General features: G+C 62.6%; 56 protein-coding genes and 1 pseudogene (1 of these 57 cut by a window edge). 33 read left to right on the top strand and 24 right to left on the bottom strand.

Annotated features, from left to right (window positions below; all coding sequences use genetic code 11):
* A protein-coding gene (gene eat / locus J4P02_RS13260; protein WP_426190883.1) for an ethanolamine permease crosses the window boundary here: on the bottom strand, window positions 1-1,250 show its 5' portion. Its footprint begins 115 nt before the window's first position; only the first 1,250 of its 1,365 coding nucleotides appear in the window; its start codon is at window positions 1,248-1,250; its stop codon lies off the left edge, out of view.
* Window positions 1,251-1,592: 342 nt separating this feature from the next.
* On the opposite strand from eat, the gene kdpF reads away from it, so the two are divergent.
* The 6 genes from kdpF (at window position 1,593) to J4P02_RS13230 (ending at window position 9,604) form a co-directional block, all read left to right on the top strand.
* The gene (gene kdpF, locus J4P02_RS13255) at window positions 1,593-1,682 is read left to right on the top strand and encodes a K(+)-transporting ATPase subunit F (RefSeq protein ID WP_016964080.1); all 90 of its coding nucleotides are present in this window, start codon (window positions 1,593-1,595) and stop codon (window positions 1,680-1,682) included.
* 11 nt (window positions 1,683-1,693) lie between these two features.
* Entirely contained in the window at window positions 1,694-3,388 is a 1,695-nt protein-coding gene (gene kdpA / locus J4P02_RS13250; RefSeq protein WP_426190880.1) for a potassium-transporting ATPase subunit KdpA, read from the top strand.
* Window positions 3,389-3,398: 10 nt separating this feature from the next.
* Entirely contained in the window at window positions 3,399-5,483 is a 2,085-nt protein-coding gene (gene kdpB, locus J4P02_RS13245) for a potassium-transporting ATPase subunit KdpB (RefSeq protein ID WP_426190878.1), read from the top strand.
* Window positions 5,484-5,546: 63 nt separating this feature from the next.
* Entirely contained in the window at window positions 5,547-6,092 is a 546-nt protein-coding gene (kdpC, locus tag J4P02_RS13240; protein WP_426190876.1) for a potassium-transporting ATPase subunit KdpC, read from the top strand.
* A 74-nt stretch (window positions 6,093-6,166) separates the two neighbouring features.
* Window positions 6,167-8,818, top strand: coding sequence for an ATP-binding protein (locus tag J4P02_RS13235; protein WP_426190874.1), 2,652 nt, complete (start codon window positions 6,167-6,169; stop codon window positions 8,816-8,818).
* A 90-nt stretch (window positions 8,819-8,908) separates the two neighbouring features.
* Window positions 8,909-9,604 carry a response regulator gene (locus tag J4P02_RS13230; protein WP_426190872.1) on the top strand — a complete coding sequence of 232 codons (696 nt, stop codon included), beginning with the start codon at window positions 8,909-8,911 and terminating at the stop codon, window positions 9,602-9,604.
* Window positions 9,605-9,607: 3 nt separating this feature from the next.
* Here the strand turns inward: J4P02_RS13230 and J4P02_RS13225 are convergent, their stop codons facing one another.
* On the bottom strand, window positions 9,608-10,645 hold the full coding sequence (locus J4P02_RS13225; protein ID WP_426190870.1) for a patatin-like phospholipase family protein: 1,038 nt from the start codon (window positions 10,643-10,645) through the stop codon (window positions 9,608-9,610).
* A 208-nt stretch (window positions 10,646-10,853) separates the two neighbouring features.
* On the opposite strand from J4P02_RS13225, the gene J4P02_RS13220 reads away from it, so the two are divergent.
* The 3 genes from J4P02_RS13220 (at window position 10,854) to J4P02_RS13210 (ending at window position 12,940) form a co-directional block, all read left to right on the top strand.
* A complete protein-coding gene (locus tag J4P02_RS13220; RefSeq protein ID WP_426190868.1) occupies window positions 10,854-11,132 on the top strand; it encodes a hypothetical protein in 279 nt (92 codons plus the stop codon).
* Window positions 11,133-11,264: 132 nt separating this feature from the next.
* On the top strand, window positions 11,265-12,032 hold the full coding sequence (locus tag J4P02_RS13215; protein ID WP_426190866.1) for a CHAD domain-containing protein: 768 nt from the start codon (window positions 11,265-11,267) through the stop codon (window positions 12,030-12,032).
* A gap of 110 nt (window positions 12,033-12,142) precedes the next feature.
* Window positions 12,143-12,940, top strand: coding sequence for an acyl-CoA thioesterase (locus J4P02_RS13210; protein WP_426190864.1), 798 nt, complete (start codon window positions 12,143-12,145; stop codon window positions 12,938-12,940).
* 4 nt (window positions 12,941-12,944) lie between these two features.
* On the opposite strand, the gene J4P02_RS13205 is transcribed toward J4P02_RS13210, so the two are convergent.
* From J4P02_RS13205 to J4P02_RS13195, 3 genes are all read right to left on the bottom strand, one after another.
* Window positions 12,945-13,307 carry a terminase gene (locus J4P02_RS13205; RefSeq protein WP_426190862.1) on the bottom strand — a complete coding sequence of 121 codons (363 nt, stop codon included), beginning with the start codon at window positions 13,305-13,307 and terminating at the stop codon, window positions 12,945-12,947.
* Window positions 13,308-13,437: 130 nt separating this feature from the next.
* Window positions 13,438-14,919, bottom strand: a complete 1,482-nt coding sequence (locus J4P02_RS13200) for a methyl-accepting chemotaxis protein (protein ID WP_426190860.1) — start codon at window positions 14,917-14,919, stop codon at window positions 13,438-13,440.
* 85 nt (window positions 14,920-15,004) lie between these two features.
* Entirely contained in the window at window positions 15,005-15,811 is an 807-nt protein-coding gene (locus tag J4P02_RS13195; protein ID WP_426190858.1) for a TatD family hydrolase, read from the bottom strand.
* A 236-nt stretch (window positions 15,812-16,047) separates the two neighbouring features.
* Here J4P02_RS13195 and J4P02_RS13190 point away from each other — a divergent pair, with 236 nt between their 5' ends.
* The 3 genes from J4P02_RS13190 to J4P02_RS13180 all read left to right on the top strand — a co-directional run bounded on the left by J4P02_RS13190 (window position 16,048) and on the right by J4P02_RS13180 (window position 18,614).
* Window positions 16,048-17,469: a transglycosylase SLT domain-containing protein gene (locus J4P02_RS13190; RefSeq protein WP_426190856.1), complete on the top strand. Its 1,422-nt coding sequence runs from the start codon at window positions 16,048-16,050 to the stop codon at window positions 17,467-17,469.
* Window positions 17,470-17,571: 102 nt separating this feature from the next.
* Entirely contained in the window at window positions 17,572-18,006 is a 435-nt protein-coding gene (locus J4P02_RS13185) for a DoxX family protein (protein WP_426190854.1), read from the top strand.
* Window positions 18,007-18,305: 299 nt separating this feature from the next.
* Window positions 18,306-18,614, top strand: coding sequence for a class I SAM-dependent methyltransferase (locus J4P02_RS13180; protein ID WP_426190852.1), 309 nt, complete (start codon window positions 18,306-18,308; stop codon window positions 18,612-18,614).
* A 64-nt stretch (window positions 18,615-18,678) separates the two neighbouring features.
* Here the strand turns inward: J4P02_RS13180 and J4P02_RS13175 are convergent, their stop codons facing one another.
* Window positions 18,679-19,308 carry a response regulator gene (locus J4P02_RS13175; RefSeq protein ID WP_426190850.1) on the bottom strand — a complete coding sequence of 210 codons (630 nt, stop codon included), beginning with the start codon at window positions 19,306-19,308 and terminating at the stop codon, window positions 18,679-18,681.
* Between the two features lie 275 nt (window positions 19,309-19,583).
* On the opposite strand from J4P02_RS13175, the gene greB reads away from it, so the two are divergent.
* Entirely contained in the window at window positions 19,584-20,057 is a 474-nt protein-coding gene (gene greB / locus J4P02_RS13170; RefSeq protein WP_426190848.1) for a transcription elongation factor GreB, read from the top strand.
* Between the two features lie 28 nt (window positions 20,058-20,085).
* On the opposite strand, the gene J4P02_RS13165 is transcribed toward greB, so the two are convergent.
* Window positions 20,086-22,590, bottom strand: a complete 2,505-nt coding sequence (locus tag J4P02_RS13165) for an ABC transporter permease (protein WP_426190846.1) — start codon at window positions 22,588-22,590, stop codon at window positions 20,086-20,088.
* Complete coding sequence (locus J4P02_RS13160) at window positions 22,590-23,273, bottom strand: ABC transporter ATP-binding protein (RefSeq protein ID WP_426190844.1); 684 nt, start codon at window positions 23,271-23,273, stop codon at window positions 22,590-22,592. The genes J4P02_RS13165 and J4P02_RS13160 overlap by 1 nt, the downstream gene beginning before the upstream one ends.
* A 10-nt stretch (window positions 23,274-23,283) precedes the next feature.
* Between J4P02_RS13160 and J4P02_RS13155 the strand changes: the two genes are divergently transcribed.
* The 3 genes from J4P02_RS13155 (at window position 23,284) to J4P02_RS13145 (ending at window position 25,345) form a co-directional block, all read left to right on the top strand.
* Entirely contained in the window at window positions 23,284-23,889 is a 606-nt protein-coding gene (locus tag J4P02_RS13155; RefSeq protein ID WP_426190842.1) for an arylesterase, read from the top strand.
* Window positions 23,890-23,944: 55 nt separating this feature from the next.
* On the top strand, window positions 23,945-24,238 hold the full coding sequence (locus J4P02_RS13150; RefSeq protein WP_007931378.1) for a hypothetical protein: 294 nt from the start codon (window positions 23,945-23,947) through the stop codon (window positions 24,236-24,238).
* A gap of 132 nt (window positions 24,239-24,370) precedes the next feature.
* Complete coding sequence (locus tag J4P02_RS13145; protein WP_426190839.1) at window positions 24,371-25,345, top strand: L,D-transpeptidase family protein; 975 nt, start codon at window positions 24,371-24,373, stop codon at window positions 25,343-25,345.
* A gap of 125 nt (window positions 25,346-25,470) precedes the next feature.
* Here the strand turns inward: J4P02_RS13145 and oprI are convergent, their stop codons facing one another.
* Window positions 25,471-25,722 carry an outer membrane lipoprotei OprI gene (oprI, locus tag J4P02_RS13140; RefSeq protein WP_003448337.1) on the bottom strand — a complete coding sequence of 84 codons (252 nt, stop codon included), beginning with the start codon at window positions 25,720-25,722 and terminating at the stop codon, window positions 25,471-25,473.
* A 646-nt stretch (window positions 25,723-26,368) separates the two neighbouring features.
* On the opposite strand from oprI, the gene J4P02_RS13135 reads away from it, so the two are divergent.
* Entirely contained in the window at window positions 26,369-26,650 is a 282-nt protein-coding gene (locus J4P02_RS13135; protein WP_011062548.1) for a GNAT family N-acetyltransferase, read from the top strand.
* A gap of 60 nt (window positions 26,651-26,710) precedes the next feature.
* Here the strand turns inward: J4P02_RS13135 and J4P02_RS13130 are convergent, their stop codons facing one another.
* Both J4P02_RS13130 and J4P02_RS13125 read right to left on the bottom strand, forming a co-directional pair.
* A complete protein-coding gene (locus tag J4P02_RS13130) occupies window positions 26,711-27,787 on the bottom strand; it encodes a 3-deoxy-7-phosphoheptulonate synthase (protein WP_426190835.1) in 1,077 nt (358 codons plus the stop codon).
* Window positions 27,788-27,927: 140 nt separating this feature from the next.
* On the bottom strand, window positions 27,928-28,362 hold the full coding sequence (locus J4P02_RS13125) for a PilZ domain-containing protein (RefSeq protein WP_426190833.1): 435 nt from the start codon (window positions 28,360-28,362) through the stop codon (window positions 27,928-27,930).
* On the opposite strand from J4P02_RS13125, the gene J4P02_RS13120 reads away from it, so the two are divergent.
* The 5 genes from J4P02_RS13120 (at window position 28,361) to cysB (ending at window position 32,322) form a co-directional block, all read left to right on the top strand.
* Window positions 28,361-28,747, top strand: coding sequence for a thioredoxin family protein (locus tag J4P02_RS13120; RefSeq protein WP_426190831.1), 387 nt, complete (start codon window positions 28,361-28,363; stop codon window positions 28,745-28,747). The two genes, J4P02_RS13125 and J4P02_RS13120, sit on opposite strands and share 2 nt — an antisense overlap.
* On the top strand, window positions 28,747-29,703 hold the full coding sequence (locus tag J4P02_RS13115) for a putative 2-dehydropantoate 2-reductase (RefSeq protein ID WP_426190829.1): 957 nt from the start codon (window positions 28,747-28,749) through the stop codon (window positions 29,701-29,703). The genes J4P02_RS13120 and J4P02_RS13115 overlap by 1 nt, the downstream gene beginning before the upstream one ends.
* A gap of 31 nt (window positions 29,704-29,734) precedes the next feature.
* Window positions 29,735-30,640, top strand: coding sequence for a 5'-nucleotidase (locus tag J4P02_RS13110; protein ID WP_426190827.1), 906 nt, complete (start codon window positions 29,735-29,737; stop codon window positions 30,638-30,640).
* 95 nt (window positions 30,641-30,735) lie between these two features.
* The gene (locus tag J4P02_RS13105; RefSeq protein WP_426190825.1) at window positions 30,736-31,236 is read left to right on the top strand and encodes a universal stress protein; all 501 of its coding nucleotides are present in this window, start codon (window positions 30,736-30,738) and stop codon (window positions 31,234-31,236) included.
* A 111-nt stretch (window positions 31,237-31,347) separates the two neighbouring features.
* Entirely contained in the window at window positions 31,348-32,322 is a 975-nt protein-coding gene (gene cysB, locus J4P02_RS13100; protein WP_426190823.1) for an HTH-type transcriptional regulator CysB, read from the top strand.
* Between the two features lie 12 nt (window positions 32,323-32,334).
* Here cysB and J4P02_RS13095 read toward each other — a convergent pair whose 3' ends face one another.
* Together J4P02_RS13095 and J4P02_RS13090 are read right to left on the bottom strand one after the other, a co-directional pair.
* The gene (locus J4P02_RS13095; RefSeq protein ID WP_426190821.1) at window positions 32,335-32,817 is read right to left on the bottom strand and encodes a GreA/GreB family elongation factor; all 483 of its coding nucleotides are present in this window, start codon (window positions 32,815-32,817) and stop codon (window positions 32,335-32,337) included.
* A 2-nt stretch (window positions 32,818-32,819) separates the two neighbouring features.
* Window positions 32,820-33,215: a hypothetical protein gene (locus J4P02_RS13090; RefSeq protein WP_426190819.1), complete on the bottom strand. Its 396-nt coding sequence runs from the start codon at window positions 33,213-33,215 to the stop codon at window positions 32,820-32,822.
* Window positions 33,216-33,339: 124 nt separating this feature from the next.
* On the opposite strand from J4P02_RS13090, the gene earP reads away from it, so the two are divergent.
* A complete protein-coding gene (gene earP / locus J4P02_RS13085; protein ID WP_426190817.1) occupies window positions 33,340-34,473 on the top strand; it encodes an elongation factor P maturation arginine rhamnosyltransferase EarP in 1,134 nt (377 codons plus the stop codon).
* Window positions 34,474-34,521: 48 nt separating this feature from the next.
* Window positions 34,522-35,094 carry an elongation factor P gene (locus J4P02_RS13080; protein ID WP_426190815.1) on the top strand — a complete coding sequence of 191 codons (573 nt, stop codon included), beginning with the start codon at window positions 34,522-34,524 and terminating at the stop codon, window positions 35,092-35,094.
* 71 nt (window positions 35,095-35,165) lie between these two features.
* On the opposite strand, the gene J4P02_RS13075 is transcribed toward J4P02_RS13080, so the two are convergent.
* The 3 genes from J4P02_RS13075 to J4P02_RS13065 form a co-directional block, all read right to left on the bottom strand.
* A complete protein-coding gene (locus J4P02_RS13075; protein WP_426190813.1) occupies window positions 35,166-35,585 on the bottom strand; it encodes an organic hydroperoxide resistance protein in 420 nt (139 codons plus the stop codon).
* Window positions 35,586-35,775: 190 nt separating this feature from the next.
* Window positions 35,776-36,237 (bottom strand): MarR family winged helix-turn-helix transcriptional regulator, encoded by a 462-nt coding sequence (locus J4P02_RS13070; protein WP_426190811.1) that lies wholly within the window; start codon window positions 36,235-36,237, stop codon window positions 35,776-35,778.
* Window positions 36,238-36,312: 75 nt separating this feature from the next.
* Window positions 36,313-37,263, bottom strand: coding sequence for a LysR substrate-binding domain-containing protein (locus J4P02_RS13065; protein WP_426190809.1), 951 nt, complete (start codon window positions 37,261-37,263; stop codon window positions 36,313-36,315).
* A gap of 107 nt (window positions 37,264-37,370) precedes the next feature.
* On the opposite strand from J4P02_RS13065, the gene J4P02_RS13060 reads away from it, so the two are divergent.
* Window positions 37,371-38,120 (top strand): sulfite exporter TauE/SafE family protein, encoded by a 750-nt coding sequence (locus J4P02_RS13060; protein WP_426190807.1) that lies wholly within the window; start codon window positions 37,371-37,373, stop codon window positions 38,118-38,120.
* Here the strand turns inward: J4P02_RS13060 and J4P02_RS13055 are convergent.
* Together J4P02_RS13055 and J4P02_RS13050 are read right to left on the bottom strand one after the other, a co-directional pair.
* Window positions 38,110-38,964: a LysR substrate-binding domain-containing protein gene (locus tag J4P02_RS13055; protein WP_426190805.1), complete on the bottom strand. Its 855-nt coding sequence runs from the start codon at window positions 38,962-38,964 to the stop codon at window positions 38,110-38,112. The two genes, J4P02_RS13060 and J4P02_RS13055, sit on opposite strands and share 11 nt — an antisense overlap.
* 89 nt (window positions 38,965-39,053) lie before the next feature.
* Window positions 39,054-39,620, bottom strand: coding sequence for a peroxiredoxin (locus tag J4P02_RS13050; protein WP_426190803.1), 567 nt, complete (start codon window positions 39,618-39,620; stop codon window positions 39,054-39,056).
* Window positions 39,621-40,013: 393 nt separating this feature from the next.
* Here J4P02_RS13050 and J4P02_RS13045 point away from each other — a divergent pair, with 393 nt between their 5' ends.
* The 5 genes from J4P02_RS13045 (at window position 40,014) to J4P02_RS13025 (ending at window position 44,637) form a co-directional block, all read left to right on the top strand.
* Window positions 40,014-40,181, top strand: coding sequence for a hypothetical protein (locus J4P02_RS13045; protein WP_426190801.1), 168 nt, complete (start codon window positions 40,014-40,016; stop codon window positions 40,179-40,181).
* A gap of 126 nt (window positions 40,182-40,307) precedes the next feature.
* Complete coding sequence (locus J4P02_RS13040) at window positions 40,308-42,086, top strand: hypothetical protein (protein ID WP_426190799.1); 1,779 nt, start codon at window positions 40,308-40,310, stop codon at window positions 42,084-42,086.
* Window positions 42,083-42,985 (top strand): hypothetical protein, encoded by a 903-nt coding sequence (locus J4P02_RS13035; RefSeq protein ID WP_426190797.1) that lies wholly within the window; start codon window positions 42,083-42,085, stop codon window positions 42,983-42,985. Before J4P02_RS13040 ends, J4P02_RS13035 begins: the two co-directional genes overlap by 4 nt.
* A 149-nt stretch (window positions 42,986-43,134) precedes the next feature.
* The gene (locus J4P02_RS13030) at window positions 43,135-43,356 is read left to right on the top strand and encodes a DUF1127 domain-containing protein (protein ID WP_426190795.1); all 222 of its coding nucleotides are present in this window, start codon (window positions 43,135-43,137) and stop codon (window positions 43,354-43,356) included.
* A gap of 66 nt (window positions 43,357-43,422) precedes the next feature.
* Window positions 43,423-44,637 (top strand): winged helix-turn-helix domain-containing protein, encoded by a 1,215-nt coding sequence (locus J4P02_RS13025; protein WP_426190793.1) that lies wholly within the window; start codon window positions 43,423-43,425, stop codon window positions 44,635-44,637.
* A gap of 65 nt (window positions 44,638-44,702) precedes the next feature.
* Here the strand turns inward: J4P02_RS13025 and J4P02_RS13020 are convergent, their stop codons facing one another.
* Complete coding sequence (locus tag J4P02_RS13020) at window positions 44,703-46,049, bottom strand: class II 3-deoxy-7-phosphoheptulonate synthase (protein ID WP_426190791.1); 1,347 nt, start codon at window positions 46,047-46,049, stop codon at window positions 44,703-44,705.
* Window positions 46,050-46,210: 161 nt separating this feature from the next.
* On the opposite strand from J4P02_RS13020, the gene J4P02_RS13015 reads away from it, so the two are divergent.
* The gene (locus J4P02_RS13015) at window positions 46,211-46,966 is read left to right on the top strand and encodes a spermidine synthase (protein WP_426190789.1); all 756 of its coding nucleotides are present in this window, start codon (window positions 46,211-46,213) and stop codon (window positions 46,964-46,966) included.
* Between the two features lie 27 nt (window positions 46,967-46,993).
* Here J4P02_RS13015 and J4P02_RS13010 read toward each other — a convergent pair whose 3' ends face one another.
* A complete protein-coding gene (locus tag J4P02_RS13010) occupies window positions 46,994-47,785 on the bottom strand; it encodes a crotonase/enoyl-CoA hydratase family protein (RefSeq protein WP_426190787.1) in 792 nt (263 codons plus the stop codon).
* Window positions 47,782-48,141 (bottom strand): hypothetical protein, encoded by a 360-nt coding sequence (locus J4P02_RS13005; protein ID WP_426190785.1) that lies wholly within the window; start codon window positions 48,139-48,141, stop codon window positions 47,782-47,784. Before J4P02_RS13005 ends, J4P02_RS13010 begins: the two co-directional genes overlap by 4 nt.
* Before the next feature lie 3 nt (window positions 48,142-48,144).
* Here J4P02_RS13005 and J4P02_RS13000 point away from each other — a divergent pair.
* Window positions 48,145-49,870: pseudogene (locus J4P02_RS13000) on the top strand (DEAD/DEAH box helicase).
* An 85-nt stretch (window positions 49,871-49,955) separates the two neighbouring features.
* On the opposite strand, the gene J4P02_RS12995 reads toward J4P02_RS13000, so the two are convergent.
* A complete protein-coding gene (locus J4P02_RS12995) occupies window positions 49,956-50,723 on the bottom strand; it encodes a DODA-type extradiol aromatic ring-opening family dioxygenase (protein WP_426190783.1) in 768 nt (255 codons plus the stop codon).
* 102 nt (window positions 50,724-50,825) lie between these two features.
* Here J4P02_RS12995 and J4P02_RS12990 point away from each other — a divergent pair, with 102 nt between their 5' ends.
* Entirely contained in the window at window positions 50,826-51,491 is a 666-nt protein-coding gene (locus J4P02_RS12990; protein ID WP_426190781.1) for a thiopurine S-methyltransferase, read from the top strand.
* A gap of 69 nt (window positions 51,492-51,560) precedes the next feature.
* Here the strand turns inward: J4P02_RS12990 and htpX are convergent, their stop codons facing one another.
* Together htpX and J4P02_RS12980 are read right to left on the bottom strand one after the other, a co-directional pair.
* Window positions 51,561-52,448, bottom strand: a complete 888-nt coding sequence (gene htpX / locus J4P02_RS12985; RefSeq protein ID WP_426190778.1) for a protease HtpX — start codon at window positions 52,446-52,448, stop codon at window positions 51,561-51,563.
* 290 nt (window positions 52,449-52,738) lie between these two features.
* A complete protein-coding gene (locus J4P02_RS12980) occupies window positions 52,739-53,950 on the bottom strand; it encodes a pyridoxal phosphate-dependent aminotransferase (protein ID WP_426190776.1) in 1,212 nt (403 codons plus the stop codon).
* Window positions 53,951-54,141: the final 191 nt, after the last annotated feature.

The following is a 54,141-nucleotide window of genomic DNA, read 5'->3' as shown; positions in this document are numbered from 1 at the left end:
TTGAACCAAGCCATGGCCACCAGGCATACCAGCGCCAGTACCAGGGCAATGGCCGGCACCAGCGGATAACCCGGAGCGTGGAAGCTACGTGGCAGGTTCGGCTCGGTCCGGCGCAATTGGAACAGGCTGAGCATGCTCATGATGTACATCACGATGGCGCCGAACACCGCCATAGTGATCATCGCCGCAGTCAGGGTCATGCCGCCCAGGTTGACCAGGCCGTCGCTGTAGATCGCTGCGATACCCACCAGGCCGCCGGCGATGATTGCTCGGTGCGGCGTCTGGAAACGCGACAGCCTGGCCAGGGAGGCGGGCAGGTAACCGGCCCGGGCCAGGGCGAAGAATTGCCGTGAGTAGCCGAGGATGATGCCGTGGAAGCTGGCCACCAGGCCGAACAGGCCAATCCACACCAGCATGTGCAGCCAGCCGGAACTGTCGCCCACCACGGCTTTCATCGCCTGGGGCAAGGGGTCATTGATATTCGACAGGCTGCGCCAGTCGCCCACGCCGCCGGCGAAGAACATCACCCCCATGGCCAGCAACACCAGGGTCAGGATGCCGCTGATATAGGCCTTGGGAATGGTGCGCTTGGGGTCCTTGGCTTCCTCGGCCGCCATGGCCGCGCCTTCGATGGCGAGGAAAAACCAGATGGCAAAGGGAATGGCGGCGAACATGCCGGCAATTGCCGGGGCACCGAAAGTGTCGGCGCCGGCCCAGCCATTGAGGGCGAAGTTGCTGAAGCTGAAAGCCGGGGCCACCACGCCCATGAATACCAGCAGTTCGGCCACCGCCAGCACGCAGACCACCAGTTCGAAGGTTGCCGCCAGCTTCACCCCGAGAATATTCAGGCCCATGAACACCAGATAGGCGCCCACAGCCGCATGTTTTGGGTCCAGCGCCGGGAATTGCACATTCAGGTAGGCACCGATGGCCAGGGCGATGGCTGGCGGGGCGAAGACGAACTCGATCAGGGTCGCCAACCCGGCGATCAACCCGCCTTTTTCACCGAAGGCCCGGCGGCTGTAGGCAAATGGTCCGCCAGCATGGGGAATAGCCGTAGTCAGCTCGGTAAAACTGAATATAAAGCAGGCATACATGGTCGCCACCAGCAACGAGGTCACCAGGAATCCCAGGGGGCCTGCCACGCCCCAGCCATAGCTCCAGCCGAAATATTCCCCGGAAATCACCAGCCCGACGGCGATACCCCATAAATGCAGCGTGCCCAAGGTGGGCTTGAGTTGTGTGTTCATCGCTTGCTCCCTCAACGGTTGGAAATGCTCAAGGCAAGCCTTTGCAGCGCCCATGCCAGCCGCGGGGCAGCCGTCGCAAAGCCGGGAAAGCTGTCGTATCGAGGATATTCCCCGCCTGTTTGCCGGAAATTGCCTTCAGCCTGGTGCATGGCCCTGCCTCCGATTGGGGCAGGGCCGACTTCGCCCCTCATTTCCAGTCTCCAGCCGCCCAGGGAAACACCCTATCAAGCCAGTCTTTACGCTTTCTTTATGGGTCGCCCACCCCGTCGCTCTCGTTCCTTTACAGGGACCCTGCGGACAATGACGGCATTCGCGGCAATCGCCGTACCTCGGAGACATTCCATGAACATTCTGGATGCGGTGTCGCTGCTGCTGGCGGTGGGGCTGTTCGTTTATCTACTGGTTGCGCTGCTGCGCGCGGATCGGAACTAGGAGCTGCATTTATGCACAGTTACGACTATTGGCTGATCCTCGCCTTCTTCGCCCTGGTGCTGCTGCCCGCACCCTGGCTGGGGCGCTTCTACTACCAGGTGATGGAGGGCCAGCGCACCTGGCTGACTCCGCTCCTGGGCCCAGTGGAGCGCATCTGCTATCGGATCTCCGGGGTCGACCCCGAGGTGGAGCAGAGCTGGCAGAAGTACACCCTGGCCTTGCTGGCCTTCAACCTGGCGGGTTTTGTCCTGCTGTTCGCCATTCTGCTGTTCCAGGGCCATCTGCCGCTCAATCCGCAGAATCTTCCCGGGCAGGAATGGACCCTGGCGTTCAACACCGCGGTCAGTTTCATGACCAACACCAACTGGCAGTCCTACAGCGGCGAGGCTTCCCTGAGCTACCTGAGTCAGATGGTCGGCCTGACCGTGCAGAACTTCGTCAGCGCCGCCACCGGCCTGGCGGTGCTGGTGGCCCTGTGCCGGGGTATCGGCCGGCGCTCGGCGCGTACCCTGGGCAATTTCTGGGTCGACATGACCCGCGCCACCCTCTATGGCCTGCTGCCGCTGTGCCTGCTGCTGGCCTTGCTGCTGGTGTGGCAGGGCGTGCCGCAAACCTTTGCCCACTACGTGGATGCCCTGACCCTGCAAGGCAATGACCAGGTGATCCCCCTGGGCCCGGCGGCCAGCCAGATTGCCATCAAGCAGCTGGGCACCAATGGTGGCGGATTCTTCGGCGTCAACTCGGCGCATCCGTTCGAGAACCCCACGGCCTGGAGCAACCTGTTCGAGCTGGTATCGATCATCCTGATTCCAGTGGCTCTGGTGTTCACCTTCGGCCACTACGTCAAGGACTTGCGCCAGAGCCGCGCCATCATCGCCTGCATGCTCGCCCTGTTCCTGATCGGCGGCGCCACCTCGCTGTGGGCCGAATACCAGCCCAATCCGGCGTTGCAGAACCCTGCGGTGGAACAGACCGCATCCCTGGAAGGCAAGGAAGCGCGATTCGGTACCACCGGCACCGTGCTCTGGTCGGTGACCACCACCGCCGCCTCCAACGGTTCGGTGAACGGCATGCATGACAGCCTCAGCCCCCTGAGTGGCATGGTGGCGCTGATCAACATGATGGTTGGCGAGGTGATCTTCGGCGGTGTCGGTGCCGGTCTCTACGGCATGCTGCTGAACGTGCTGATCGCGGTGTTCCTGGCTGGGCTGATGATCGGCCGCACCCCGGAATACCTGGGCAAGAAGCTCCAGGCCAAGGAAGTGCAACTGCTGGTAGTCACCCTGATGGTGATGCCCATCGGCGTGCTGGTTCTGGGTGCCCTGGCGGCCAGCCTGCCGGGCCCTGCCGGCGCCATCAGCAACCCCGGTCCTCACGGTTTCAGCCAGTTGCTGTACGCCTACACCTCGGCCAGTGCCAACAACGGCTCGGCCTTTGGCGGCTTCAGCGGCAACACCCCATTCCACAACCTGATGCTGGGCCTGGGCATGCTGATCGGCCGTTTCGGCTACATCCTGCCGGTACTGGCCCTGGCCGGTAGCCTGGCGCTGAAGAAGACCGCGCCTATCGGCCAAAACAGTTTTCCCACCCACGGCCCGCTGTTCGTGGCCCTGCTGACTGTGACCATCTTGCTGGTGGGTGGCCTGACCTTCCTGCCGACCCTGGCACTGGGCCCTATCGCCGAACACCTGAGCATGGGCTTCTGAGGACCTGATGATGAATATGCATGTTCCTGCCTCGAACAAGGCTGCCGATGCTGTGGCCAAGGCCAAGCCAGCAGCGACCGAAACATCCGCCACGGCGATTTCGGCGCTGTGGCGCCCGGCGCTGATCCAGGCCTTCGTCAAGCTCGACCCGCGCCAGTTGCAGCGCTCGCCGGTGATGCTGGTGGTGGAGCTGACAGCAATCCTCACCACTGTGCTGTGTCTGGTTCCAGACACCACGGTGCCGACCTTCGTCGCCGCACAGATCGCGCTCTGGCTGTGGTTCACCGTGCTTTTTGCCAACTTCGCCGAAGCCCTGGCCGAGGGCCGCGGCAAGGCCCGCGCCGACAGCCTCAAGGCTGGCAGCGAAGGCCTGAGCGCCCGGCGTCGGGCCGCCGACGACAGCTATCAATTAGTGCCGGCCACAAGCCTGCGCAAAGGCGATGTGGTGCGGGTCGAAGCGGGGGAGATGATCCCTGGCGACGGCGAGGTCATAGAGGGCATCGCCGCAGTCAACGAAGCGGCCATCACCGGTGAGTCGGCGCCGGTCATTCGGGAGTCCGGCGGTGATCGCTCGGCGGTCACCGGCAATACCCGGCTGGTGTCCGACTGGCTGCTGGTGCGCATCACCAGCAACCCCGGCGAGTCGACCCTGGACCGCATGATCGCCCTGGTGGAAGGCGCCAAGCGGCAGAAGACCCCCAATGAAGTGGCCCTGGATATTCTGCTGATCGGCCTGACCCTGATCTTCCTGCTGGTGGTGGTGACCCTGCAGCCGTTCGCCCATTTCGCCAATGGCAGCCTGCCGCTGGTGTTCCTGGTGGCGTTGCTGGTCACCCTGATTCCCACCACCATCGGCGGCCTGCTGTCGGCCATCGGCATTGCCGGCATGGATCGCCTGGTACGCCTGAACGTGATCGCCAAGTCCGGGCGCGCGGTGGAAGCGGCTGGGGACGTGCACGTGCTGCTGCTGGACAAGACCGGCACCATCACTTTCGGCAACCGTCGTTGCAGTGCCATTTACCCGGCCCCGGGGGTGAACCCGCGGGAACTGGCCGAGGGCGCGCTGCTGGCCTCCCTGGCGGACGACACCGCCGAAGGCAAATCCATAGTGGAGTTCCTGCGCCAGGGTTATCCACAGCCCGAACCTGGCAGCGACCTGTTGACCGCAGTGCCTTTCAGCGCGGAAACCCGTCTGTCCGGCGTCGATTACCAGGGCCGTGTCTATCGCAAGGGCGCGGTGGATTCACTGCTGGCCTTCGTTGGCCAGCAGCGCGGTGACCTGGCCCCGGCCCTGTCACGGGAAATCGACAAGATCGCCCAGAGCGGCGGCACCCCGTTGCTGGTCTGTGGCGAAGGCCGGTTGCTGGGCGCCATTCATCTCAAGGACGTGGTCAAGCCCGGCATTCGCGAGCGTTTCGCCGAGTTGCGCAAACTGGGCATCCGCACTGTCATGGTTACTGGCGACAACCCGCTGACCGCCGCGGCCATCGCCGCCGAGGCCGGGGTCGATGATGTGCTGGCCGAAGCCACGCCGGAGAAAAAACTGGCGCGCATTCGTCAGGAGCAGAACGACGGACGCCTGGTGGCCATGTGCGGCGACGGCGCCAACGACGCCCCGGCCCTGGCCCAGGCCGATGTCGGCATGGCCATGAACGACGGCACCCAGGCGGCTCGCGAGGCGGCCAATATGGTCGACCTGGACAGCGACCCGACCAAGCTGCTGGACGTGGTGCAGATCGGCAAGGAGCTGCTGGTGACCCGTGGTGCCCTGACCACCTTTTCCATCGCCAACGATGTGGCCAAGTACTTCGCCATCCTGCCGGCGCTGTTCGCGGCGATCTATCCACAGCTGGGGGTGCTCAACATCATGCACCTGGCCAGCCCGCAGAGCGCGATTCTCTCGGCCATCGTGTTCAACGCCCTGATCATCGTGGTGCTGATTCCCCTGGCGCTGCGCGGGGTGCGGGTGCAAGCGGCGAGTGCCGCCCACCTGCTGCGGCGCAACCTGCTGATCTATGGCGTGGGCGGGATTGTGGTGCCCTTTGTCGGGATCAAGCTGATCGACCTGCTGCTGACGGCGTTGCACCTGGTGTAACCGGTTTTTATCGGAGCCGGCTAGCCGGCTCCTGCAGCCCCTGAATGAATCGAGGATTGAGAAATGACTAGTTTGTTGCGTCCGGCCTTGAGCCTGATTGTGCTGATGACCCTGGTCACCGGCGTGGCCTATCCGCTGGTGGTCACCGGGGTGGCTCAGCTGGCGTTCCCCGAGCAGGCCAATGGCAGCCTGGTGCGCGATGCCCAGGGCAAGGTGCGTGGCTCGGCACTGATTGCCCAGGATTTTGTCGGCGATGCCTGGTTCCACCCACGGCCTTCGGCGGGAGCCTTCGCCACGGTGTCCAGCAGCGCCAGCAACCTGGCGCCGAGCAATCCGGCCCTGGCCACCCGGGTGCTCGACGACGCCAACAAGTTGCTGGTGCCCGGCCAGGGTGCGGTGCCCCTGGCGCTGTTGACCACTTCCGGCAGTGGCCTGGATCCGCACTTGCCACCCGAGGCAATTGACTATCAACTGGCGCGGGTCGCGGCAGCGCGCAATGTGCCGGTGGCCAAGCTCCAGGCGTTGGTGCAGGCACAGACCGAGCGGCCGCTGATCGGGCCGCCGGTGGTCAATGTGCTGGCCCTGAACCAAGCCCTCGAGCGCCTGTAAGTCATGCCTCTGGCTGCTGTTGCGGCGGCTGGAGGGCGGGTTGAACCTATTGTTTTGTCGCAGAGAGATAACCCATGAGTGATTCCGGCCGCGCCGATGCGCTGCTTGCTGAACTGCCCCGGGACGGCCGCGGCCGGCTCAAGGTATTCCTCGGCGCCGCCCCCGGCGTCGGCAAGACCTACGCCATGCTCCAGGCCGCGCACACGCAAATGCGCCAAGGGGTCAAGGTGCTCGCCGGCGTGGTGGAAACCCACGGCCGCGCGGAAACCGAGGCCCTGCTCGGCGGCCTGCCGCAGCAGCCCCTGGTGCGCTCGGAATACCGTGGGGTGCTGCTCGAGGAGATGGATCTGGACGGCCTGCTCAAGGCCCGGCCCAAGCTGGTGCTGGTGGACGAGCTGGCCCATAGCAATGCCCCGGGCAGTCGGCATGCCAAGCGCTGGCAGGATATCCAGGAGTTGCTGGCGGCGGGCATCGACGTGTTCACCACGGTCAATGTCCAGCACCTGGAAAGCCTCAACGATCAGGTGCGCGGCATCACCGGCGTGCAGGTTCGCGAAACCCTGCCCGACTGGGTCCTGCAGGAAGCCTACGAACTGCAACTGGTGGACCTGCCGCCGCGAGAGCTGCTGGAGCGCCTGCGCGACGGCAAGGTCTATGTGCCTGAGCAGGCGCGGGCCGCCATCGATGCATTTTTCAGCCAGACCAACCTGACCGCCCTGCGTGAACTGGCGATGCAGACGGCTGCCGCCCAGGTGGACAACGACCTGGCGCAGGGCTATCGCCAATTGGGGCAGGCCGCACCCGCGGTGCGTGGGCGCTTGCTGGTGGGCATCGATGGCGACGCCCAGGCCGAGCGCCTGGTACGCCATGCCAGTCGGGTGGCCCAGCGGCGTCATCTGCCCTGGAGCCTGGTGCATGTGGATAACGGCCGATTGCAGGATGAGCAGGCGCGCCTGCGCCTGCAGGCGGCCCAGCAACTGGCCGAGCGCCTTGGCGGCGAAGTGGTGCTGTTGCGGGCCGGCGAAGTGGCCAGGACCCTGATCCAGCACGCTACCGAACGTCGCGCCAGCCTGTTGCTGGTGGGGCAGTCCAGCCGGCGCTGGCGTCGCCGCTGGTTTGGCGGCGGCTTGGCGGCGCGCTTGCTGCGCAATGCCGATGGCCTGGAAATCAATGTCCTGGACAACGAGCCACAGGGCCTGCAGCAAGGGTTGCGGCCCCGGTATTCAGCGGTGTGGTTCGACTACGCACTGGCCGTGCTGGCGACGCTTTTGGCCAGCGCCCTGGCCTGGGGCGTGGCCAGTGTCTTGCCGCTGCCGAACATTTCCCTGGTGTTTCTCGCCGCCGTCCTGCTGGTGGCGGTACGCAGCAGCCTGGGGCCAGCCCTGGCTTGCGCGGCGCTGTCGTTTTTAAGCTACGACTTCCTGTTTATCCCGCCGAACTTTTCCTTCGCCATCCAGCGTGAGGAAGATGTCCTGACCCTGTTGTTCTTCCTGTTGATGGCCGCGCTGACCGGCAACCTGGCTGCCCGTCAGCGCCGGCAACTGCAGGCGCTGCGCGAGACCCAGGAAGAAACCGGCGAGTTGCTCGACCTGTCACGCAAGCTGACTGCCGCCACCGACCGGCAAGCGGTGATCAGTGCCGCGGCCCAGCATCTGGATGGCCGCGATGAGTTGCGCATCTGCCTGCTCAATCGCGATGGCCAGGGTGGCTGGAAGGTCGAGAACGGCGGTTCGCCGCAGTTTTCCGAAGCCGAGCGCGCCGCGGCCGACTGGGCCTGGCAGCATGACCAGCCGGCCGGCCTGGGCACCGGCACCTTGCCTTTTGGCCGCTGGTGGTGGTGGCCGTTGTCGGTGGATGACGCGCCCCTGGGCTTGCTCGGGGTGTGTCCGAAGGAGGGGCAGAGTTTCAGCGATCAGCGTCGGCGCCTGCTCACGGCGCTCAGCCAGCCCCTGGCCCAGGCCCTGGCCCGGGCACGCCTGGCAGAGGACCTGGAAGCGGCGCGCCTGCATGGCGAAACCGAACAACTGCGCAGTGCCTTGCTGGCTTCGGTCTCCCACGATCTGCGTACCCCCCTGACCTCGATGCGCGGCAGTATCGACAGCTTGCTGGCGCTGGGCGAGGCGATTCCCCTGGACGACCGGCGCGAGCTGCTGGAAGGCACGCGAGACGAGGCCGAGCGCCTGGATCGCTATATCCAGAACCTGCTGGACATGACCCGCCTGGGCCATGGCGCACTGAAGCTGGCCCGTGACTGGGTGGCGCCGGGGGATATAGTCGGCAGCGCCCTGAACCGCCTGCGTGCGGTGCTGGCGCCGTTGCAGGTGAGCACCGAGCTGCCGGTCGACCTGCCGTTGCTGCATGTGCACGCCGCGCTGATCGAACAGGCCCTGGTCAATGTGCTGGAGAATGCCGCGCGTTTCTCGCCGCCCCAGGGGCGCCTGCAATTGAAGGTCAGTGCCGATGCGGAAGAACTGAGCTTTGCCGTCAGCGATCAGGGCCCGGGCATTCCCGAGGAGGAGCGGGCGAAGATCTTCGATATGTTCTACACCGCCGCCCGTGGTGACCGCGGAGGGCAGGGCACCGGCCTCGGCTTGGCGATCTGTCAGGGCATGGTCGGCGCCCATGGCGGGCGTATCAGTGTCGGCGAAGGCATCGATGGGCGGGGTACCTGCATTACCCTGCACCTGCCATTGCCGGCCCAGCCGGAACTTGAACATGACCTGTAGCCGCTGCTGCAGCCTTGGCGCACTTCTGTCATTCGGTGGCGCTGTGCTTTGCGCTACTCTTTTGCCTCTTATTTGTCTTGAACCGAACCCATGAGCCAGACCGCGACCATCCTGGTCATCGACGACGAGCCGCAGATCCGTAAATTCCTGCGCATTAGCCTGGCGTCCCAGGGCTACAAAGTGATTGAAGCCGCTAACGGGGCCGAAGGCCTGGCCCAGGCGGCGTTGAATAAGCCGGACCTGCTGGTGCTTGACCTGGGTTTGCCGGACATGGACGGCCAGCAGGTACTGCGCGAGTTTCGCGAGTGGTCCGCGGTGCCGGTGCTGGTGCTCTCGGTCCGGGCCAGCGAAGTGCAGAAGGTCGAAGCCCTGGACGGCGGTGCCAACGACTACGTGACCAAGCCGTTCGGCATCCAGGAGTTTCTGGCGCGCATCCGTGCCTTGTTGCGCCAGGCACCGGCGGGGGAGAGCCAGGAAGCTGCCCTGCAAGTTGGGCCGCTGACTGTCGACCTGGCTTACCGCCGGGTGCTGCTGGAGGGGCTCGAAGTGGCATTGACCCGCAAGGAATATGCGGTGCTGGCGCAGCTGGCGCGACACCCCGGGCGGGTGATTACCCAGCAGCAGCTGCTCAAGGATATCTGGGGGCCGACCCACACCGAAGACAGCCACTACCTGCGAATCGTCATCGGTCACCTGCGGCAGAAACTCGCCGACGATCCGACCCGGCCCCGTTTTATCGTCACCGAGGCGGGGGTCGGCTATCGCTTGCTGGGGGCTGAATCCTGAGGTCTAGGACTGTTCCTGTTCGTAGCGGTCCAGGGTATCGCTGGCGATCTCCCGGCCCAGGGCGATCAGTTCCGGTGCCTTGTAGAACTCGAAGAAGCGGCACACGCGCTTGGGCACGTTGATCAGCACATCCGGTGGATAGCCGGCGATCTTGTACTGCGCCAGGGAGGTCTGCATGACCTCGAAGCTCTGGTTCACCAGGTCCAGCAAGGAGGCCGGGCCAACGTTGTCGATGATGAACGAACCGCTGGCGGACTTCGGCGCGCCATCGGTTTCCGGTGCTGCGGCCGGTTGCTGGGATTCGGGCTCGGCGCCTTCGACCCAGGGGTTGATCTCCGCGGCCTCGCTCTTGAAGGCTTCCTGTTCGAGCAACAGCAGTTGTTCGGCCTGTTTGCGGCGGAACGGCAAGCGCGAGCCCAGGGAGTTGATCAGGTTGTCGAAACGGCTCTTGAACGCTGGAGGGCGCTGGATCACCGGCAGTTGATAGTGGCGCTGGTTGGTGGCGTTGAGGTTGACCGCGATGATCAGGTCGCAATGGCTGGACACCACCGGAATGATCGGCAAGGGGTTGAGCAGGCCGCCGTCCACCAGCATGCGGTTGCCCTGCATCACCGGGGTGAACAGGCTGGGAATGGCCGCCGAGGCGCGCATGGCCTGGTGCAGGCAGCCTTCCTGGAACCAGATTTCCTGTTGATTGGTCAGGTCGGTGGCCACCGCCGTGTAGGGAATGCGCAGGTCTTCGACATTCACTTCGCCGACTATCTTGCGGATCTGGCCAAAGACCTTCTCGCCGCGAATCGCCCCCAGGCGAAAACTCACGTCCACCAGGCGCAGCACATCGAGGTAGTCCAGGCTCTCGATCCACGCGCGGTAGTCGGCGAGCTTGCCGGCGGCGTAGATGCCGCCGACCACCGCGCCCATCGAACAGCCGGCGATGCAGGCGATTTCATACCCGCGTCTTTCGATTTCCTCGATCACGCCGATATGGGCGTACCCGCGAGCCCCCCCCGAACCCAAGACCAGTGCGACACGTTTGCTCATGATTCGTCCCTTCGACACACAGGCTGCCACAATGCACCCATAGCGCCCCGGGGTTCAATTGCCGTCACCGGCCCATTTTTTTCTATGGGCGGTCGAGGCGCGCGGCTATGCTCCTGCGGCTATATTTTCCAAGGGGCCAGTCAGGCACTTTTTCCGGCCGCCGCCGTCTGAACCCGTACGACCGTTTCCCATTCTTGAGGTGTGATTGATGAAAGCCTGGATCTGCTTGCCCCTGATTGCCCTGGTATTGACCGGCTGCGCAGGCAAGACGGCCTACCGCGACAGCTGCGGCTCGCAGCTGGATGCCGCCTGGCACGAACTGGACCTGGCCAAGGCCGAGGGTTTTGCCGGCACCGTGAGTTACTCCAAGGCCCTGTCGCTGTTGACCGGGGCCAAGACTCAGCAGCAGTTCGAAGCCTTCGAGGGCTGTACCAAGAAAGCCGAGAAGGCGCGTTTCTATATCCGTGAGTCCCGCGCCGGGCGTTGAGCCACTAGGCTGAAGGGGCAATCATCACCCTAAGCCCAATGATCTGGCGCAATGCTGGTCTTGAGCTTGGGGTGGCATTGTTGAACTGCACCAGTGCGAGCCGGGCTGGTGATTTATTTTGGGGAAGCTGCGATGTCTGTCTTGGTCGATCGATTGGTGGCTCAGATCCTGAGCCTGGACGTGGGCTTGCTGGCCTGCCAGGCCCGCTTGGCCGCCGCCACCGATGGCGAGGCCCTGCATGACTTGCGCATAACGGTCCGGCGTCTGCGCAGTCTGTTGCGCCCGTTGCGCGGCCTGCCCGGAGTCGAGCAACTGGAGGCTGCCGCCAGTGCCGTGGGCAACCAGACCACGCCGATTCGCGATCGCGAAGTACTGGCGGCCTATCTGCATCAGCACGGTCTGCACGCCGCCGCCGATCGTCGTACCGCGCAACTGGCCGAGGACTATTCGGCAGTGGCCAGCGGCGCCGAGCTCGCTCAGCTGTTGCTGGTGTTGGACGCCTTCCCGCGGTTTCTGCGTGCATCAGAGCGTCAGGGCCTGCTGCGCGGCCTTGGCGCAAGGATTGAGAAACGCCTGGCCAAGCAGTGGAAAACCCTGGGCGAAGCCTTGCAGGATCCGGCCCACGATCGTCATCGCCTGCGCCTGCTGATCAAGCGTGTGCGTTATGCCGCCGATGCTTATCCACAGCTTGCGGCGTTGCCAGCCAAGGCCATGGGGCGTCTCAAGGCGTGCCAGGGGGCGCTGGGGGATTGGCATGATTGCTGGCAATGGCTGGCCCAGGCCGAACAGCAACTGGATCTGCTGCCTTGTGTGGTGGTCTGGCGCAAGACCATGCTCAAGGCCCAGACCCGCGCCGATCAAAGCCTCGACCAGTTGCAGAGCGACTGCTTCCAGCGCTGAGGGGCGGTGCGCGGCTTTTCTGTCCGCTGCTTTGGCCGGAATAATGGCTGTGCGGCTCTACGACGCTGGTTAAGATCCGACAGTCGATTTTCTTGCCCCCCGAGGTTTTCATGCGTTTCTACGATTTGCTCGAAGCCGTTCGCGGCCAGCCCCAGGCGCTGACCATTCCGGCTGAGTGGGCTCAGGGCCGAGCCAGCTTCGGTGGCCTGGTGGTTGCACTGCAGTACGAAGCCATGCGTGCCAAGGTCCCGACCGACCGCCCGGTACGCTCCCTGGCGATTACCTTTGTCGGCCCGGTGGCCCCCGAGGTGCCGGTGAGTTTCGAAGTGGAGGTGTTGCGCGAAGGCAAGGCGGTCAGCCAGGTGCTGGGGCGGGCGATCCAGGATGGCCAGGTGGTGACCCTGGTCCAGGGCAGCTTTGGGGCTTCGCGGGAATCCTGCGTGAGTGTCGAGGCGCTGCCGGCGCCTGCCATGAAACATTGGGATGAGTGCCCGGAACTGCCCTATATCAAGGGCGTGACACCGGAATTCATGCGCCACCTGGCGATGCGCTGGAGCGTCGGCGGCATGCCTTTCAGCGGCAATCGCTCGCGAGACATGGGCGGCTGGGTGCGCCTGCGCGGCGACGTCAAGGAAGAACCTGTGACCGAGGCGCATATCCTGGCGCTGGTGGATGCCTGGCCGCCGGCCCTGATGCCGCATCTGGACAAGCCTGCGGCCGGCAGCACCCTGACCTGGACCATCGAGTTCGTCCAGCCCCTGCTAGCGCTGAGTACGTTGGACTGGTGCAAGTACCGGGTGGAAATCGAGCACGCCTGCGACGGTTACGGGCATGCCGCCGCGGCGCTGTGGAGTCCAGAGGGGCAACTGATCGCCCTGAGCCGGCAAACGGTGACCGTTTTCGCTTGAGCCATCAGTGTCGGCGGCGTTGCAACCAGGCGCGCCACCAGGCACCGCTGAAGACAAAGCGTGGAAAGGTCACGAATTGCTCGACCAGTAGCCGTTGCACGGCATCCCGGCGATCGCTGAAGGGTTCGGCGGCCTGGGCCTCCAGGCGGTGGCCATGACCTTGCAGGGCCAGGGCGGCTATTACGCCGATTACCCCTATGGCCAGGCTCAGCAGGCTCAGGGAAAACACGCCCGATACGATCAACAGGAAACCGACGATAAACAGTGGCACGGCAATCAGGTGCAATACCAGGTTGGTCGGGTGCTGGTGGTTCTGCGGGTAGACGCGCCATTGCCAGGCGGGGAGGTTGGGGTGACGTTTGCCCATGGTGATCATCCTTAGTTCGAAAAACGCGTGAACCAAGAATAGGGCGCAGGTGCCCAATCAGCGAATCAAGGCTGGCTATTGTGGCGATAGCCAGCGGGCTGGGACAGCGTGCTTGTATTTGCCGTGCGAATCAGAGTTTCAGCTGGCCGATGGCCTTGCTCAGCTCACCGGCCAGGGTTGCCAGTTCGCTGCTGGTGGTGGCGGAGGACACGGTCTGCTGCACGGTGTTTTCGGTGACATCGCGGATGCTCACCACGGCCCGGTTCATTTCTTCCGCCACCTGGCTCTGCTGTTCCGCGGCGACGGCGATCTGCGTGTTGCTTTCGCGCATCTGCGCCACCGCGCCGGTGATTTCCGCCAGCGCCGCTCCGGCCTCCTGGGCCTGCTGTACGCAGTCGTCGGCCTTGAACGAGCTTTCCTGCATGAAATCCACCGCATCGCGGGTGCCAGCCTGCAGGGCCGAGACCATGCTGGTGATTTCGTCGGTGGAGGTCTGTACGCGCTTGGCCAGGTTGCGCACTTCGTCGGCCACCACGGCAAAGCCGCGACCCATTTCGCCGGCCCGTGCGGCCTCGATGGCGGCGTTGAGGGCCAGCAGGTTGGTCTGCTCGGCAATGCTGTGGATCACATTGACCACGCCGTTGATCTTCTGGCTGTCTTCGGCGAGCTTCTGGATCATCTCGGCGGTCTGTTGCACGCCATTGGACAGCCCGGCGATGGATTTCTGCACTCGGCCCACCACTTCATGGCCGGTACCGGCCAGGGCGTCGGCGGTTTGCGACAAATCGCGGGTGGCGCCTGCGTGCTGGGCGATGTGGTAGACCGTGGCGGACATTTCGTTGATCGCGGTGGCGGCCTGGTCGGTTTCACTCTGCTGCCCGAGCATGCCGTGGCGCACGTCGTTCATGCTCGAGGCCAGGCGCGCGGCGCCTTGGTCCAGCTGCCGGGCGGTATTGGCCACGGTATTCACCACTCGCTGGTAACCCGCCTGCATGGCGTTGAAGGCGCTGGCCATCTGGCCCACTTCGTCCTTGCAGGACAGCGGTACGCGGGCTGCCAGGTCGCCAGTCTTCTCCACGTGGAGCATGACGTCCTTGAGGGTATTGAGCTGGCTGAGAAGAAAGCGGATGAGCAATTGCGAGGCGCAGAGCATGGCGAACATCAGGATGAACACCGCCACTGCATAGTTTGTGAAACGATCGCTGAAGACCTGGGCCAGGCTCGGGGCATGGGCCAGAACGGCAATCCGCTGGCCGTCGGCGCGCTGAATGACTTCAGCCCCGAGCAATGGATTTTCGCCGAACAGCGGCATGTGATTGATTTCGACCCAGCCGTTGGCGCCGTTCAATTCAGGCAAGGGTTGGGCGTTCAGGCTGGGGGTCTGTCCCGTGGCGAACGTCAGCAGCTGTTCCGCGGTGGGCAGGGGTTGCCCGGCCGGCCAGCCAGTGAGCAGTTGGGCCTGGCTGTGGGCGTTGGCCTGGGCGGCCTGGCTGCGAGCCTGTTGCTCCAGTTGCACCGCATAGAGCACCAGCAGCAGGGTGGTGACGAAGGCGACCGCATTGACCGCCCAGAATTTGTATTTCAGCGAGATATTGCTAAGCCAGGCACCCATAGAAGGTCTTCTCTGATTGAGCGGAACAGTATTGGCAAGGTGCCATTATTGTGCCTTTAGCATCTCGGAAAAATCTTGATATGCATCAAGCAATTTCTGGTAATCGGAAAAAGGCTCTGGAGCAGGCGGTGCTGTGGCTGGCCAGGTCTTGCGGGGTTTCTTGTCGATGCAGCGCCACTTCGCGCAGCACCTCGGTGAGGAAGGCCGGCTCGTTGCGACCATTCTTCGGTTTTGGCCGCAGGCTGCGTGGCAGCAGGTAAGGTGCGTCGCTTTCCAGCATCAGGCGGCCACGGGGAATCTCGCGTACCAGCGGGTGCAGGTGGGTGCCTCGGCGTTCGTCGCAGATCCAGCCGGTGATGCCGATGTGCAGGTCAAGGTCGAGGTAGCTGAACAAGGCCCGCTGTTCGCCGGTGAAGCAATGCACCACGGCGGCCGGTAGACTGTCACGAAAATCCCGCAGGATATCCAGCAGGCGCTGGTTGGCATCGCGTTCATGGAGAAACACCGGCATCTGCAGTTCCACCGCCAGGGCCAGATGCTCTTCCAGGACTTTTTCCTGCTGTGGCCGTGGCGAGAAATCCCGATTGAAATCCAGCCCGCATTCGCCCACCGCACGTACCCGTGGATCGGCCAGCAGGGCGCGCAGCTGGCGGGGGCTGTCGGCGTTCCAGTCAATGGCAGAGTGAGGGTGCAGGCCGGCGGTGGCGAAGAGTTTCTGGCCGTCGGGATCCAGTTGCTGGCACAACTGCAGGGCCTGTTCGCTGCCCTCGACGCTGGTACCGGTCAGGACCAGCTGACAAACCCCGGCTTCATAAGCACGATTGAGAACGGCTTGGTGTTTTTCGGCAAAACTGGGATTGGTCAGGTTGACGCCGATATCGATGAGTTGCATGGTGCTATCTCCGCCTGCGGCCGGAAAGCATATCAGAGCCGTGGATTTATAAGAAAAGCCAAGAACTACAGCGAGTTAGCGCTGTCTTTTGTTGCCAGAACAAGATCGCGGCCAGTCTTCCAAACGTCGTCATCCTTGTTTTTCGTACCCTGCCAGTGCCCACGGCGCTTTGTTTTTGCCGATTGATTTGCAACAGGCGACCAGGGGTAGAAGGCTATTCCCCCTGCGGAGAACGGATGACCCGACCCTCGATAGTGCTTGCCCTGTGCCTGTCATTGCTGCTGCCCTTGCCGGCCGTGGCGCGCCTGGCCGGGCCGCCGGAAACCCAGGCCACGGGCAAGGTTCGTGACCTGGCGGAAATTCGCACCAGCCGGGTCTTGCGGGTGCTGGTCAACCAGAGCCGCAACAGTTCCGGGGAGGTCCAGGGCCAGGTCGTTGGCGTCGAATATCATCGCCTGCGTGCGTTCGAGCAGTACCTCAATGGTCATGCCCGGGATGGCCAGGAAATCAGCCTGAAGATCATTCCCAAGGCCAAGGACCAGTTGCTCGGTGCCTTGCAATGCGGCGAGGGCGACCTGGTGGCGCCGGGAGAGCTGTTGGAGGTCCAGCCCGGGCATCTGGTCAGCCCCAGCGATCCGCTCACCAGCGATGTCCCCCTGCTACTGGTGGGAATCAAGGGCGAGCGCCGTTATACGCGAATCGAGCAACTCTCGGGCAAGACCCTGGCGCTGACCACCGGCAGCGCGGCCGGAGAGGCGGTGAGCCAGATCAACCAGCGACTGGCGCTGCACAAGCTGGCGCCGATCAAGGTCGAGTGGGTAGACCCCAGCCTGGCGGTCGAGGATGTGCTGGAAATGGTCCAGGGCGGGATTTTCCACCTGACCATAGTCGAGCAGCCGATTGCCGAACGCTGGAGCAGGATCCTGCCCAAGTTGCGCTTCGACAAGCAGTTGAAGATCAGTGAGCCGGGGCAAGAGCACTGGTTCGTCCGGCGCGATGCCTCGATGCTGCGGGCCAGCATCGATCGCTTTCTCAAGACCTACAAGACCCCGGCAGATCAGGACGCGGCGTTCCTGCGCATCTACCGCCGTCAGTATCAGGTGCACTACCCACTGGCCCAGGCCGATCGCCAGCGCCTGGAGAAACTGCGACCGGTGTTGCAAAAGCATGCCGGCGAGCAGGGCATGGACTGGTTGAACCTGGCGGCCCTGGCCTTCAAGGAGTCGGCCTTGCAACCCAGCACCCGTGGCGGCAGTGGCCCTACCGGGCTGATGCAGATCACACCTTCGGCGGCGCAACGGGTCGGGGTGGGCAATATCCAGTCCCTGGACAGCAATGTGCAGGCCGGGGCCAGGTACCTGGCACTGATTCGCCGCAAGTTCTTCGCCAGCCCCAAACTCAACGAGCGCGAGCGCATGGCTTTTGTCCTGGCGGCCTACAACATGGGGCCGGAGCGGGTCCAGGGCATGCGCAGCGAAGCTCGGCGGCGCGGCCTCAATCCCAATCAGTGGTTCTTCCAGGTGGAGCGCATCGCCATGGAACAGGTGGGCATGAACGCCGTCAGCTATGTTAATAGTGTCAACAAATACTATCTGGCCTTCGACCGTGAGCGAGATTCTCTGGAGCCCCGGGAACGCAAAGTAGCGCTTCGAAAGTGATCGAAAAAATTGATTATTAGTCCCGGTTTTTTGCGCTTTTAACATGATAAAAACTGATTAATATGGCGACCAACTTCCCCACCTTACTCAGGACTACACAACATGAGCACATTGATCAAAAACCTGTTGGGCACTCGCGCCGGTTATGGCTTGACCGTTTTGCGGATCTTCGTCGGCATCATCTTCGCCGCTCATGGTGCGCAGAAGCTGTTCGGCTGGTTCGGCGGTGGCGGCCTGGCGGGCACCGCGCAGTGGATGGAGAGCATCGGCCTGGCTCCGGGCTATCTGATGGCGCTGCTGGCTGGTGGCACCGAGTTCTTCGCCGGTCTGGCACTGGTTATCGGTCTGTTGGCGCGGCCTGCAGCGCTGGGTTTGACCTTCACCTTGCTGGTGGCGATCTTCTCGGTGCATATCAGCAATGGTCTGTTCATGGCCAACAATGGCTATGAATTTGCCTTGGCACTGTTGGGCGGAACCCTTGCAGTGCTGGTTGAAGGGGCGGGCAAATTGTCCCTGGATGGGGCGCTAGCCAAGTAATTGCCGTCGCCCGACTCATCCATCGGGAGCGCCGCCGGCAGCTCTGGATCAAGTCTCGGGAAAGATCTCCAAGGCCTGCCAATGCAGGCCTTTTTCATTGCAGCTGATTCTTGACACTGCCCAGCCGGCTTCTCTAGGATGCTGCCCATGCGCCGATTTAAACAGCTACTTGCGGGGCGCCAGGTAGGTCGAAAGACTACCGATAGAGGCCATAGACAGGCCTCGAAATACCGCTAAAGCGCTGGTTCGGTGTTGCCTCTCACCTGCCCGGCAGAAACTTGAGGCAGAGACACAATACGATGAATGCACCCCGCCCCCTTGTACGTCTTGCGCCGATCACGGCGAGCCTGTCGCAGCGCAACCCAAAAATCCTCCTTGGCGGCAAGCACCAACCCACCTTGTTACGTTATCTCGACGGCTGGCCACGGCGTTCGCCGGGGCCCGCGGCATTTCTGATCCAGTTTGTCGAGGACGGCGAGTCCCTGGCGCGCTTTGCCAGCAACAGCTTTGATCTGGCGGTCATTCCCGCTCCCTGTGCCGATCAGGCTGCTGAGGTCATCAAGCAGTTGACCCGCGTGGCCCGTCAGGGATTGATCGTTCGTCGCTAAGCCCGCGGCGCTGTGCAGCTTGCCGTCACAGGCGCCGTATACAGCGAGTTGCTCGCTGCACCGGTCAAACCACGGCGTTGCGCTTGGCCAGTTCGGCCAGGGCCACCAGGTTGGAAATATTGAAGCGCTTGAGCAGGCGCACCTTATAGGTGCTGACGGTCTTGTGGCTGATCAGCAGGGCATCGGCAATCTGCTGGTTGTTGAGGCCGGAGGCCAGCAGCTTCAGCACCGTTATCTCGCGATCGGTCAGGCGGGAGATCAACACGCTTTCCTGGCTGGCGGCATTGGTGTTCTGCTGCAGGATGTTGATGGTGTCTTCCGGGAAGTAGCTGTACCCGGAGAGAATGGCCTTTACCGCATTGGCCAGTTCGTGAAGGTTCTCGGTCTTGCACAGAAAGCCGGCAGCACCGGCTTGCAGGCAGCGCAGGGCGAAGTTCTTCGAGTCGCTGGAGGTCAGCACCAGGGTCTTCACATGCAGTTCTGCGGATTTGATATGGGCGATGACCGAAAAGCCGTCCAGATTGGGAATCCCCAGGTCGAGGATCAGCAGGTCCGGCATATGCTTGCGTACCAGCTGCACCGCGTCTGCCCCGTTGTCCGCCTCGGCAACGATGGTGTGATGGTGGGGTTCGAGCACTGACCTGATGGCCAGTCGGATCAGAGGGTGGTCATCGACGATAATGATGTTGCCCATGTAGTGCGTTCCCTTTGGTTTTTAGAGGTGTTGGCGAGTTTTGGGGAAGTGGCTGGTGCTGGATGCCGGCACAGGTGCTGAAAAATGGGTCTGATGCCGCCAGCCTTGGCTGTTTGGCCCTATGATTGGCCGACCTCTCTGAAAGCTAAATCGGACAAATCTGATAGTGCTGCCAGCTGAGAAGAGGGGGATGAGCACTGCTGCTTATGCCGGGCCCCCTATAGGTCTACACAAGCAACGGAACATATCGACAAGTCGAGAGGGCGATAGGCCAATTGAGTACCAAGCTCATCACACAGGATGGATACGACGCGCTGAAGCAGGAACTGGACTATCTGTGGCGGGAAAAGCGCCCGGATATCACCCAGAAGGTCACCTGGGCGGCTTCGCTGGGGGATCGCAGCGAGAATGCGGACTACCAGTACAACAAGAAGCTGCTGCGCGAGATCGATCGCCGGGTGCGCTATATCCGCAAGCGACTGGAAGACATGAAGGTGGTGTCTTATGCGCCGGAACAGGAAGGCCGGGTGTTCTTCGGGGCCTGGGTCGAAGTGGAAAACGAGGCGGCAGAGATCAAGCGCTTCCGGATCGTCGGCTATGACGAAATCTACCAGCGCAAGGACTACATCTCCATCGACTCGCCCATGGCTCGGGCGCTGTTGAAGAAGGAGGTGGGCGACGAAGCGCTGGTCCACACACCAGCAGGCGAGACCTGTTGGTGGATCAACCAGATCGACTATGTGAAGTAGGCTCGCCGGTTCGGCGAGCCACGCTTCTTCAGCCCTCGCACAGAACGCTCAGGGGGCTGGCGTTCAATGCCCGACGGGTGCCGAAGACCCCGGCGGCACCCACCAGCAATGCGCCGGCCAGCGGCAGCAGCAACAACCAGGGATGCGGGTGCCAGGGCAGATCGAAGGCGAACCGGTACAGCACCAGGCTGATCAGCTCGCACCCCAGGGCCGCCAGCAAGCCGCTGATTGCACCCAGCAGGCCGAACTCGATCCGGCGTGCCTTGAGCAGCAATGGTCGTTCGGCACCCAGGGCGCGGAGCAGCGCACCTTGGCGAATGCGCTCGTCCAGGGTCGCCTGCAGGCCGGAAAACAGCACCGCCATACCCGCCGCAAGAACGAACAGCAGCACATACTCCACCGCCAGGGTGACCTGGGCCAGGATGCTTCGCAGCTGTTGCAGCAGGGCCTCGATCTGCAGGATGGTCACCGCCGGAAAGGCCCTGGACAGCTCGACGATCTGCTGATCGTGCCCCGGGCTCAGATAGAAGCTGGTGAGGTAGGTCGCCGGCAGATCCTGCAAGGTGCCGGGCTGGAAGATCATGAAGAAGTTCGGCTGGAAGTTGTCCCAGTTGATACTGCGCAGGCTGGTGACCCGGGCCTGTCGATTGACCCCGGCGACGCTGAAGGTCAGTTGGTCCCCCAGCTTAAGTTTCAGGCTCTGGGCTACCTTGGCCTCCACCGACACGCCGGGCAGCCCGTCACGGGGCTGGCTTGACCACCAGTTGCCTTCGGTAATGCGGTTGCCGGCCGGCAGGTCGGCGGCCCAGGTCAGGCTCAGGTCACGCTGCACCGCGCGTTCACCACCGGAGTCCTTGCTGACAATTTCCCCCACCGGCTGGCCATTGATGCTCACCAGGCGCCCCGGAACCACCGGATACAACGGCGCGGAGGGGGCCGAGAGCTGTACCAGGCGTTCACTGAAGGCCTGTTTGTCGGCCGGCAGGATGTTCAGGGCGAAATAGTTGGGGGCGTTCTTCGGCAACTGGTTCTGCCAGGTGTCCAGCAGTTCGCCCCGCAGCAGGGCGATCAAGGCCATGGACAGCAGGATCAGGCCGAAGGCCAGGGCTTGCCCGGCTGCGGCCAGCGGATGGCGCAACAGTTGGCCCAGCCCCAGACGCCAGGGCAGGGCGGCGCGAGCCAGCAGACGCCGCAGGCTTTGCAGCACCAGCAGCAATAAACCGCCGAGCACCAGCGCGGCAACCAGGCCGCCACCGAGCAGCGCGAAGGTCAGCAGCAGATCCAGGCTCAAGCGCCACATGATCAACCCCAGGGCAAACAGCGCGGCGCCGTAGATCATCCAGGTGCTGGAGGGGATCGGCAGCAGGTCGCGACGCAGTACCCGCAGCGGCGGCACCCGGCCCAGTGCGGCCAGGGGTGGCAGGGCAAACCCGCTCAGGGCCACCAGGCCGGTACCCATTCCGGCGATGGCGGGCAGCAGGCCCCCGGGCGGTACGTCGCTGGGCAGCAGGTCGTGCAATAGATAGAACAGACCCAGTTGCGCCAGCCAGCCCAGCAGGGCCCCGGCAAGGCTGGCCAGCAACCCGAGCAGGCCCAGCTGAATGCTGAACAACAGCATGGTTTCACGGCGGGAAAGGCCCAGGCAGCGCAGCAGGGCGCTGGCATCGAAGCGCCGGCTGGCGAAACGGTTGGCCGACAGGGCCACGGCCACCCCCGAGAGCAGCACCGCCACCAGGCTCGCCATGTTCAGGTAACGCTCGGCCTTGCCCAGTGCGCCGCCGATCTGTTGGTTGCCGTCGCGGGCGTCCTGCAATCGCTGGTTCGCCGCCAGGCCCGGCTTGAGCCGTTGACGATAGCTTTCAAGTGCCTGCGCCGGACCACGCCAGAGCTCCTTGTAGCTGACCCGGCTGCCCGGCTGGACCACGCCCGTGGCTTGCAGGTCGTCCAGGCTGATCAGCACCCGGGGTGTCAGGCTGTAGAAGTTGCCGGCTCGGTCGGGCTCGTAGGTCAGTACTCGGGCCAGGCGCAAGGTCTGCATGCCGACATCGATGCTGTCGCCAATCTTCAGGTTCAGGGCGTTCAGCAGGCGTGCTTCGACCCAGGCCTCTCCCGCACCTGGACCACCGCCGGGCTGCTCTTGCGCGTAGGGGCTGGCGGCACTCTTGAGCTGGCCACGCAGCGGATAAGCCTTGTCCACTGCCTTGATGCTCGACAGCTGGATAGCGTTGTCGGTGGCGATGACGCTGGAGAATTCGACGATGCGCGCGTGCTCCAGGCCAAGTTGGCGGCCGCTGTCGATCTGTTCCGGACGGGCCGGCGAGCTGCCCTCCAGCAGCAGGTCGGCGCCGAGGAATTCGGTGGCCCGCAGCAGCATGGCGCCATTCAGGCGCGCGCCGAAATAGCCGATGGCGGTGCTGGCGGCCACAGCCACCAGCAGGGCAAAGAACAATACCCGCAGCTCTCCCGCGCGGGCATCGCGCAGCAGTTGGCGCAGGGCCAGGCTGAACAGGCGCAGCAGCGGCAGGCGTGCCATCAAGGCTCCAGGGGGGCGACCAGTAGGCCCGCGTCAAGACGGATCAGGCGCTGGCAGCGATGGGCCAGGCGTTCGTCGTGGGTAACCAGCACCAAGGTGGCGCCGCGTTCCTGATTGAGTTCGAACAGCAGGTCGCTGATGCGCTCACCCGTATGGCTGTCGAGGTTGCCGGTGGGTTCGTCGGCGAACAGCACATCGGGCTCGGCGGCAAAGGCCCGGGCAATGGCGACCCGTTGCTGTTCCCCGCCGGAAAGCTGGCGTGGCGAATGGCTCAGGCGCTGGCCCAGGCCGACCCGTTGCAGCAGCTCGGTGGCACGTTCGCGGGCATCCTGCCGGCCATCCAGCTCCAGCGGCAGCATGACGTTTTCCAGGGCGTTGAGGCTGTCCAGCAACTGGAAGGACTGAAACACGAAGCCGACGTGTTCGGCCCTGACCCGGGCACGCTGGTCTTCATCCATGCCGTTCAGGGCCTGGCCGGCAAGGGTCACCTCGCCGCTGCTGGGCAGGTCGAGACCGGCCAGCAACCCGAGCAGGGTGGATTTGCCGGAGCCGGAGGCGCCGACGATGGCCAGGCTGTCGCCCTGGTTCAGTTCGAGGCTGAGTGGGTGAAGGATGGTCAGTTCACCTTCCGCGCTGGGAACCACTTTGCTAAGGTTCCGCGCAGTGAGAATGCTTGCGCCCATGGAGAATCCGATGCGTGTATGGTTTTTGAGTGCCGGCCTGGCCTTGATGTGCATGGCCCAGAACGCAGCGGCGGGTACGGTCCTGATCGTGGGCGATAGTATCAGCGCGGCTTTTGGCCTGGATACCCGTCAGGGCTGGGTCGCCCTGCTGGAACAGCGGCTCAAGGACCAGGGTTTCACCGATAAAGTGGTCAATGCCTCGGTCAGTGGCGATACCAGTGCCGGAGGCCAGGCGCGGCTGCCGGCGCTGCTTGTAGAGCATAAGCCGCAGGTACTGATACTCGAGCTGGGGGGCAATGATGGCCTGCGCGGCCAGTTGCCTCAGCAATTGCAACAAAATCTTGCTTCGATGATCGACAGTGCCCAGGCCAGCGGGGCCAAGGTGCTGTTGCTGGGCATGCAGTTGCCACCCAACTATGGCGTGCGCTACACCCGGGCGTTCAACCAGGTCTATGGTCAGTTGGCCAGTGACAAGCAAGTGGCTCTGGTGCCGTTTTTTCTCGAAGGGGTCGCGGGGCATCCAGAGCTGATGCAGGCTGATGGTCTGCACCCTGCGGCTGCGGCTCAAGGCAAGTTGCTGGAAAATGTCTGGCCGACGCTGAAACCGCTGCTTTGACGCTTTTCTAGTGGCAGTGTTTCGGCTAATGTGGCGCCCCGATTTGGAGCCCCCGATGCCGCGTCCCGCCTGGTCCCTGTTTGCCTATCAACTGATCGAGCCTGATGAACAGCTTGACCTGTTCGCCTGCCAGGAAGTCCGGGTGCATCTGGTGACGCGTCAACTGGAGTTGGGTGGCTCCGCCGACCGGACTCTGTGCGGTACCCTGCTGCCCGCGCAACCGCGCTGGTCGAGCGTGGACCGGACGATTTTCCAGGACCAGCGACTCTGCCCGTTGTGCCGGGCCATTCTGGAGTCGCAGAAGCGCGGTACGCCGCCGATTTGGCCCGAGCTGCGTTTCGAGTTGTAGGCGGTCGCTCGTCGCCCGTTCCGACAGGGATTTCACGTGTCTGCGCTTGTACTTTCACCTGGCTGCCGTAGCCGGGGGCGAGGTGTACAATCGTGTTTCTTTCATTCGTTGTTCATGCGAAGGATTATCCGGATGTTGTCGCGCTTCCCTGTCGTCACCCGCTGCCTGGCCCTTGCCGCATTCTGTACGGCAGGCCCTGTTGCCGCATTGGAGTTGCCTCTACCGCCGCCCGGTGAAGACATCGTCGGTCAGGTGCAGGTGATCAAGGCCAAGTACGAAGACACCTTCGCCGACCTGGGCACTGCCTATGACCTGGGCTATCTGGAAATGGTCGCCGCCAACCCTGGAGTCGATCCTTGGCTGCCGGGTGCCGGTACCGAGGTCATCCTGCCCACCCGCTTCATCCTGCCTCCCGGCCCCCGCGAAGGCATTGTGATCAACCTGGCGGAGTATCGGTTGTACTACTACCCGAAAGGGCGAAACGTGGTCTACACCTTCCCATTGGGTATCGGTCGTGAAGGGTGGGGCTCGCCTATTGCCCATACCAGCATCACCGCCAAGACTCCGCGTCCGACCTGGACGCCACCGGCTTCGATCCGTGCCGAGCATGCTGCCGACGGCGACCCGCTGCCGAGCGTGGTGCCTGCAGGGCCGGACAACCCGCTGGGGCCGTTCAAGTTCACCCTGGGTACGCCTGGTTACCTGATCCATGGTTCGAACAAGAAGTTCGGTATCGGCATGCGTACCAGTCATGGCTGTTTCCGCATGCTCAACAACAACGTGCTGGAAATGGCCGGCATGGTCCCGGTGGGAACTTCCGTGCGTATCATCAATGATCCGTACAAGTTCGGTGTGAGCGCAGGCAAAGTCTATCTGGAGGCACATACGCCTTTGGATGATAAAGGCAATCCTTCGGTAGTCGACAAACATACCGCGGTAATCAATGCCTTGCTCAAGCGTGAAGACCTGGCCAACAACCTGCGCATGAACTGGGATGTGGTGCGTGATGTAGTGGCAGCCGAAGATGGTATGCCAGTGGAGATCGCGGTACCGTCCGCGACACCTTCAGCATCGGCTTCCAATGCGGTGTTCGATCTGCAGCAGTAAGCCGCTAGACAACAACCCGTCGATTGCTTTGCGATCGGCGGGTTTTTTATTGCCCGGAGGAAATCCGCGCAATAAAAAAGCCGACCCAAAAAATGGATCGGCTTGATAACAATCCCGAGGGACTATTACTTGCGGCTAGCTTTTTCCAGCATACGCAGAGCGCGCTCGTTAGCTTCGTCAGCAGTCTGTTGTGCTTTTTGAGCAGCAGCCAGAGCTTCATCAGCTTTACGATAGGCTTCGTCTGCACGAGCCTGAGCACGAGCTGCTGCGTCTTCAGTAGCAGTCAGACGAGCTTCGGTTTCTTTGGATACGCTGCTGCAACCGGTAGCCAGAACTGCGGCCAGAGCCAGAGCAGAGAATTTCAGAACGTTGTTCATCGTGTTCCCCTTCAAGGACTTTCTATTAGTAGCTATCACCCCAAAGTGAGGAAATAGCCGGCGTACATACTACCCATTACTTGTAGTAAGTAAACTGACGTAGCGCAAGAAGCAAAAAAAATTCTAGGCGGTGAATCTTTTTTGAGCAACTTTTTGCCTGTTTGTATAAAAAACATTCAGCGCCAAGGCTCTGCCAGAGAGTGCTGTGCGTTTGCCAGCATGCTTATCGGACTGCCCCAAGCGCAGTTCCGGAGTCTAGGCTAAAGTCGATTCATATTGTCTTGATGACACTTTTCTTCAGATTCCGCATGATCCCGGACCTATCTTTATGCCCGTTGGCGGTGACTTTAAGAGGCGGCGCTCGTCTCAAGTTTCAGCATCCGGCGATGTATAGCCCCGAGGCATTTTGGTGCCGGCTCCGCGCCTTTCGCCCAAGGCGTTTGGTGGGCAGGTTTTGCGCTGATCTGTGACGAGTGTGGCTTGAGCATTTATGCCAAGGGCGCCTACTATTTTGTAACGTGCTCATGGTGCAAGAGCGATACAGCCTAGTCAGCGCCCGATAGGCACGCGGTGGCGTAAGTTGTTCCTTCGCCGGAAAAACATCGGTAAGGTAGGGGTCAGCATTCCAGACCCGCAAGGAGTAGTGATGAGCGAGGCGTTGTCCATCCACCATGACCAGGCTGGTCATCAGTTCGAGACCAATGTGGACGGTCATCGTGCCTACCTGACCTATATGGACCTGGGTAAGCAAACCCTGGATATCTATCGCACCTTCGTACCCAATGCATTGCGCGGGCGCGGTATTGCCGCGGCGTTGACCGAGCAGGCGCTGGAGTATGCCGAGCGCATGGGCTACACGGTGATTCCATCCTGCTCCTATGTAGAGCGCTATATGGAACGTCATCAGCGTCACGCGGCGAAGCTCTGAGAGCCGCGACCATAAAAAACGCCGGGCTTGGCCCGGCGTTTTTGTGTCTGGCGAAAGGGATCAGCGGCGATCGCGTTTCGGCAGTACGTCCTTGAGCTTGGCATGCATGCTGCGCAGGGTCTTCTCGGTGCTTTCCCAGTCGATGCAGGCATCGGTGATCGAGACGCCGTATTGCAGTTCCGAGAGGTTCTTCGGAATGGCCTGGCAACCCCAGTTCAGGTGGCTCTCCACCATCAGGCCAATGATCGACTGATTGCCTTCGAGGATCTGGTTGGCCACGTTCTCCATGACCAGGGGTTGCAGTGCCGGGTCCTTGTTGGAGTTGGCATGGCTGCAATCGATCATGATGTTCGGCTTGATCTTGGCCTTGTTCAAGGCCTGCTCGCAGACCGCAACACTGACCGAATCATAGTTGGGCTTGCCATTGCCGCCACGCAGCACCACATGGCCGTAGGCGTTGCCCTTGGTGGTGACGATCGAGACGCCGCCCTGGGGGTTGATCCCGAGGAAGCGGTGCGGGCTGGAAACCGATTGCAGGGCATTGATCGCCACGGTCAGGCCGCCGTCGGTACCGTTCTTGAAACCCACCGCCGAGGACAGGCCCGAAGCCATTTCCCGGTGAGTCTGGGATTCGGTGGTGCGTGCGCCAATCGCCGACCAGCTGATCAGGTCTTGCAGGTATTGCGGAGAAATCGGGTCCAGGGCTTCGGTGGCGGTGGGCAGGCCCATGTCCGCGAGGTCCAGGAGCAACTGGCGACCGATATGCAAGCCGTCCTGGATCTTGAACGAGTCGTCCAGGTACGGGTCGTTGATCAGGCCTTTCCAGCCGACGGTGGTCCGGGGTTTCTCGAAATACACCCGCATCACCAGGTACAGGGTGTCGGAGACTTCAGCGGCCAGGGCCTTGAGTCGCTCGGCGTATTCGTGGGCGGCCTTGATGTCGTGGATCGAGCAAGGGCCAATAACGATGAACAGACGGTGATCAGTGCCATCGAGGATATTGCGGATCACTTCGCGACCTTTGGTCACGGTGCGCAAGGCGGTGTCGCTCAGCGGGATGTCGCGCTTGAGTTGATCGGGGGTGATCAGGGTCTCGTTGGAGGCGACGTTAAGGTCGTTGATCGGTAAATCAGCCATCGTGTTACTCGTCAGGTCACGGATGCCGGCCGCCAGCGATCCCCGCGCGGCGGAGCACAGCGGATTTGAGCGCGTCGGGGAGCGGAACCTTAGCGCGTTACCCGGTGGCTCGACAATGGGCACGCGGCGGTTTTATTGGGCTATGGCTGCACAAAAGCCTGGTGCACGCTGTCTTCGGAGTAGTCCTCGGCGTGCTGTTCGACCCAATCCAGGGCCAGGGCCTCTATGCATTGCTGTTCGCTCTGAGGCTCATGCAAGCGACAGTAGCGGGCGATCTGGCATACCTGTTCACCCATGCGCGCACTGAATAGGGTTTGCTCATCGACAAAGGCGATGCCCACCAGGTAACCGCGCTTGCGCTTCAGGCACCAGGCGACATAGCCGTTGTAGCGCGCATTCTCTCCCAGCGTCGGCATGTGCACTTCCAGCGCAGTGCCGTGACGCCAGGCCCTGTGGTAATTGCACGCCATGCCGCCGAGGCTGATAGTGTGCAACCGCTGGCGCGAGATGCAGGCGTATTTGCGTAGGGTCAATTCAACCGGAACATCATCAGGATGAGGCAGAAAGCGTCCCATGACCGCAGACTCCGAGTGTCGTCCATTTGACATTGTTTTCCCCAGTATAGTGGTCGAATTGGAACTGACCGATTTCGATATCGACCAGCAACTGCTGGGGCTGGGCGGCGTTTCCCTGGTGGTTTTCACCAGCCCAGGCTGCTCCAGCTGCCGTTGGGCCCGGGCGCAACTTCCTGCATCGGGGCTGGCGGTCGATCGACTGTGCTGGGTCGATGCAGGCGACAACGGTGGTGCGGTAGAGCGCTATCAGGTGTTTCATTTGCCGGCACTGTTCGTGGTCCGCGACGGTGAGTTTTATGGGTCCTTACAATCGCGCCTGACGCCCCGGGAACTCGCCGAGGGTTTGCGCCAGGCGCTGAATCGAATGCCAGAGGAGTTGCCTTGATGGGTACAGGTCGTAAACCGCGTGTAGGCATTATCGGGACCGGAGCGATCGGTGGTTTTTATGGGGTGATGCTGGCCCGGGCCGGTTTCGACGTGCACTTTCTATTACGCAGTGAGTTTGCGGCAGTTGCCGAGCAGGGGCTGCAAGTCAACAGCGCCGAGCATGGGCTGTTACACCTCAAGCCCGTGCAGGCCTATGCCAGTGCCGAAGAAATGCCGCCGTGCGACTGGCTGTTGGTGGGGGCCAAAACCACCAGCAATGTCCAGCTGGCGCCGGCGATCATCCAGGCGGCAGCGCCCGGCGCCAAGGTGCTGGTGCTGCAGAACGGCCTGGATGTCGAAGACAGCTTGCGCGCCGTGCTCCCCGAGTCGCTGCATCTATTGGGTGGCCTGTGTTTTATCTGCGTGCATCGCGCAGGGCCGGGGCAGGTCGAGCATCAGGCGCTGGGTGCGGTGAACCTCGGTTACCACAGTGGTCCGGCGAGCCATGATCCGGCCTTGAGCCAGGCGTTGGTCGAGGAGGGCGCGGCGCTGTTTCGTGAGGCGGGAATTCCTTCCCAGGCCATGAGCAACCTGCATCAGGCACGCTGGCAGAAGCTGGTGTGGAATGTGCCTTACAACGGCCTTTCGGTTTTGCTTAGGGCCAGCACCACGCCCTTGATGGCCGACCCCGCCAGCCGCGAGCTGATTCAGGAGCTGATGCAAGAAGTGGTATTGGGCGCCGCAGCCTGCGGCCATCAGATTCCCGATGGCTATGCGCAGCAGTTGTTCAAGTCCACCGAGTTCATGCCTGACTATTGGCCGAGCATGTACCATGATTTCCTCCACCAGCGACCTTTGGAACTGGCGGCTATCTATGCTGCACCTCTGGCGGCGGCACAGGCGGCCGGTTGCGAGCTGCCGAAAATCCGCGCCTTGTACCAGGCCTTGAGTTTTATCGACCGGCACCAGGCTTGAGGTGCATTTGTTGTTTTGAGCGGGAGGGAATATGGCGAAGGGTCTGGATGGCAAGCTGGTGGTGGCGATCTCGTCACGGGCGTTGTTCGATCTGAGCGACAGCCACAGGGTCTACCTGGACCAGGGCGTCGAGGCCTATAGGCAATACCAGATCGAGCATGAAGAGGAGGTGCTCGAGCCGGGCGATGCCTTCCCCCTGGTGAAAAAACTCCTGAGCCTGAATGCCAGCCTCGGGCATGCGCGGGTCGAGGTGGTGCTGGTTTCGCGCAACAGCGCCGACACCGGCTTGCGAGTCTTCAACTCGATCCAGCATCACGGGCTGGCCATTTCCCGCGCCGCGTTCGTCGGCGGCCGCAGCCCTTATCCTTACCTTGCGGCCTTTGGCTGCGATCTGTTTCTCTCGACCCATGCCGAGGATGTGCGCAGTGCCCTGGAGGCCGGGTTTGCCGCGGCCACCATCCTCTCCGGTGGCGCCAGGCGTGCGCAAAGTGCCGAGCTGCGCATCGCCTTCGACGGTGATGCCGTGCTGTTTTCCGATGAGTCGGAGCGGGTCTATCAATCCGGTGGCCTGGAGGCGTTTCAGGCCCGTGAACGGCAATCGGCCCGCGAGCCTCTGCCGGGCGGGCCGTTCAAGGGCTTCCTGGCGGCGCTCAATCTGCTGCAGGGCGAGTTCGCCAACGACAGTTGCCCGATCCGCACCGCACTGGTTACCGCGCGTTCGGCGCCGGCTCATGAGCGGGTGATCCGCACCTTGCGTGAATGGGACATCCGCCTGGACGAATCGCTGTTTCTCGGCGGGCTGGAAAAAGCCGCCTTTCTCGAAGCCTTTGCCGCCGACGTGTTTTTCGATGACCAGGCCGGTCACTGCGAGCTGGCTCGCGAAGTGGTCGCCACCGGTCATGTGCCCCATGGCATCAGTAACGAAGTCAGCAACTGAGCCTGCAAAACCGTGGTTTTGCGCCGGCCTTCCCACAGTTCCAGGCGCTGCTAAGCTGAATCAATCTCCGCCATCTTGGCAGTTGAGGAGGTCGTATGATTCGTTCGATGCTGTATGCCACCGACCTCGGTGTGTATGCGCCCTTCGTGATGCAACACGCCCTGGAGCTGGCTCGAACGTTCAATGCCGACTTACATGTAGTTCATGCCGTGGAGCCCATGGGACTGTTCGCCGAGTCGGTGTTGCAGAGCTATCTGGATGAGCAGTCGCTGAACGAGTTTCACCGCCAGGGCCTGAGCACGGTCATGGCCAATATCGAGCAGCGGGTGCTGGACAGCTTTCGCGAGGAGTTGGGGGAGGGCATGCAGGACCTGAGCCTGATCCAGTCGGTGCGGGTGCTGCAGGGCGATCCATCCCAGGTGATTCTGGAGCAGGCGGCGAAACTCTCGGTGGATTTACTGATCGTAGGAAGTCATAGCCACGGGGCCGGTACGCAAACCCCTTTGGGGCGCACCGCGACACGGGTTCTGCAGCTGTCCAAGGTACCGGTCTATCTGGTACCGCTGATGCAGCGGCGACGCCAGGGTGATGTCTGAGGGCGGGATGGAAAATTCTGAACAAAAGTTCTAGATTTATTCTCCTGACCATTAATATAGTTATATACCGTCGCTGTTACCCGTGGCGTCTACCTGCTTTGAGGGATTCATATGAAGCTTCAACAATTGCGCTACATCTGGGAAGTGGCGCACCACGACCTCAACGTTTCCGCTACCGCGCAAAGTCTCTACACCTCGCAACCGGGTATCAGTAAGCAGATCCGTCTGCTCGAGGACGAGCTGGGGGTCGAGGTTTTCGCCCGCAGCGGCAAGCATCTGACGCGCGTGACCCCGGCCGGTGAACGAATCATCAACACCGCCGGCGAGATCCTGCGCAAGGTCGAGAGCATCAAGCAGATCGCCCAGGAATTCTCCAACGAGAAGAAGGGCACCCTGTCCATCGCCACCACTCACACCCAGGCCCGTTATGCCCTGCCGCCGGTGATCAGCAGCTTCATCAAGCAATACCCGGATGTGGCCCTGCACATGCACCAGGGCTCGCCGATGCAGATTGCCGAGATGGCCGCCGATGGCACCGTGGATTTCGCCATCGCCACCGAAGCCCTGGAGCTGTTCGGTGACCTGGTGATGATGCCGTGCTATCGCTGGAACCGTTGCGTGGTGGTGCCCCAGGGGCACCCGCTGACCAAGCTGCCGAAGCTGACCCTGGAAACCCTGGCCGAATACCCCATCGTGACCTACGTGTTCGGTTTCACCGGGCGCTCCAAGCTCGACGAAGCCTTCAGCCATCGCGGCCTGACGCCGAAAGTGGTGTTCACCGCCGCCGACGCCGACGTGATCAAGACCTATGTGCGCCTGGGCCTGGGCGTGGGCATCGTGGCCAAGATGGCGGTCGACACCAAGCTCGATAGCGACCTGGTGGTGCTGGATGCCAGCGAACTGTTCGAGTCGAGCATCACCAAGATCGGTTTCCGTCGCGGCACTTTCCTGCGCGGCTTCATGTGCGACTTCATCGAGAAGTTCGCCCCGCACCTGACTCGCGAAGTCATGGCCAAGGCCATCGCCTGCCATAACAAGCAGGAACTGGAAGAGTTGTTCGACGGCGTCGAACTGCCCGTCCACTGATCCACTGCCTGCCTAGCGGACCTCGGTGACAGTGAACTGTTGCCGAGTGCCCGCCACCACTATCTCCAGTTCATCGTCCTCGAATTTGCCCAGCAGTGCCTTGCCCAGTGGTGAGCGCGGGGTGATGACGGTTACCAATTGGCCCACCACCTGCACTTTCAGGCCGGCCCCGTCAGGGCCGAGGAACAGCCATTGTTCGCGGCCGTGCTCATCCTCCAGCCCTAGCAGTGCGCCGACCTGGATGCCTGCCTGTGGGTCATAAGGTCGCAGGCTGAGGTTCTGCCAGAGGCTCAGCGCCTGGCGGATTTCCTCGACCCGTCGCGCCTGGCCCGCCGCCAGGTAGGCCGCCTCCAGGCCCAGGGTGTCGTACTTGTTCTCGGCGATATTCTCTTCGTGGGTCGCGGTTTCATGGGCGGTTTGCGCCGCCCGCACAGAGACCTGCAGGTCTTCGTGCAGTTGCTGCAGAATCAGTTGGCAGACAGATTGTTTATTCATGATCAATTACAGAATTGCAGGACATTGGCCCGGCTCTTTTCGCTTGGCGCGGTCTGGTCCTGTTGCAGCCAGAACTGGCACTTGGGGTTGGACAGGTTGCGCAGGTTGTTGCGTGCGTTATCCAGCGACTGCAACTCCTCGTTCTTGCGCAGGTTCTCCTGGTACTGCTCGAACAGCCGGTTCACCGGGGCTGGCTCGGCCACCGGCGGTTTCGCCAGTTGTTGCACGGCTTGCGCCACCGGCGCCAGTTGCTGGCTGAAGAGAAAGTGCGAAGCCAGCCAACAGGTCAGGGCTATCGCCAGGAAACCCAGCCACAGGCCCAAGGCAATGCTGCCGCTGAGTGCCAGGGCATTGAAGCTAACGCGCAAGGCGCGACGGGCGGGTGGGCGGTAGGACATGGTTGCCTCCTGGCGGGAGATAGTGGGCGAGGGCTGATTGTCGCACGAAGATTAATCGAGGTCGGCTCTTCTGCGCAGGCGCATTTATGCGGACAATCGGTGCCTTTGCCAATCGGGGACTGGAATGAAAGCCTCCTGGGATATTTTTTGCAGCGTGGTCGACAACTACGGTGACATCGGCGTGACCTGGCGCCTGGCCCGGCAACTGGTGACCGAGCATCAATGCCATGTGCGCCTGTGGGTCGATGACCTGCGCGCCTTTGAAAAGATCTGTCCGCAAATCGACCCCCAGCGCGCCTGCCAGCAGCAGGACGGGGTGCAGGTGTGCCACTGGCCGAAGCAATGGCCGGAAGAGGCCGCGGCGGATGTGGTGATTGCCGCCTTCGCCTGCCAACTGCCCCATGCCTATATGGAAGCCATGGCCGAGCGCGAGTCGACGCCGCTGTGGCTGAACCTGGATTACCTCAGCGCCGAGGATTGGGTCAGCGGTTGCCATGGCCTGCCGTCGGTAAAGTTCCGGGGGGTGCAGAAGTACTTCTTCTTTCCCGGATTCCAGGCCGGCACCGGAGGCTTGCTGCGCGAGGCCGGGTTGCTCGAACAGCGCCGGCAGTTCCAGGCCGACCGCCAGGCCCAACTGGATTTTCTCCAGGGCCTGGGGGTAGTCCCGGCTGCCGATACCCGGCTGATATCGCTGTTCGCCTATGAAAATGCCGGCCTGGGCAGTTGGCTGCAGGCCCTGGCGGAAGATCTCCAGCCGAGCCATCTGCTGGTACCCGAAGGGCGCATCCTTGGCGATGTGCAGCGTTGGCTGGGGGTCGACTCTTTACCGGTGGGCAGCGTGCAGGTTCGTCAGTCGCTGACCGTCCAGGTGCTGCCCTTCGTGCGCCAGCAAGACTACGACCGCCTGCTCTGGTGCTGCGCCTTCAACGCGGTACGCGGGGAGGACTCCTTCGTCCGCGCGCAATGGGCCGCACGGCCGATGCTCTGGCATATCTACCGTCAGGACGAAGACATCCACCTGGACAAGCTCGAAGCCTTTCTCGCCCTCTACACCCGGGCACTTTCCCCGGACGCCGGGGCGGCGGTACTGGCGTTGTGGCAGGCCTGGAATACCGAGGCCGAGATGGCCCAGGCCTGGAAAAACCTGCTGCAACACTGGCCGGAAGTTGCCGCGCACGCCGAGCAATGGTGTCTGGAACAGGGTTCACAGGCCGATCTTGCTGCGGCGCTGGTGCAGTTTTACCTAAATTGGATATGATACGCGGCCTAGATTTTTGTAAATCCCATCCAAATTCGGATATTCGCAATGAAAACTGGTAAAGAACTCAAACCCGGTACCGTGATCCGTATCGACAACGATCCTTGGCTGGTTCAGAAAGCTGAATTCACCAAGTCGGGTCGTAACAGCGCGATCATGAAGACCAAGCTGAAGAACCTGCTGACCGGTTACAAGACCGAAACCGTGTACGGTGCGGACGACAAACTGGACGACGTGATCCTGGATCGCAAAGAAGCGAGCCTGTCGTTCATCAGCGGTGACACCTACACCTTCATGGACACCACCGACTACACCATGTACGAGCTGAACGCCGAAGACATCGAGGCCGTTCTGCCGTTCATCGAAGAAGGCATGACCGACGTCTGCGAAGCCGTGTTCTTCGAAGACCGTCTGGTTTCCGTTGACCTGCCGACCACCATCGTGCGTCAGGTCGACTACACCGAAGGCTCCGCTCGCGGCGACACTTCGGGCAAGGTGATGAAGCCTGCCAAACTGAAGAACGGCACCGAGCTGAGCGTTGCCGACTTCATCGAGATCGGTGACTGGATCGAGATCGATACCCGCGAAGGCGGTTCCTACAAGGGTCGCGCCAAGGTTTAAGCCTGGTTCGAACCTGTAGATGAAAAAGCCCGACCTAGAGTCGGGCTTTTTTGTGCCTGGCGTTTACCGCTTCAGACGCTTACATGCAGGCGCACGTCGACATTGCCGCGCGTGGCGTTGGAGTAGGGGCACACCTGATGCGCCGCCTCCACCAGGCTTTGCGCTTCTTCCTGGGCCAGGCCCGGCAGGCTGATATGCAGGTCGATATCCAGGCCGAAGCCGCCGGGAATCTGGCCGATGCCGACATGGGCGGTGATCGAGGCGTTGTCTGGAATCTTGCGCTTGCTCTGGCTGGCCACAAACTTCAGGGCGCCGATAAAGCAGGCCGAATAGCCGGCGGCGAACAGCTGCTCCGGGTTGGTCGCAGGCCCACCTGCACCCCCCAGTTCCTTGGGCGTGGCCAGTTTGACGTCGAGGATGTTGTCGCTGGAAACCGCGCGACCATCACGGCCGCCAGTGGAGGTTGCAACGGCAGTGTAGAGAGTTTGCATGGTGGAGGCCTCGTACTGAGTGATTTTCCGCGCTAATTGTTCGCGCGCTAACTAAGTGCGAAATAAATGTATCGCGCTAATATTTAGTGCGCAAGATAAATTTCTGCAACTTTCCTCAGAAAGACTCTGAATAGAGCCCAAGCTTTTGATTTTAAAAGATTAAATTTTTCGAGCTGCGACCAGCCAGGCGTCAGAGGCTGTCCTGCAGATGCCCCCGTAGCCGTTGCAAATCCGCCTGCAGTTGACGCATTTGCTCCACGGTCCGGCCGCTGGCGCCAAGAATGCATTGGGGGATGTCCTGGGCCTGGTCCCGCAGGGCGCGGCCGCGCTCGGTCAGCTCGACCAGCACCACCCGTTCGTCTTCACGGCTGCGGGTGCGGCTCAACAGACCCTCGGCCTCCAGGCGCTTGAGCAGGGGTGTGAGCGAGCCGGGGTCGGTCAGCAGGCGCTGGCTGATCTCGCCCACCGTCAGGCCATCGCTCTCCCAGAGCACCAGCATCGCCAGGTACTGCGGGTAGGTCAGTCCCAACTGCTGGAGCAGGGGTTTATAGACCTTGGTCATCAGCAACGAGGTGGAATGCAGGGCGAAACACAGCTGGTTGTCCAGCAGCAGTTGAGCGCAGGCGTCCTGGGTGGAGCGTTCGGTGGTCATGGCGGGGCCTTGATGATGGATGGCGCTGAATCTAGCGGGCGAATGTTTAACGCGCCAGGCAATTCTACCCGGCATTCAACCCATGGCGCTCTGCAGTGCCAGGTCCCAGGGCGGAATCGGGCTGAAGCGGCTCTTCAGGTACTCCAGCAGCAAGCGGCTGCGGGCATTGGGATGCTGCTCCATGCGCAAGGCATAGATGCCGGCGGTTTCCGCCTTGGGCAAGCCCTTGTCGCAGAACAACGGCACCAGTTCCCCGCGCAACAGGTACTCACTGATCAGCCAGGTGGGCAGGTGGGCGATTCCCAGCCCGGCCAGGGCGCCGGAAAGCAGGGCCTCAGCGTTGTTGGCGCTGAGGCGGATACGTTGCGGGCGATGGCTCTGCACCTGGCCGTCAAGCTCGAAGCGCCAGGCGAACAGCGGCGCCAGGCCATCCCAGTCCAGGCCGTCGTGCTGGCTGAGCTGCGCCGGATGGCTCGGGGTGCCGCGGCTCTTCAGGTAGGCCGGGCTGGCGCAGGCAATGCGCACGATACTCGCCAGGGAGGTGGCCACCATTCGTGTGTCCACGCGTTGCCCGGCCCGCAGCACCAGGTCGACCTTGCCCAGGTGCGAGCCCTGCATGTCGACGAAGCTGTCGATCAGGTGCAACTGCACATCCAGGCCCGGATACAGCACCAGAAAGTCGGCAATCGCCGGCGCCAAGTGGCGACGACCGAAGGCGGCCGGGGCATCGATACGGATCAGCCCTTCCGGGGCATGGCTCAAGGACACCGCCTCGGCCCGGGCCAGTTGCAGCTCGGCGACTATGCGTCGGGCCCGTTCGGCAAAGGCCAGGCCTGCGGCGGTCGCCACCACGGCGTGGGTGGTGCGCATGAACAGGGCGGTGCCCACGGCCTGCTCCAGGCTGTCGATACGCCGCGCCACTGCCGAGGGCGTCAGTGGATGGCGGCGGGCGGCGGCGGAGAAACTGCCGGCCTCCAGCACATCGAGGAACAGCCCCAGTTGTTCGGTCAGGGTATTGGGATTCATTGAACAGCTCGCTTATGCGAAATCGGCAAAGCCATTGTGCGTTGCTGTGCGTTTCCGTGCCAGAAATGACTGAGTAGCATGCAAGGCCTCAGGTGAGGAGGGCGGTTGTGATCGAGTTGGCGATGTATCTGTTGTTGGGTGTGGCCTTGGGCACGGTCGGCGGGCTGTTCGGTATCGGCGGTGGCCTGATCGCCATTCCGGTGCTCGGTGTGCTGTTCGGCCTGGACCAGCAGTTGGCCCAGGGCACGGCGCTGGTGATGGTGGTGCCCAACGTGATGCTGGCGCTGTGGCGGTATCACCAGCACAACCGGATCGAGGCGCGTCACGCCATGCCCCTGGCGCTAATGGGGTTCAGCTTCGCCTGGCTCGGTTCGATCTGGGCGGTGGGTATCGATCCGCAGAAAATGCGCCATATCTTCGTGGTCTTCTTGTTGGCGCTGTCCGCCTACAACCTGCTGCGCATCTTCACCGCCAGCGCGCCGGCGGACTCGCGCATGCGCTACTCCTGGCCCTGGCTGGGTGCCTTGGGCGCGGCTTCCGGGGCCTTGGGCGGCCTGTTTGGGGTTGGCAGTGCGGTGGTGGCCACGCCGGTGCTGACCAGTGTCTTCGGCACCACCCAAGTGGTGGCCCAGGGCTTGTCCCTGGCCTTGGCCCTGCCCAGCACCGGGGTGACCCTGGTGACCTACGGCATTCATCACCAAGTGAACTGGCAGGTCGGCCTGCCCCTGGCGGCGGGAGGGCTGCTGAGCATCAGTTGGGGGGTGAAAGTCGCCCACGCCTTGCCGGAGCGACTGCTGCGGGCACTGTTCTGCGCCTTCCTGGTGGTCTGTGCGCTGCTGCTGGGCCTTAAAGCTTGAAGCCTTCGACAATATGCTCCGCCAGGCACTCGGTGATGGGTGATGGCTGATTGAGGTTGCGCACCAGCATGATGCTGGCTTCGGGCAGCAGCGGCAGGCCTTCAGCCGCGCCGAGGATGCGCAGGTCTGGGGTGATCAGGCTTTCCAGTTGCGCGGTGATCGCCAGCCCGGCGCTGACCACCGCCATGATCGCCGACAGGCTGGAACTGTTGTAGGCGATCCGGTAGTCGAGGCCGGCGGCGTCCAGGGCATTGCACGCCCACAGCCGGCAGAAGCAGTCGCTGTTGAACATCGCCAGGGGCAGGGGGCTTTGCTCATGGGGGGTGTAGCACTGCGCCGCGGCCCAGACGAAGCGCTCCTTGCGCAGCAACTGCCCCAGCTCATCGCCCGGTTTGCGGGTGACGATGGACAGGTCCAGGTCCTGGCGCTGCAACAGCTGCTTGCTCGATTCGCAATGCACCTCGATCTGGATCAGCGGGTAGCTCTGGGCAAAACGCGACAGGATGCCCGGCAAAAAGCGCATCACGTAGTCGTCCGGCGTGCCGATGCGCACCAGGCCCACCATATGCGGCTCTCGCAGGGTATTGAACACTTCGCTGTGCAGTTTCAGGATGCGCCGGGCATAACCCAGCAGCACCTGCCCCTCGGCTGTGAGCCGAACCTGGCGACCATCGCGCTGGAACAGCTGACGCTGCAGCACGTCCTCTTCCAGGCGCTTCATCTGCATGCTCACTGCCGACTGGGTGCGATTGACCCGCTCCCCGGCCCGGGTAAAGCCGCCTTCGTCGGCGATCGCGACAAAGGTGCGCAGCACTTCGGTATCGATGCTGGGGAACTGGGACATTGATCAAATCCTGAGATGTGTGGTGTTGGAAGCATTTTGCAGATTGATCTTATGCCTGCGCCGCCACTGGCGCCATCCTCGTCGCTTCCTCAAGCCTTGTGCGACGCCAGCCAGGCCAGCACCTGCAGCGCATTGCGGTCGGGTGGGAATACCGGGTAGAACACCTGCTCGATCTGCCCGCCCCGGATGATCAGGGTCAGGCGCTTGAGAAAGCGTGCGCCATTGAGTTCGAACATCGGCAGGTTCAGGGCCCGGGTCAATTGGCCCTGGGCATCGGACAAGAGGGCGAACGGCAAGTGCAGGCGCTCGACGGCTTCGCGCTGATAGGCACTGTCCTGGGTTGAAAGACCGAACAGTTGCTGCACTCCGGCTTCCCGCAGCTCCTGGGCATGGTCGCGAAAGCCGCAGGACTGCGGGGTGCAGCCACGAGCGCCGGGGGTCATGTCCCAGCCTTCAAGCAGCGGCAGGTCCGGACGCCCGGTACGCGGGTAGATATAGACCACCGAGCGGCCCGGCAAGGCAGACAAGTCCACCGCTGCGCCCGAAGTCGAGGGCAGCGCTAGAGCGGGCAGGCGCAGGTTGTTCAAGTGGCGGGCGGCGCCGTCGTCCTCGGGGGCTGGAATGCTCGACCAGTCCACGCTCAGCATGTCTCTCATGGTGGTTTCTCCGTTTCGTGGCAGGACATTGCAGAGCAGAGTGTCGCCCGCGCTTATCAAGTTCAAGTGGCACATTGAATAATGGCGCCTATTTGTCACGGAACAATGGGCAATTGTCCCGGGCATGTTGCTTCTGTTGTTTGCTTATTAGGGATTGGCGATAGTTTCTATCGGCCTTGGCTATAAGCTTGGATAAAATTCTGGTTATTGGCTATAGAGGCTATTTTGTTAATTGCGCGAGGCGATAAAAGATCGTGAATATCAACTGTGTCGATTAATGGTGCGTTTTATGGGGGCGCAAGTTTGCCTAATGCAATAACCGCTACTAGTGTTGCGTTTGCCATGTACAGATAGGCTGTACTGGGGTTGTGACCAACTTTGGAGGGTCCCTTCATGAGCGCAAAAGCGGAACATAGCGAACCAACTAATGGTGAACTTGCACAGCTCAAGGCCAAGCTCAAGGCCGGCAAGCTGGCACCGGAAGACCTCAAGGCCCTGGTGGGCCTGGTGGAACGCACGGAAAAAGCCGCCAAGCAACTTAGAGCAGCCATAGTCGAATAAAGGACGCTAACGCTTTGGAGGGCAGGATCAGACATGGAAATCACCACTCGCACGACTCATACCGATATATCTGAACCATTGCGTAGCCCTCCATTTTTAGCTCGCAGCACTATTGGCGAGCACTCGGTGCTGTTGTTGGGCAATCTGGAGGCCCCGACTTCAACACTCAGCGATAATGCCTTTATTGTCGAACGCATTGCCCAGAGCCTGAACTTGTCGACACTGGGCAATCAGTTCAGCGCGGAAGAAGTTGTATTGCTGCTGGGCGAGCAATATACCGCTGCCGAAGAGTTCGTCTATGGCCATCCGATCTGGAGAAAGATCAGAGAGGGCGACCAGGCGGCGTTACATGCCTATATCCTCGAAACCCGGCATTACCTGGCTGCCGCGGCGTCCAGGATGTGCCCCTCGGTCAGCCCCGGCCTGGGCTTGTCACCGCTCACGCTGATGCTCTCCAGGCATGCCCTGGAAGAGTGGGACCATGCGCAGTTCTTCAACCAGGCCCTGGACCTGATCGGCTGTTCCAGCGATATGGTGCGCCTGGCCAGGCCCTTGCCGGCGACGCTGGAGTGGATTCACCTGTCGCGGCATATCGCCGCCATGGGCGAGCTGGTTTCGGCCGCCTGTTCCGGTTTCATGGAGCACTCCTCGGTGGAGAAGGACGCGGTGCTGGGCTGGCATGACTTGCTGGTGCGCCACGGCCTGCTGAGCCGGACGGCGACGGAGAAGGTCCTGGGGCACTTTTCCACCGACCTGCAATACGGCCACTCCAACAACTGGAAACGCGCCGTGCGTACCCAGGACTGTCACCCCGGCCCCGTGGTGGCCAACCTGCTGAATGCCGTCTGCAGCCTCAGCGAGATGATCTACCGCTGGCTGTCGGCGCTCGAGCAGGGCTGCGCCAGTGCCATTGTCACCGCGGCGCAGGTGGTCAGCGAAGAAGGCCTGGACCCGCTATTGCGCGATTTCGACTCGCCGCTGGAGGTAGGCATTTTCCAGGGGCTGCCGGTCTGGCCATCGAGCGTGATGAGCCTGGTCAATGGCGAACGCAACGGCGACGACAACCCCTCGGACATAGTCGTTGCCACCTGCTACGCCCTCGGTCAGCGGGTGCCCAAACTGGCCACCGGCGGTGCGCCTTTCGCCACCCTGGTCGGGCAGATCCACCAACAGCTCTGCGGTGCCCAGCACAGTTGCGCCGACAGGGTGGCGGACATCGAGCAAATGACCACCGACTGGCTGGTGTCGGTGGACGGGCATGGGCTGTGGCAGCAGATGATCGATGGCTGCACCGATGAGCTGGTGATTGGCTACATGCTGGAGAATTTCCATTACCTGGCCTCGGCCACCCGCCATGTGAGCCCGGCGATTGCCGCCTGCCTGGACGCGCGGATCCGCGAGAACCTGCTGCAGCATCTACAGGACGAACTGACCCACTGCGACATTCTCAAGCCACGGCTACGGGAGCTGGGGGTCAAGCGCCCTGAGGCGATGCGCCCGTTGCCGACTACCGCCGCCTTTGTCGGTTACCTCAGCGACCTGGCGCGGCACGATTGGAAGGGCTACCTGATCGGCTCCACCTTCCTGCAAAAGAGCCTGAGCGAATGCCGCGGCGATGATCGTCACCTGAGGTTCTACTCGCGGGTTTCCGCCAACAACCCGCGCTGCGCGGCATTGCTGGGGGCCATGGCCGCCCATGACGAGCTGGACGACGAGTTGGGCCACGACCAACGACCTTCGCGCAATATCCAGTACCTGCTGGCCCGGGGCGAAGTCGGCCGCGACTCCGTGGCCCGCGCGGCGATCCTGCCCTCCTTGGCCTGGAGTTTCCTGGACGGCATTCGCGCCCACTATTGCACCGGTCGCGACTCGGTGCTGCAGCGCCAGGCCTGGAGCGCAAAATGAGCCGACCCTACTTCGAGACGCTAGAGCCCCTGGCGCGCCTGCAAGAATTGCTGTTCGAACAGGACGACTTCGAGGCGCTGGCCAGGCAACTGCCAGAACCGCGGATGCCGTTGGAACAATGGCGCGATGTGCTGCACAGCGAGCTGTTGTCGCTGTTTCGCTGGGGCTTGATCCGCACCCAGGAGAGCCTCGGCGAGCAGGGCGTGGTCCAGGGTTATGGCGAGGAGGTGCTGTGCCTGTTGCCCTACTACGGCTTTTGCCTGCACGCCATCCGGCGCGCCGTGCCCTTTGCCCTGATGGGCATACCGACCACGGTGTCGGTGCGCGAGGACCGCTATGAGGACGCGCTGGCAGTGATTGCCGAGTTGGCGACTGTCCTTGGCCTGCAGCCATGGCTGCAGGTCAGCCCACAACCTTCGGCCAGCCTGGTGATGCAGTTCTACTCGCGTAATGGCCTGATCGTACTCACCGGCAAGCAGTCCACCTACGCGGCCCTCAGAAAGCGTTACCCGGGGGCGCGGATCATTGCCGCAACCGGCTGTTGCGGGGTGGTGCTGGCGGTCCAGGAAGATCAGGCACGGCTGATCGAGGAGCAGCGCAAGCAGAGTCTGCTGTCTGTCAGTTGCAGCAACCACGGCTACACCATCCTCGCCGAAGCGCTGAGCCCTGAAGCGACGGTGCTGGCCATCAATGGCGTGCGGCCCGCGGCGCGCAGCACGGTGGAAGATGTGCTGGTGCAACTGCACCCGTCCATCGTCCTGGCGCCGCCCTCGAGTTCGCCCTTGCCCGACGATCTGGGCGGCTACAGCCTGCTGCAATGCGCCAGCGCCGCCGCGGCCAGCCTCGATGGCTTTGGGCGCGATCCCCGCGGCGGCTGGCCGGGGGACTATCGAGTCTAAGGCGTTACCGCTGCCTTGCTCGACAGCCGCCGCTGCAGCAGGCGCCGGGTTATTCATCAAATTTTGAGATGCACTGCATAAGAAACATTCGTTGGATTGATCCAAGGCCAGGGAAGAGACTGTCGTCATCGCCACTGGAGGACGAGATGATGAAAAGTCAAAGAGGTTATGCAGAAGTTCCTGGGCTGTCATTGGCGACGCTGTCGATCAGTGCCTTGTGGCACAAGACGCTGCGCTGGTATGAGCTGGGCCACGAGCGGCGCCTGCTCGCCGGGTTGAGCGATTCGGCGCTCAAGGACCTGGGGCTGAGTCGGGCGGATGTCGAGCATGAGCGGGTTCGCCCGTTCTGGGACGATCCGCTGCAAAAATGAATCCGTGCAGCGGCTACCCAAGCCGGGCCTCGGTGCGCTAGCGTGCGGGCAGACAAGGAGATGCCCATGCCCGCAGCACGCAGTTTCTCTCTCAAGCAGGCCCGGCGCCTGGCACTGGCCGCCCAAGGGTTCAATGGGCGCCAGGCCCCGGCCCCGATCAAGGCCGCGCGGCTCAATCGGCAGATAGAAAGCCTGGGCCTGTTGCAGATCGATTCGGTCAACGCCCTGGTGCGTTCCCACTACCTGCCGTTGTTTTCCCGCCTTGGCAGTTATCCACAGCAATTGCTCGACCAGGCCGCCTGGAGCCAGGGGCGGCAGCGCACCCTGTTCGAGTACTGGGGGCACGAAGCCTCGTTGCTGCCGATGTCCATGTACCCGCTGCTGCGCTGGCGGATGCAGCGCGCCGCCGAGGGCCGCGGCATCTATAGCCAGTTGGCGCGTTTTGGCCAGGAACAGTTGGCCACCATCCGCCGGGTGCTGGCGGCGGTCGAGGAGCAGGGCGCGCTGGGCGCCGGCAGCCTGTCCAGTCGCCAGGAGCGTGCCGGCCCCTGGTGGGACTGGAGCGCGGAAAAGCATGCCCTGGAATGGTTGTTCGCCGCCGGCGAGGTGACGGTGGCCGGGCGCCGGGGTTTCGAACGTCTGTATGACTTGCCGGAGCGGGTGCTGGCCCCGGAAATTTTCCGCCAACCCGTGCTGGATGAAGCGCAGGCCCAGCGGCAGCTGCTGTTGCAGGCGGCCAGTGCCTTGGGCGTGGCCACGGAAAAGGACCTGCGGGATTACTTTCGTCTCGACCCGGCTGACAGCCAGGCACGCCTGGCCGAGTTGCTGGAGTCCGGCCAGTTGCACCGCTGTGAAGTGCAGGGCTGGCGCCAGCCGGCTTATTGCCTGCCCGCAGTCAAGGTGCCGCGCAAGGTCGAGGCCAGTGCGCTGCTGTCACCTTTCGATTCGCTGATCTGGGAGCGCAACCGCACCGAGCGGCTGTTCGATTTCCGCTATCGCCTGGAGATCTACACCCCGTCGCACAAGCGGGTCTATGGCTACTACGTGCTGCCGTTCCTGCATCACGAGCGGATTGCCGCGCGAGTCGATCTGCGGGCCGAACGGGCCCAGGGACGCCTGGCGATACATGGCGTGCATGAGGAAGAGGTCGGGCTGGACGAGGAGGGCATCCAGGCCCTGGCCAGGCAGTTGCGGCAGATGGCTGGCTGGTTGGGGCTGGAGCAGATTCAGCTCAATTGCCAGCGCGATGGCGCACGGCGGTTGGGGCGGGTGCTGTTTTAACAGCTTCGCGGGCAAGCCCGCTGCAACAAAGGTGTGTAGGAGCGGGCTTGCCCGCGAAGGGCGCTTTAGCGCTTGACCTGCTTCAGGGTCTCGGCAATCAGGAAGGCCAGTTCCAGGGACTGGTCGGCATTCATCCGCGGATCGCAGTGAGTGTGGTAGCGGTCCGACAGGCCGTCTTCGGTAATCGGCCGCGCACCACCAATGCATTCGGTGACGTTCTGCCCGGTCATCTCGATATGGATGCCGCCGGCATAGCTGCCCTCGGCTTCATGCACCTGGAAGAACTCTTTGACCTCGGTGAGGATCTGCGCGAAGTCCCGGGTCTTGTAGCCGCTGCTGGCCTTGATGGTGTTGCCGTGCATCGGGTCCGAGCTCCACAGCACCTGCTTGCCTTCGCGCTGCACCGCTTGAATCAGCCGTGGCAGATGGTCGCCGACCTTGTTGGCGCCCATGCGCACGATCAGGTTGAGGCGGCCGGGATCGTTGCTCGGGTTGAGGATATCGATCAGGCGGATCAGCTCTTGGGTATCCATGCTCGGGCCGACCTTGACCCCGATCGGGTTGTTCACCCCACGTAGGAACTCCACATGGGCACCGTCCAGTTGCCGGGTACGGTCGCCGATCCACAGCATGTGCGCCGAGCAGTCGTAGTAGTCGTTGGTCAGGCTGTCGCGACGTACGAAGGCTTCTTCGTAGTTCAGCAGCAAGGCTTCGTGGGCGGTGAAGAAGCTGGTTTCGCGCAGTTGCGGCGAGCTGTCCATGCCACAGGCGCGCATAAAGGCCAGGGTTTCATCGATGCGGTCGGCCAGTTGGCTGTATTTTTCCGCCAGGGCCGAGTTGGCGATGAAGTCCAGGTTCCACTTGTGCACCTGGTGCAGGTCGGCGAAACCGCCCTGGGCGAAGGCCCGCAGCAGGTTGAGGGTGGCGGTGGCCTGGTGATAGGACTGCAACAGGCGGTCGGGGTCCGGCACCCGGCTTTTTTCATCGAAGCCGATGCCGTTGACGATGTCGCCGCGATAGGCCGGCAGGGTCACACCGTTGATGGTTTCGTCGTTGGCCGAGCGCGGCTTGGCGAACTGGCCGGCCATGCGCCCAACCTTGACCACCGGGCAGCCGGCGGCGAAGGTCATGACGATCGCCATCTGCAGCAGTACCTTGAAGGTGTCGCGGATCTTCGCCGCAGAGAACTCGGCAAAGCTTTCGGCGCAATCGCCGCCCTGCAGCAGAAAGGCCCGGCCCTGGGTGACTTCAGCGAACTGGCGACGCAACTCCCGGGCTTCGCCGGCAAATACCAGTGGTGGATAACTGGCCAGGGTTTGCTCCACCTGCAGCAGGTGCGCCGCGTCGGGATAGTGGGGTTGTTGCTGGATCGGCAGGGCGCGCCAGCTGTCGGGGCTCCAGGGTTGGCTCATCGCGGACTCGAGTGCTTTACGGTGGGAGAGGCATGTTAGCAGCAAATTAGTGCGTGACCTGTTCCTCTTGCTTGGCCGACAATCGCGCCTTTCCCGCTCGTCGCCGAGCGTTTGGTTTATTGCGCCGCAGCGCTTTTGCGTCGACGCCGCTAGGAGATGAAATGACTGAGGAGCGCGTCGAGCGCCTGCTCGCCGAAGTGCACGACTCGTTCGGCATGATCCGGGTATATGAAGTGGATGATTACCGCTTTCTCGAATTTGGCGATGCCATCGAGCAAAGCTGCGTGTTCACCGCCGACCCCAGTTGGCTGGAGTACGACTACACCCGGGCCATGCTGATTGGCGCCCTGTGCCACGCCGCGCCGGAAAGCGCGCTGTTTCTTGGCCTGGGGGCCGGCACCCTGACCCAGGCCTGCCTGAAGTTCCTGCCCCTGGAAGACGTCGAGGCCATCGAGCTGCGCCCGGATGTGCCACGCCTGGCCATCGAATACCTGGGGCTGGACGACGATCCGCGCCTCTATATAAGAGTGGGCGATGCCCTGGAACTGCTGGACAGCGCCGAGTCGGCGGACCTGATCTTCGTCGACCTGTACACCGATGTCGGCCCCGGCGTCGGGCACCTGGCCTGGAGTTTCCTGGAGAACTGCCAGAAGCGCCTCAACCCTGGCGGCTGGCTGGTGATCAACCAGTGGGCCACCGACGACGGCAAGCCCCTGGGCGCGGCGCTGTTGCGCGGGCTCTACCATCGGCATTACTGGGAACTGCCGGTGAAGGAGGGCAACGTGATCCTGATCGTGCCGTCCGATCTCGACCAGGAGCTGGACTTGCCCGCCTTGAATGCCCGGGCCGAAGCCCTGGCGCCGCGCCTGGGCTATTCGTTGCAGCCATTGATCAAGGCCATCCGTCCCGCCACCTGAGGTTGCGGGGCCGGTCAGGCGCCGGCTTCAGCAGCCCTTGAATACTCCCGGACGCTTTTCCAGCATCGCCCGCACGCCTTCCTTGGCGTCCTCGCTCGCCATTAGCGTGCGCACCAGTGGCGCCAGGCCCTGGGCGGCGATGGTTTCCCCTTCAAGCCGGGCCTGGCGCGCCGACATCAGGGTCGCCTGCACCCCCAGGGGCGCCTGGCGGGCGATCCGCTCGGCCAGCTCGATGGCTCGGGGCAGCAGGTCTTCGCTGGCCACCACTTCCTGCACCAGCCCCAGGCGCAGGGCTTCATGGGCATCGAATTCGTCCCCGGTCAGCAGCCAGCGCATGGCATTGCCCCAGCCCGCCAGTTGATGCAGGCGCAGGGTCGCGCCGCCAAAGGGAAAGATCCCGCGTTGTACTTCCATCTGGGCGAAGCGGGTGTTGCTGGCGCACAGGTTGATATCGGCGGCCAGCATCAGCTCGATACCAATGGTCAGGCAGTAGCCCTGCACCGCGACTATCACCGGCTTGCTCACCCGCGGGCCGGCGAACACGCCCCAGGGGTCGCAGCCACCGGGCGGTGCCTGCCAGCCCTGGGCCAGGGCCGCGCCGACATTGGCCAGGTCCAGCCCGGCGGTGAAATGCTCGCCATGGCCGAACACCACGGCAATGCGCGCCTGGCTGCTGGCTTCGAACTCGCCGTAGGCCAGGCTCAGTTGGTTGAGCAGTTCAAGGTCGAAGGCGTTGCGTTTGCCGACCCGATCCAGGCCGATAAGGAACAGGTGGCCGCGTTGTGCGCGGCTGACGCGGCTGATACTGGGCTGATTCACGGGCGCGGTCCTCTACGTGTCGGTGGGAAGGATTTCGAACATCCAGGTGAAACGTTTAAGTTCTGCCTTTGGCAAGGTGGGATCTGAGCAAAGTAGTTCGTCGTCCGAGTCTGCGCAAAGCCCATGACAATCGGCAGTTCAGTGGATTTTTCCGATAAAAAAAGCTCCACTTTTTGAGTAATTCCGGTATAGTGCGCGCCGGCCTTTAACCGGGCCTCGTTTAGGTAACGCATTTCCCCGAAGTCAGCTTCGGCTGCTTGTCCGCTACGCGGACTATCCTTGACGTTCATTTCTTTCAATCGTTTTCGCAAATCCCCGCCGACAAAGCTGCCAGGGTGACTCTTCGAGTCTTTCATGGCATGTGCAGCTTTGGAGCTTGTGGTCTTTGCGGATGCACTTAGAGGCAGACCCATGACCCAGGAAATCGGCGGCTTCGCCGCTCTTGAACTTCATCCCAATATTGTCGCTGCAGTAGTCGCTACCGGCTATGAAGAGCCTTCGGCCATTCAGCAGCAGTCGATCCCGATCATCCTTGCCGGGCACGATATGATCGGCCAGGCGCAAACCGGTACCGGTAAGACCGCTGCCTTTGCCCTGCCTATCCTGCACCGCATTGATCCGTCCAAGCGCGAGCCGCAAGCTCTGATCCTGGCCCCAACCCGTGAGTTGGCGCTGCAAGTAGCAACCGCTTTCGAAACCTACGCCAAGCAAATGCCGGGCGTGACTGTTGTGGCCGTCTACGGCGGTGCGCCGATGGGCCCACAACTGAAAGCGATCCGTAACGGCGCACAGATCGTTGTCGCCACCCCGGGCCGTCTCTGCGACCACCTGCGTCGCGACGAGAAAGTCCTGACCACCGTGAACCACCTGGTTCTCGACGAAGCCGACGAAATGCTCAAGCTGGGCTTTATGGATGACCTGGAAGTCATCTTCAAGGCCATGCCGGAGTCCCGTCAGACCGTACTGTTCTCGGCCACCCTGCCGCAGTCGATCCGGGCCATCGCCGAGCGTCACCTGAAAGACCCGAAACACGTCAAGATCCAGAGCAAGACCCAGACCGTCACCGCGATCGAGCAGGCTCACCTGCTGGTTCACGCCGACCAGAAGACCTCTGCCGTTCTGAGCCTGCTGGAAGTCGAGGATTTCGACGCCCTGATCATGTTCGTGCGCACCAAGCAAGCCACCCTGGACCTGGCCAGCGCCCTGGAAGCCAAAGGCTACAAGGCCGCTGCGCTGAACGGCGACATTGCCCAGAACCAGCGTGAGCGGGTGATCGACTCCCTCAAGGATGGCCGCCTGGACATCGTTGTAGCCACCGACGTTGCCGCTCGTGGCCTGGACGTACCGCGCATCACCCACGTATTCAACGTGGACATGCCCTACGATCCGGAATCCTACGTTCACCGTATCGGTCGTACCGGCCGTGCCGGTCGCGAAGGCCGTGCCCTGCTGCTGGTGACTCCGCGTGAGCGCCGCATGTTGCAAGTGATCGAGCGTGTAACCGGGCAGAAAGTGGCCGAAGTTCGCCTGCCGGACGCCCAGGCGGTTCTCGATGCTCGCATCAAGAAGCTGACCAACAGCCTGTCGCCGCTGGTGGCTGACGCTGAAGCGACCCACGGTGACCTGCTGGATCGCCTGACTGCCGACATCGGTTGCAGCCCGCGTGCCCTGGCCGCGGCCCTGCTGCGCAAGGCCACTAACGGCCAAGCGCTGAACCTGGCAGCGATCGAGAAAGAGCGCCCACTGGTGCCAAACAGCGCGCCACGTGGCGATCGTCCTGAGCGTTCCGGTGATCGTCCGGATCGTGGTGACCGTGAGCGTCGTGCGCCAATGCCGCTGGGTGAAGGCCGTGCCCGTTGCCGTACCGCACTGGGCGCCCGTGATGGCATCGCCGCCAAGAACCTCTTGGGCGCGATCCTCAACGAAGGTGGCCTGGCCCGCGAAGCCATCGGTCGTATCCAGGTGCGTGACAGCTTCAGCCTGGTCGAGCTGCCGGAAGAAGGCCTGGACCGTCTGCTGACCAAGTTGAAAGACACTCGCGTTGCCGGCAAGCAGCTCAAGCTGCGTCGTTATCGCGAAGATTGATCGGCCCTTGGGCTGATTGATCAGGCAGAAAAAATCCCCGACTGGTTCGGGGATTTTTTTTGCCTGCGATTCAAGAGGCGGGCAATCAGCCGAAGCGGTAGATGTCCATGCCCAGCGCGCCCAGGGTGAAGCCCTGGTGGGCCAGGCTGAAGTCCCCACCGGCGCCTCGGGCGAAATACAGCGGCAGCAGGTGTTCGTCGCTGGGGTGGCTGCGCACCGCGTGGGGCGCCAGCTGCCGGTAATGGTGCAGGGCCTCCTGGTCGTTGGCGGCCAGCTTGTCGATCATCCAGTCGCGAAAGGCCTGGGCCCAGGGCTCGACGCTGTCCGGGCCGGCATGCCAGTCCAGTTCCCGCAGGTTATGGGTGATGCTGCCGGAGCCGATCAACAGCACGCCCTGGTCCCGCAGGCTGGCCAGGGCCTGGCCGATGCGGGTCTGCAGGGCCGGGCCCTGGCGGCTGGGCAGCGACAGCTGGACCACTGGAATATCCGCTTGCGGGTACATCAGCGACAGCGGCACCCAGGTGCCATGGTCGAAAGGACGCTGCGGGTCGAGTTGCGCCGCCAGGCCGTCGGCCTGCAGCAGTTCCACCACCTGCACGGCCAGTTCGGGGTTGCCGGGCGCCGGGTACTGCACGGCGAACAGTGCGGCAGGGAAACCGCCGAAGTCATGCCAGGTTTCCGGGTGCGGGTGGGAGCTGACCCGCAGGTCGTTGCTTTCCCAGTGCGCCGAAACCACCAGGATCGCCTTGGGGCGTGGCAATTGCGCCGCCAGCTTGGCCAGTGCCGGGCCGCTGGCACCGGGTTCCAGGGCGAGCATGGGGGAGCCGTGGGAGATAAACAGGCTGGGAAGCATGAAGAGGGCCCTCAAGGTTAAGATGCGCCATCTTCAGTCAGATCATTGATCTAAATCTAATATAAGTTTTAGCGCTTTTTGATCGAATTTTAAGGACACCTCATGCAAGCGGATTTTTGGCACAAGCGCTGGGAAAACGACCAGATCGGCTTTCACCTGGCCGAGGTCAATCCCTATCTGCGCCAGTACTGGCCGGCCCTGGGCCTGCCTGCGGGGAGTCGGGTGTTGGTGCCGCTGTGCGGCAAGAGCCTGGACCTGATCTGGCTGGCTGGCCAGGGTCATCAGGTGCTGGGTATCGAGCTGTCGGAAAAGGCGGTGGAGGACTTCTTCCGCGAACACCAGTTACAGCCGAAGATCAGCCAGCAAGGGCCTTTCAAGGTCTATGCCGAGGGCCTTATCCAGCTCTGGTGCGGAGACTTCTTCGCCTTGACCCGCGAGCACCTTGGCGGCTGCACGGCGCTCTATGACCGTGCGGCGATGATTGCCTTGCCTCCAGCGATGCGCCAGCGCTACGCCGCGCACCTCAATGGCCTGCTACCCGAGGGCAGCCAGGGGTTGCTGATCACCATGGATTACGCCCAGGAGCAGTTGGACGGCCCGCCCTTCGCGGTACTCGACGATGAGGTCCGCGAGCGCCTCGGCGGGGTCTGGGATCTGCAGGTGGAAACCGAGCGCGACATCCTGGGTGAAAGCTGGAAGTTTCTCCAGGGCGGGGTCACCCGCTTGGTGGAGCGGGTCTATCGCCTGCGCCGACAGGGCGGGTGTTGAGCGGAGCTTTTTCCTCGGCCATGCAAAAGGGCGACTCGCGTCGCCCTTTTGGGTGTTTCCGCTAGCGGATCAGCCGCGACGACGCAGGGCGTCGATGCGTTCTTCCAGCGGCGGGTGGCTCATGAACATGCGTGCCAGGCCCTGCTTGATGCCGCCGTTGATGCCGAAGGCGTTCAGGGTGTCGGGCATATGCACCGGCAGGCCCTGTTCCGAACGCAGGCGCTGCAGGGCGCCGATCATCGCGTTGGTGCCGGCCAGGCGGGCACCGGCTTCGTCGGCACGGTATTCGCGCTTGCGCGAGAACCACATGACGATGGCGCTGGCGAGAATGCCCAGTACCAGTTCGGCGAAGATGGTCGCCACGTAGTAGGCGATACCCTGGCCTTCTTCGTTCTTGAAGATCACCTTGTCGACGAAATTGCCGATGATCCGCGCAAAGAACATCACGAAGGTGTTCACCACGCCCTGGATCAGCGCCAGGGTGACCATGTCGCCGTTGGCCACGTGGCCGATCTCGTGGGCCAGCACGGCCTTGACTTCATCGGGCGAGAAACGCTCCAGCAGGCCCTGGCTGACCGCCACCAGGGCGTCGTTCTTGTTCCAGCCGGTGGCGAAGGCGTTGGCCTCGTAGGCCGGGAAAATACCCACCTCGGGCATCTTGATTCCGGCTTCGCGGGACAGTTGCTCAACGGTTTGCAGCAACCATTGCTCATGGCGGGTGCGCGGTTGGGTGATGATCTGGGTGCTGGTGCTCATCTTCGCCATCCACTTGGAGATGAACAGCGAGAACAGCGAGCCGGCAAAACCGAAGACCGCACAGAAAATCAGCAGCTGATTGAGGTTCAGATCAACCCCGTTGGCCGCCATGAACCCGTTGAAGCCGAAAAGGCTCAGGGTAATGCTGGCAATCAGCACGACCGCAAGGTTAGTGGCCAAAAACAGCAGGATTCGCATCATGGTTGTAGAAATCTCCTCAAGCTAAAGATGTTGCGTACTGCGGGGTATATAAGGTGCGCTAACGGCCTATTCAACACGGCTTCTATTTCAAACTGTGTCGCCTGGGGCGTGGGTTACAACGCCATGACCAACCGCACGCGACGGCCGTTATGCGGCAGCGACGCAGAACCTGTGACAGTGGGCAGGGCGGAAAGTGCAAGCTTATAGAAGGGGCGTGGAGCAGGGCAGTGAAGATGTGTTGCTGAATTAATCGCAGTGCGATCGGGTAAGGATCGCACTGCGTATGCAGGTTACTGGCGATAGGATTTGAGGAAAGTTCCGATGCGACCTATGGCCTGTTCCAGGTCATCCACCCGCGGCAGGGTCACCACGCGGAAGTGATCCGGCCATGGCCAGTTGAACGCCGTGCCTTGCACCACCAGGAGCTTTTCCGAGAGCAGCAGGTCGAGGACGAACTTTTCGTCGTTATGGATCGGGCAGATCTTGGGGTCGATCCGCGGGAAGGCATAGAGCGCGCCCATGGGCTTGACGCAGCTGACCCCGGGAATGTCGTTGAGCAACTCCCAGGTACGGTTGCGCTGTTCCAGCAGGCGGCCTGGCGGCAGCACCAGGTCGTTGATGCTCTGGTAGCCGCCCAGGGCGGTCTGGATCGCATGCTGGCTCGGCACGTTGGCACACAGGCGCATGTTGGCCAGCATGTCGATGCCTTCGATATAGCTCAGGGCGTGCTGCTTGGGCCCGGAAATGGCCACCCAGCCGGAGCGGAAGCCGGCCACGCGATAGGATTTGGACAGGCCGTTGAAGGTCAGGCACAACAGGTCTGGCGCCAGGGAAGCGGTGCAGATATGCACGGCGTCGTCGTAGAGGATCTTGTCGTAGATTTCGTCGGAGAACACCACCAGGTTGTGCTGGCGCGCCAGTTCCAGCATGCCCAGCAGCACTTCCTTGGGGTACACCGCGCCGGTGGGGTTGTTCGGGTTGATGATCACCAGGGCCTTGGTGTTGGGGGTGATCTTGGCCTTGATGTCGGCCAGGTCCGGCCACCAGTTGGCCTGTTCATCGCACAGGTAGTGCACCGGGTTGCCACCGGCCAGGCTCACCGCGGCGGTCCACAGCGGGTAGTCGGGGGCCGGCACCAGCACTTCGTCGCCATTGTTGAGCAGGGCCTGCATGGCCATCACGATCAGCTCGGAAACACCGTTGCCCAGGTAGATGTCTTCGATACCGATGCCTTCCACCTGCTTCTGCTGGTAGTACTGCATCACCGCCTTGCGCGCGCTGAACAGGCCCTTGGAATCGCTGTAGCCCTGGGCAGTGGGCAGGTTGCGGATCACGTCCTGGAGAATCTCGTCCGGCGCTTCGAAACCAAAGGGCGCCGGGTTGCCGATATTCAGCTTGAGGATGCGATGGCCTTCCTCTTCCAGGCGTTTGGCGTGCTTGAGCACTGGGCCGCGAATGTCATAACAGACGTTGGCGAGCTTGTTCGATTTGCTGACCTGCATGGCGATGTGTTCCCGAAAATGAACGATCCAGGCGGAGGATGAACTACCGTACTGGGAATCCTGCCGTGTCACACCGGCCCGTGGCCCGTACCGGAGACGGCAAAATCCGTTTGAATGGGTGTAACGCGGCTGCCAGACTGGCGTCTGACGAGGCGCAATCATACGTGCCGCCCGATCTGTGGAAAAGACGC

Origin of the sequence: Pseudomonas sp. NFXW11 (assembly GCF_049887815.1) — a bacterium.
Lineage (GTDB): Bacteria > Pseudomonadota > Gammaproteobacteria > Pseudomonadales > Pseudomonadaceae > Aquipseudomonas.
This window is presented reverse-complemented; position numbering and strand designations above follow the sequence as displayed.

Coding starts and splice junctions, on each gene's coding strand:
- J4P02_RS13075 (WP_426190813.1), bottom strand. CDS start 35,585: ATGCAAACTCTCTACACTGCCGTTGCAACCTCCACTGGCGGCCGTGAT.
- J4P02_RS13165 (WP_426190846.1), bottom strand. CDS start 22,590: ATGGCACGCCTGCCGCTGCTGCGCCTGTTCAGCCTGGCCCTGCGCCAA.
- J4P02_RS13115 (WP_426190829.1), top strand. CDS start 28,747: ATGGGTACAGGTCGTAAACCGCGTGTAGGCATTATCGGGACCGGAGCG.
- J4P02_RS13225 (WP_426190870.1), bottom strand. CDS start 10,645: ATGAGCAAACGTGTCGCACTGGTCTTGGGTTCGGGGGGGGCTCGCGGG.
- kdpC (WP_426190876.1), top strand. CDS start 5,547: ATGACTAGTTTGTTGCGTCCGGCCTTGAGCCTGATTGTGCTGATGACC.
- J4P02_RS12990 (WP_426190781.1), top strand. CDS start 50,826: ATGCAAGCGGATTTTTGGCACAAGCGCTGGGAAAACGACCAGATCGGC.
- J4P02_RS13220 (WP_426190868.1), top strand. CDS start 10,854: ATGAAAGCCTGGATCTGCTTGCCCCTGATTGCCCTGGTATTGACCGGC.
- J4P02_RS13065 (WP_426190809.1), bottom strand. CDS start 37,263: ATGAATCCCAATACCCTGACCGAACAACTGGGGCTGTTCCTCGATGTG.
- J4P02_RS13120 (WP_426190831.1), top strand. CDS start 28,361: ATGACCGCAGACTCCGAGTGTCGTCCATTTGACATTGTTTTCCCCAGT.
- J4P02_RS13125 (WP_426190833.1), bottom strand. CDS start 28,362: ATGGGACGCTTTCTGCCTCATCCTGATGATGTTCCGGTTGAATTGACC.
- J4P02_RS13015 (WP_426190789.1), top strand. CDS start 46,211: ATGACTGAGGAGCGCGTCGAGCGCCTGCTCGCCGAAGTGCACGACTCG.
- kdpF (WP_016964080.1), top strand. CDS start 1,593: ATGAACATTCTGGATGCGGTGTCGCTGCTGCTGGCGGTGGGGCTGTTC.
- J4P02_RS13080 (WP_426190815.1), top strand. CDS start 34,522: ATGAAAACTGGTAAAGAACTCAAACCCGGTACCGTGATCCGTATCGAC.
- J4P02_RS13185 (WP_426190854.1), top strand. CDS start 17,572: ATGAGCACATTGATCAAAAACCTGTTGGGCACTCGCGCCGGTTATGGC.
- J4P02_RS13180 (WP_426190852.1), top strand. CDS start 18,306: ATGAATGCACCCCGCCCCCTTGTACGTCTTGCGCCGATCACGGCGAGC.
- J4P02_RS13130 (WP_426190835.1), bottom strand. CDS start 27,787: ATGGCTGATTTACCGATCAACGACCTTAACGTCGCCTCCAACGAGACC.
- J4P02_RS13200 (WP_426190860.1), bottom strand. CDS start 14,919: ATGGGTGCCTGGCTTAGCAATATCTCGCTGAAATACAAATTCTGGGCG.
- J4P02_RS13135 (WP_011062548.1), top strand. CDS start 26,369: ATGAGCGAGGCGTTGTCCATCCACCATGACCAGGCTGGTCATCAGTTC.
- oprI (WP_003448337.1), bottom strand. CDS start 25,722: ATGAACAACGTTCTGAAATTCTCTGCTCTGGCTCTGGCCGCAGTTCTG.
- J4P02_RS13105 (WP_426190825.1), top strand. CDS start 30,736: ATGATTCGTTCGATGCTGTATGCCACCGACCTCGGTGTGTATGCGCCC.
- cysB (WP_426190823.1), top strand. CDS start 31,348: ATGAAGCTTCAACAATTGCGCTACATCTGGGAAGTGGCGCACCACGAC.
- J4P02_RS13070 (WP_426190811.1), bottom strand. CDS start 36,237: ATGACCACCGAACGCTCCACCCAGGACGCCTGCGCTCAACTGCTGCTG.
- kdpA (WP_426190880.1), top strand. CDS start 1,694: ATGCACAGTTACGACTATTGGCTGATCCTCGCCTTCTTCGCCCTGGTG.
- J4P02_RS13090 (WP_426190819.1), bottom strand. CDS start 33,215: ATGTCCTACCGCCCACCCGCCCGTCGCGCCTTGCGCGTTAGCTTCAAT.
- J4P02_RS13235 (WP_426190874.1), top strand. CDS start 6,167: ATGAGTGATTCCGGCCGCGCCGATGCGCTGCTTGCTGAACTGCCCCGG.
- J4P02_RS13205 (WP_426190862.1), bottom strand. CDS start 13,307: ATGGGCAAACGTCACCCCAACCTCCCCGCCTGGCAATGGCGCGTCTAC.
- J4P02_RS13215 (WP_426190866.1), top strand. CDS start 11,265: ATGTCTGTCTTGGTCGATCGATTGGTGGCTCAGATCCTGAGCCTGGAC.
- J4P02_RS12980 (WP_426190776.1), bottom strand. CDS start 53,950: ATGCAGGTCAGCAAATCGAACAAGCTCGCCAACGTCTGTTATGACATT.
- J4P02_RS13155 (WP_426190842.1), top strand. CDS start 23,284: ATGCGTGTATGGTTTTTGAGTGCCGGCCTGGCCTTGATGTGCATGGCC.
- J4P02_RS13025 (WP_426190793.1), top strand. CDS start 43,423: ATGCCCGCAGCACGCAGTTTCTCTCTCAAGCAGGCCCGGCGCCTGGCA.
- J4P02_RS12995 (WP_426190783.1), bottom strand. CDS start 50,723: ATGCTTCCCAGCCTGTTTATCTCCCACGGCTCCCCCATGCTCGCCCTG.
- J4P02_RS13055 (WP_426190805.1), bottom strand. CDS start 38,964: ATGTCCCAGTTCCCCAGCATCGATACCGAAGTGCTGCGCACCTTTGTC.
- J4P02_RS13230 (WP_426190872.1), top strand. CDS start 8,909: ATGAGCCAGACCGCGACCATCCTGGTCATCGACGACGAGCCGCAGATC.
- J4P02_RS13030 (WP_426190795.1), top strand. CDS start 43,135: ATGAAAAGTCAAAGAGGTTATGCAGAAGTTCCTGGGCTGTCATTGGCG.
- J4P02_RS13095 (WP_426190821.1), bottom strand. CDS start 32,817: ATGAATAAACAATCTGTCTGCCAACTGATTCTGCAGCAACTGCACGAA.
- earP (WP_426190817.1), top strand. CDS start 33,340: ATGAAAGCCTCCTGGGATATTTTTTGCAGCGTGGTCGACAACTACGGT.
- J4P02_RS13035 (WP_426190797.1), top strand. CDS start 42,083: ATGAGCCGACCCTACTTCGAGACGCTAGAGCCCCTGGCGCGCCTGCAA.
- J4P02_RS13050 (WP_426190803.1), bottom strand. CDS start 39,620: ATGAGAGACATGCTGAGCGTGGACTGGTCGAGCATTCCAGCCCCCGAG.
- J4P02_RS13020 (WP_426190791.1), bottom strand. CDS start 46,049: ATGAGCCAACCCTGGAGCCCCGACAGCTGGCGCGCCCTGCCGATCCAG.
- J4P02_RS13160 (WP_426190844.1), bottom strand. CDS start 23,273: ATGGGCGCAAGCATTCTCACTGCGCGGAACCTTAGCAAAGTGGTTCCC.
- kdpB (WP_426190878.1), top strand. CDS start 3,399: ATGAATATGCATGTTCCTGCCTCGAACAAGGCTGCCGATGCTGTGGCC.
- J4P02_RS13175 (WP_426190850.1), bottom strand. CDS start 19,308: ATGGGCAACATCATTATCGTCGATGACCACCCTCTGATCCGACTGGCC.
- J4P02_RS13005 (WP_426190785.1), bottom strand. CDS start 48,141: ATGAAAGACTCGAAGAGTCACCCTGGCAGCTTTGTCGGCGGGGATTTG.
- J4P02_RS13145 (WP_426190839.1), top strand. CDS start 24,371: ATGTTGTCGCGCTTCCCTGTCGTCACCCGCTGCCTGGCCCTTGCCGCA.
- J4P02_RS13195 (WP_426190858.1), bottom strand. CDS start 15,811: ATGCAACTCATCGATATCGGCGTCAACCTGACCAATCCCAGTTTTGCC.
- J4P02_RS13190 (WP_426190856.1), top strand. CDS start 16,048: ATGACCCGACCCTCGATAGTGCTTGCCCTGTGCCTGTCATTGCTGCTG.
- J4P02_RS13110 (WP_426190827.1), top strand. CDS start 29,735: ATGGCGAAGGGTCTGGATGGCAAGCTGGTGGTGGCGATCTCGTCACGG.
- J4P02_RS13150 (WP_007931378.1), top strand. CDS start 23,945: ATGCCGCGTCCCGCCTGGTCCCTGTTTGCCTATCAACTGATCGAGCCT.
- J4P02_RS13045 (WP_426190801.1), top strand. CDS start 40,014: ATGAGCGCAAAAGCGGAACATAGCGAACCAACTAATGGTGAACTTGCA.
- htpX (WP_426190778.1), bottom strand. CDS start 52,448: ATGATGCGAATCCTGCTGTTTTTGGCCACTAACCTTGCGGTCGTGCTG.
- J4P02_RS13210 (WP_426190864.1), top strand. CDS start 12,143: ATGCGTTTCTACGATTTGCTCGAAGCCGTTCGCGGCCAGCCCCAGGCG.